This window comes from Vibrio sp. 10N.222.49.A3, assembly GCF_041475145.1.
In the GTDB taxonomy this organism is placed as follows: Bacteria; Pseudomonadota; Gammaproteobacteria; order Enterobacterales; family Vibrionaceae; genus Vibrio; species Vibrio tasmaniensis_A.
This window is the reverse complement of record NZ_JBFRVM010000022.1, coordinates 1-57,671: the sequence shown is the minus strand read 5'-3', so window position 1 is coordinate 57,671 and position 57,671 is coordinate 1. Positions and strand designations below refer to the sequence as shown.

Annotated in this window: 54 protein-coding genes (1 of these 54 running past the window's edge); 38 read left to right on the top strand and 16 right to left on the bottom strand. The window is 44.2% G+C overall.

Annotation, left to right across the window (positions count from 1 at the left end; genetic code table 11):
• Nucleotides 1-411 carry the 3' portion of a phosphate signaling complex protein PhoU gene (phoU, locus tag AB4589_RS03930; RefSeq protein WP_009848270.1) on the top strand. Its footprint begins 288 nt before the window's first position, so 411 of the gene's 699 nt are visible here — the last part of the coding sequence; the start codon falls outside the window, past its left edge; the stop codon is at nucleotides 409-411.
• A gap of 9 nt (nucleotides 412-420) precedes the next feature.
• Here phoU and AB4589_RS03925 read toward each other — a convergent pair whose 3' ends face one another.
• On the bottom strand, nucleotides 421-912 hold the full coding sequence (locus AB4589_RS03925; protein WP_029225503.1) for a hypothetical protein: 492 nt from the start codon (nucleotides 910-912) through the stop codon (nucleotides 421-423).
• 383 nt (nucleotides 913-1,295) lie between these two features.
• Here AB4589_RS03925 and AB4589_RS03920 point away from each other — a divergent pair, with 383 nt between their 5' ends.
• Nucleotides 1,296-1,991, top strand: coding sequence for a hypothetical protein (locus AB4589_RS03920; RefSeq protein ID WP_371710198.1), 696 nt, complete (start codon nucleotides 1,296-1,298; stop codon nucleotides 1,989-1,991).
• A 27-nt stretch (nucleotides 1,992-2,018) separates the two neighbouring features.
• On the opposite strand, the gene AB4589_RS03915 is transcribed toward AB4589_RS03920, so the two are convergent.
• From AB4589_RS03915 to AB4589_RS03905, 3 genes are all read right to left on the bottom strand, one after another.
• Nucleotides 2,019-2,948, bottom strand: coding sequence for a LysR family transcriptional regulator (locus AB4589_RS03915; RefSeq protein ID WP_372099425.1), 930 nt, complete (start codon nucleotides 2,946-2,948; stop codon nucleotides 2,019-2,021).
• Between the two features lie 99 nt (nucleotides 2,949-3,047).
• Nucleotides 3,048-3,791, bottom strand: coding sequence for a copper homeostasis protein CutC (locus AB4589_RS03910; protein ID WP_372099423.1), 744 nt, complete (start codon nucleotides 3,789-3,791; stop codon nucleotides 3,048-3,050).
• A gap of 317 nt (nucleotides 3,792-4,108) precedes the next feature.
• Nucleotides 4,109-4,717, bottom strand: coding sequence for a peroxiredoxin C (locus tag AB4589_RS03905; RefSeq protein WP_009848275.1), 609 nt, complete (start codon nucleotides 4,715-4,717; stop codon nucleotides 4,109-4,111).
• A 209-nt stretch (nucleotides 4,718-4,926) separates the two neighbouring features.
• Between AB4589_RS03905 and AB4589_RS03900 the strand changes: the two genes are divergently transcribed.
• Nucleotides 4,927-5,832, top strand: a complete 906-nt coding sequence (locus AB4589_RS03900) for a hydrogen peroxide-inducible genes activator (protein WP_009848276.1) — start codon at nucleotides 4,927-4,929, stop codon at nucleotides 5,830-5,832.
• Nucleotides 5,833-5,958: 126 nt separating this feature from the next.
• Here AB4589_RS03900 and AB4589_RS03895 read toward each other — a convergent pair whose 3' ends face one another.
• Together AB4589_RS03895 and AB4589_RS03890 are read right to left on the bottom strand one after the other, a co-directional pair.
• Entirely contained in the window at nucleotides 5,959-7,899 is a 1,941-nt protein-coding gene (locus tag AB4589_RS03895; protein ID WP_372099421.1) for a methyl-accepting chemotaxis protein, read from the bottom strand.
• A gap of 269 nt (nucleotides 7,900-8,168) precedes the next feature.
• Complete coding sequence (locus tag AB4589_RS03890) at nucleotides 8,169-8,612, bottom strand: CBS domain-containing protein (RefSeq protein WP_372099419.1); 444 nt, start codon at nucleotides 8,610-8,612, stop codon at nucleotides 8,169-8,171.
• Between the two features lie 334 nt (nucleotides 8,613-8,946).
• Between AB4589_RS03890 and queA the strand changes: the two genes are divergently transcribed.
• The 5 genes from queA to secF all read left to right on the top strand — a co-directional run bounded on the left by queA (nucleotide 8,947) and on the right by secF (nucleotide 14,609).
• Entirely contained in the window at nucleotides 8,947-9,999 is a 1,053-nt protein-coding gene (queA, locus tag AB4589_RS03885) for a tRNA preQ1(34) S-adenosylmethionine ribosyltransferase-isomerase QueA (RefSeq protein WP_371695567.1), read from the top strand.
• 194 nt (nucleotides 10,000-10,193) lie between these two features.
• Nucleotides 10,194-11,330, top strand: coding sequence for a tRNA guanosine(34) transglycosylase Tgt (tgt, locus tag AB4589_RS03880; RefSeq protein WP_009848280.1), 1,137 nt, complete (start codon nucleotides 10,194-10,196; stop codon nucleotides 11,328-11,330).
• Between the two features lie 110 nt (nucleotides 11,331-11,440).
• On the top strand, nucleotides 11,441-11,770 hold the full coding sequence (gene yajC / locus AB4589_RS03875; RefSeq protein ID WP_009848281.1) for a preprotein translocase subunit YajC: 330 nt from the start codon (nucleotides 11,441-11,443) through the stop codon (nucleotides 11,768-11,770).
• Between the two features lie 20 nt (nucleotides 11,771-11,790).
• Entirely contained in the window at nucleotides 11,791-13,647 is a 1,857-nt protein-coding gene (secD, locus tag AB4589_RS03870; protein ID WP_009848282.1) for a protein translocase subunit SecD, read from the top strand.
• Nucleotides 13,648-13,661: 14 nt separating this feature from the next.
• Nucleotides 13,662-14,609: a protein translocase subunit SecF gene (secF, locus tag AB4589_RS03865; protein WP_012603308.1), complete on the top strand. Its 948-nt coding sequence runs from the start codon at nucleotides 13,662-13,664 to the stop codon at nucleotides 14,607-14,609.
• Nucleotides 14,610-14,970: 361 nt separating this feature from the next.
• Here the strand turns inward: secF and suhB are convergent, their stop codons facing one another.
• A complete protein-coding gene (suhB, locus tag AB4589_RS03860) occupies nucleotides 14,971-15,774 on the bottom strand; it encodes an inositol-1-monophosphatase (protein ID WP_009848284.1) in 804 nt (267 codons plus the stop codon).
• Between the two features lie 181 nt (nucleotides 15,775-15,955).
• On the opposite strand from suhB, the gene trmJ reads away from it, so the two are divergent.
• The 21 genes from trmJ (at nucleotide 15,956) to AB4589_RS03755 (ending at nucleotide 36,086) form a co-directional block, all read left to right on the top strand.
• The gene (trmJ, locus tag AB4589_RS03855) at nucleotides 15,956-16,684 is read left to right on the top strand and encodes a tRNA (cytosine(32)/uridine(32)-2'-O)-methyltransferase TrmJ (RefSeq protein ID WP_004735091.1); all 729 of its coding nucleotides are present in this window, start codon (nucleotides 15,956-15,958) and stop codon (nucleotides 16,682-16,684) included.
• A gap of 116 nt (nucleotides 16,685-16,800) precedes the next feature.
• The gene (gene iscR, locus AB4589_RS03850; protein WP_012603310.1) at nucleotides 16,801-17,322 is read left to right on the top strand and encodes a Fe-S cluster assembly transcriptional regulator IscR; all 522 of its coding nucleotides are present in this window, start codon (nucleotides 16,801-16,803) and stop codon (nucleotides 17,320-17,322) included.
• Between the two features lie 27 nt (nucleotides 17,323-17,349).
• Nucleotides 17,350-18,564 (top strand): IscS subfamily cysteine desulfurase, encoded by a 1,215-nt coding sequence (locus AB4589_RS03845; RefSeq protein ID WP_009848287.1) that lies wholly within the window; start codon nucleotides 17,350-17,352, stop codon nucleotides 18,562-18,564.
• A 33-nt stretch (nucleotides 18,565-18,597) separates the two neighbouring features.
• On the top strand, nucleotides 18,598-18,975 hold the full coding sequence (iscU, locus tag AB4589_RS03840; RefSeq protein WP_004735094.1) for a Fe-S cluster assembly scaffold IscU: 378 nt from the start codon (nucleotides 18,598-18,600) through the stop codon (nucleotides 18,973-18,975).
• A gap of 101 nt (nucleotides 18,976-19,076) precedes the next feature.
• Nucleotides 19,077-19,400: an iron-sulfur cluster assembly protein IscA gene (iscA, locus tag AB4589_RS03835; RefSeq protein ID WP_004735095.1), complete on the top strand. Its 324-nt coding sequence runs from the start codon at nucleotides 19,077-19,079 to the stop codon at nucleotides 19,398-19,400.
• An 80-nt stretch (nucleotides 19,401-19,480) separates the two neighbouring features.
• Nucleotides 19,481-19,996, top strand: coding sequence for a co-chaperone HscB (gene hscB / locus AB4589_RS03830; protein ID WP_009848288.1), 516 nt, complete (start codon nucleotides 19,481-19,483; stop codon nucleotides 19,994-19,996).
• A gap of 22 nt (nucleotides 19,997-20,018) precedes the next feature.
• Complete coding sequence (gene hscA / locus AB4589_RS03825; RefSeq protein ID WP_135385417.1) at nucleotides 20,019-21,869, top strand: Fe-S protein assembly chaperone HscA; 1,851 nt, start codon at nucleotides 20,019-20,021, stop codon at nucleotides 21,867-21,869.
• A gap of 20 nt (nucleotides 21,870-21,889) precedes the next feature.
• Complete coding sequence (gene fdx / locus AB4589_RS03820; protein ID WP_017098073.1) at nucleotides 21,890-22,228, top strand: ISC system 2Fe-2S type ferredoxin; 339 nt, start codon at nucleotides 21,890-21,892, stop codon at nucleotides 22,226-22,228.
• Nucleotides 22,229-22,320: 92 nt separating this feature from the next.
• On the top strand, nucleotides 22,321-22,521 hold the full coding sequence (iscX, locus tag AB4589_RS03815; RefSeq protein ID WP_004735099.1) for a Fe-S cluster assembly protein IscX: 201 nt from the start codon (nucleotides 22,321-22,323) through the stop codon (nucleotides 22,519-22,521).
• A 205-nt stretch (nucleotides 22,522-22,726) separates the two neighbouring features.
• Nucleotides 22,727-24,022, top strand: a complete 1,296-nt coding sequence (gene pepB, locus AB4589_RS03810; RefSeq protein ID WP_372099416.1) for an aminopeptidase PepB — start codon at nucleotides 22,727-22,729, stop codon at nucleotides 24,020-24,022.
• A gap of 106 nt (nucleotides 24,023-24,128) precedes the next feature.
• The gene (gene ndk, locus AB4589_RS03805; RefSeq protein WP_004735101.1) at nucleotides 24,129-24,563 is read left to right on the top strand and encodes a nucleoside-diphosphate kinase; all 435 of its coding nucleotides are present in this window, start codon (nucleotides 24,129-24,131) and stop codon (nucleotides 24,561-24,563) included.
• Nucleotides 24,564-24,985: 422 nt separating this feature from the next.
• Complete coding sequence (locus AB4589_RS03800) at nucleotides 24,986-26,128, top strand: bifunctional tRNA (adenosine(37)-C2)-methyltransferase TrmG/ribosomal RNA large subunit methyltransferase RlmN (protein ID WP_009848292.1); 1,143 nt, start codon at nucleotides 24,986-24,988, stop codon at nucleotides 26,126-26,128.
• A 441-nt stretch (nucleotides 26,129-26,569) separates the two neighbouring features.
• A complete protein-coding gene (rodZ, locus tag AB4589_RS03795) occupies nucleotides 26,570-27,526 on the top strand; it encodes a cytoskeleton protein RodZ (RefSeq protein ID WP_017099587.1) in 957 nt (318 codons plus the stop codon).
• Between the two features lie 7 nt (nucleotides 27,527-27,533).
• The gene (gene ispG, locus AB4589_RS03790) at nucleotides 27,534-28,655 is read left to right on the top strand and encodes a flavodoxin-dependent (E)-4-hydroxy-3-methylbut-2-enyl-diphosphate synthase (RefSeq protein WP_371710202.1); all 1,122 of its coding nucleotides are present in this window, start codon (nucleotides 27,534-27,536) and stop codon (nucleotides 28,653-28,655) included.
• Nucleotides 28,656-28,725: 70 nt separating this feature from the next.
• Nucleotides 28,726-29,994 carry a histidine--tRNA ligase gene (gene hisS, locus AB4589_RS03785; RefSeq protein ID WP_371710203.1) on the top strand — a complete coding sequence of 423 codons (1,269 nt, stop codon included), beginning with the start codon at nucleotides 28,726-28,728 and terminating at the stop codon, nucleotides 29,992-29,994.
• 76 nt (nucleotides 29,995-30,070) lie between these two features.
• Nucleotides 30,071-30,685 (top strand): YfgM family protein, encoded by a 615-nt coding sequence (locus AB4589_RS03780; protein WP_372099414.1) that lies wholly within the window; start codon nucleotides 30,071-30,073, stop codon nucleotides 30,683-30,685.
• A 10-nt stretch (nucleotides 30,686-30,695) separates the two neighbouring features.
• Nucleotides 30,696-31,856, top strand: a complete 1,161-nt coding sequence (gene bamB, locus AB4589_RS03775; protein WP_371710205.1) for an outer membrane protein assembly factor BamB — start codon at nucleotides 30,696-30,698, stop codon at nucleotides 31,854-31,856.
• A 158-nt stretch (nucleotides 31,857-32,014) separates the two neighbouring features.
• A complete protein-coding gene (der, locus tag AB4589_RS03770; protein ID WP_010440555.1) occupies nucleotides 32,015-33,496 on the top strand; it encodes a ribosome biogenesis GTPase Der in 1,482 nt (493 codons plus the stop codon).
• 132 nt (nucleotides 33,497-33,628) lie between these two features.
• Nucleotides 33,629-34,531: an alanyl-tRNA editing protein gene (locus tag AB4589_RS03765; protein ID WP_371710206.1), complete on the top strand. Its 903-nt coding sequence runs from the start codon at nucleotides 33,629-33,631 to the stop codon at nucleotides 34,529-34,531.
• Between the two features lie 290 nt (nucleotides 34,532-34,821).
• Nucleotides 34,822-35,823 (top strand): diguanylate cyclase, encoded by a 1,002-nt coding sequence (locus tag AB4589_RS03760; RefSeq protein ID WP_372099411.1) that lies wholly within the window; start codon nucleotides 34,822-34,824, stop codon nucleotides 35,821-35,823.
• 35 nt (nucleotides 35,824-35,858) lie between these two features.
• On the top strand, nucleotides 35,859-36,086 hold the full coding sequence (locus AB4589_RS03755) for a zinc ribbon domain-containing protein (protein ID WP_009848301.1): 228 nt from the start codon (nucleotides 35,859-35,861) through the stop codon (nucleotides 36,084-36,086).
• 89 nt (nucleotides 36,087-36,175) lie between these two features.
• On the opposite strand, the gene xseA is transcribed toward AB4589_RS03755, so the two are convergent.
• A complete protein-coding gene (xseA, locus tag AB4589_RS03750; RefSeq protein ID WP_371695577.1) occupies nucleotides 36,176-37,522 on the bottom strand; it encodes an exodeoxyribonuclease VII large subunit in 1,347 nt (448 codons plus the stop codon).
• A 271-nt stretch (nucleotides 37,523-37,793) separates the two neighbouring features.
• Here xseA and guaB point away from each other — a divergent pair, with 271 nt between their 5' ends.
• From guaB to AB4589_RS03725, 5 genes are all read left to right on the top strand, one after another.
• Nucleotides 37,794-39,257: an IMP dehydrogenase gene (gene guaB / locus AB4589_RS03745; RefSeq protein WP_004735127.1), complete on the top strand. Its 1,464-nt coding sequence runs from the start codon at nucleotides 37,794-37,796 to the stop codon at nucleotides 39,255-39,257.
• A 378-nt stretch (nucleotides 39,258-39,635) separates the two neighbouring features.
• Nucleotides 39,636-41,189 (top strand): glutamine-hydrolyzing GMP synthase, encoded by a 1,554-nt coding sequence (gene guaA, locus AB4589_RS03740; RefSeq protein WP_017098065.1) that lies wholly within the window; start codon nucleotides 39,636-39,638, stop codon nucleotides 41,187-41,189.
• Nucleotides 41,190-41,475: 286 nt separating this feature from the next.
• Entirely contained in the window at nucleotides 41,476-43,188 is a 1,713-nt protein-coding gene (locus AB4589_RS03735) for a chitinase (RefSeq protein WP_372099409.1), read from the top strand.
• Between the two features lie 142 nt (nucleotides 43,189-43,330).
• On the top strand, nucleotides 43,331-44,125 hold the full coding sequence (locus AB4589_RS03730; RefSeq protein ID WP_372099407.1) for a hypothetical protein: 795 nt from the start codon (nucleotides 43,331-43,333) through the stop codon (nucleotides 44,123-44,125).
• 87 nt (nucleotides 44,126-44,212) lie between these two features.
• Complete coding sequence (locus AB4589_RS03725; RefSeq protein ID WP_010440610.1) at nucleotides 44,213-44,806, top strand: acetate uptake transporter; 594 nt, start codon at nucleotides 44,213-44,215, stop codon at nucleotides 44,804-44,806.
• Nucleotides 44,807-44,988: 182 nt separating this feature from the next.
• Here the strand turns inward: AB4589_RS03725 and AB4589_RS03720 are convergent, their stop codons facing one another.
• The 4 genes from AB4589_RS03720 to AB4589_RS03705 all read right to left on the bottom strand — a co-directional run bounded on the left by AB4589_RS03720 (nucleotide 44,989) and on the right by AB4589_RS03705 (nucleotide 50,429).
• Entirely contained in the window at nucleotides 44,989-46,536 is a 1,548-nt protein-coding gene (locus AB4589_RS03720; RefSeq protein ID WP_009848307.1) for a sodium:alanine symporter family protein, read from the bottom strand.
• A gap of 471 nt (nucleotides 46,537-47,007) precedes the next feature.
• Nucleotides 47,008-48,348: an MBL fold metallo-hydrolase gene (locus tag AB4589_RS03715; RefSeq protein WP_372099404.1), complete on the bottom strand. Its 1,341-nt coding sequence runs from the start codon at nucleotides 48,346-48,348 to the stop codon at nucleotides 47,008-47,010.
• A 177-nt stretch (nucleotides 48,349-48,525) separates the two neighbouring features.
• Entirely contained in the window at nucleotides 48,526-49,293 is a 768-nt protein-coding gene (locus tag AB4589_RS03710) for a 1-acylglycerol-3-phosphate O-acyltransferase (protein WP_269337089.1), read from the bottom strand.
• 197 nt (nucleotides 49,294-49,490) lie between these two features.
• Complete coding sequence (locus tag AB4589_RS03705) at nucleotides 49,491-50,429, bottom strand: hypothetical protein (RefSeq protein WP_372099402.1); 939 nt, start codon at nucleotides 50,427-50,429, stop codon at nucleotides 49,491-49,493.
• Nucleotides 50,430-50,699: 270 nt separating this feature from the next.
• Here AB4589_RS03705 and AB4589_RS03700 point away from each other — a divergent pair, with 270 nt between their 5' ends.
• From AB4589_RS03700 to AB4589_RS03685, 4 genes are all read left to right on the top strand, one after another.
• A complete protein-coding gene (locus AB4589_RS03700) occupies nucleotides 50,700-52,412 on the top strand; it encodes a methyltransferase domain-containing protein (protein WP_372099400.1) in 1,713 nt (570 codons plus the stop codon).
• A 57-nt stretch (nucleotides 52,413-52,469) separates the two neighbouring features.
• Nucleotides 52,470-53,198 (top strand): DUF429 domain-containing protein, encoded by a 729-nt coding sequence (locus AB4589_RS03695; RefSeq protein WP_372099398.1) that lies wholly within the window; start codon nucleotides 52,470-52,472, stop codon nucleotides 53,196-53,198.
• Nucleotides 53,199-53,279: 81 nt separating this feature from the next.
• Complete coding sequence (locus tag AB4589_RS03690; RefSeq protein WP_372099396.1) at nucleotides 53,280-54,107, top strand: M15 family metallopeptidase; 828 nt, start codon at nucleotides 53,280-53,282, stop codon at nucleotides 54,105-54,107.
• A gap of 305 nt (nucleotides 54,108-54,412) precedes the next feature.
• Nucleotides 54,413-56,293, top strand: a complete 1,881-nt coding sequence (locus AB4589_RS03685; RefSeq protein ID WP_372099395.1) for an ATP-dependent zinc protease — start codon at nucleotides 54,413-54,415, stop codon at nucleotides 56,291-56,293.
• 154 nt (nucleotides 56,294-56,447) lie between these two features.
• Here the strand turns inward: AB4589_RS03685 and AB4589_RS03680 are convergent, their stop codons facing one another.
• The 4 genes from AB4589_RS03680 to AB4589_RS03665 form a co-directional block, all read right to left on the bottom strand.
• Nucleotides 56,448-56,585, bottom strand: coding sequence for a hypothetical protein (locus AB4589_RS03680; RefSeq protein WP_017091461.1), 138 nt, complete (start codon nucleotides 56,583-56,585; stop codon nucleotides 56,448-56,450).
• A 1-nt stretch (nucleotide 56,586) separates the two neighbouring features.
• Nucleotides 56,587-56,730, bottom strand: a complete 144-nt coding sequence (locus AB4589_RS03675; RefSeq protein ID WP_372093785.1) for a hypothetical protein — start codon at nucleotides 56,728-56,730, stop codon at nucleotides 56,587-56,589.
• A gap of 15 nt (nucleotides 56,731-56,745) precedes the next feature.
• A complete protein-coding gene (locus AB4589_RS03670; RefSeq protein WP_372093788.1) occupies nucleotides 56,746-57,027 on the bottom strand; it encodes a hypothetical protein in 282 nt (93 codons plus the stop codon).
• Nucleotides 57,028-57,086: 59 nt separating this feature from the next.
• Nucleotides 57,087-57,671 (bottom strand): hypothetical protein (locus AB4589_RS03665; protein WP_372099394.1); only part of this gene is annotated, 585 nt, incomplete at its 5' end.

Genomic DNA, 57,671 nt, shown 5'->3' with positions numbered 1-57,671 from the left:
GAACGTATTGGCGATGTGGCTTCTAAAATCGCACAGGGTGCGATTGAGATCCCTTCAACGAAAGAGCAAAAGTTTCACGTCTCGTTAGAGCCATTGTGTCGTCAGGCTATTACTATGCTGCATCAAGTATTAGATGCGTTTGCTCGTATGGATGTAGACGCGGCGGCAGAAGTACATAAACTTGATGATAAGCTGGATGCGGAATATGAAGCTGTGATTCGTCAGTTGATGACGTACATGATGGAGGATCCTAAGAACATCCCCAATATCCTGCAAGTGATGTGGTCAGCTCGTGCGATTGAGCGAGTGGGAGATCGTTGCCAAAATATCTGTGAATACATTATTTACTTTGTGAAGGGTAAAGATGTACGCCACCTTGGTGATCAAAGCCTAGATGACGCACTGAAGTAGGTATTAACTTTAGAATCGAATAATTGCACCAAGGTTAAGGTTGATTGTTGTGTCGTAAGGCACGAAGGTCTTATTGTGATCAAAAATATTCATATCAACACCAGCTCGTAGCCCAAGCACTGGTGTTGCTTGGTAAACATAGGCTCCACCAAGACTTAATCCATGTGCTGTCTTCTCTTCAATTTCGCCGTTACGCGTTTTTGCCCCGTCATAACTCGCTACGCCAATCTCCGCCTGAAAGCCGTGGTTCTGGTTTCTTCCAAACATATTTTGAATACCAACGCGGTACGCATCGACATTTTCATCGTATCGGTCGCTGTCATACCAAAGGTGAGAATAGCTCAGATAAACCGCACCTAGATTCGCCACATCAGTAATACCTGCTTGCATTCCAAAGCCATGATAAGAACCAATCTTTAGTTCAGGAGATAAGTGAAGACCATTTGAAAGTGCAGAGGTTGAGAATAAAGCTGAAGCTAAAAGAAGTGTTTTAAATTTCATGGTACCACCGAAGTAATTTTGCGCCCTCCTTAGCATTAGGTCGATCCATGCGTGAATCCAGTGAAATCACTGGCTAACGGTGATCATTATATGGGCTTTGAAAGAGCAGGCTAATTCGCATTGGTTATCTCTGTGATAATGCCTGCTTATCAGCAGGGGTGATCATTACACGTGATCTTTGGGGCTTACGTAGCCTTACAAAACGAGCTTGATAGAAGTGTCTAAACATAAGCTGATGCTCTGTAATGTATTTGTTTAAGGCACATGAGAAAAATAACGATAGTATCGATATAGCTCATTGATGCTCGCTATATTCTTACTTATCTTTAATTTATTCTTCTACTGAATTTTTCCCTTACATTTATTTTTAGGTAGATATCAGTATGAAGAAGTTTCTTTTCGTTGTGACTCCTCTTTTCGTGTTAACTGCGTGCGGCAGCGTTGCCATCATGGACAAATCAGATGCGGTTAATCAGCAGCCAGAACTCATGGTTAAAACTGATGGTGATTTTTGGGGGTTAGGACAAGAAGGGACGTTTGATATTGCAGGTATGTACCAAGGTAAATATAGCCGAGATTCATCAGGTTCAACATGGTTTGAGACTGTTTCATTCAAAGAGGGTGAGCTGGCTGCTGAAATCACTAGAGTCGATAATGGCCAAGTGTGGAACTTAGTCTGTTCTGGCGGTGGCACTTCAGTTAACTACATGGGTGTTGATTTTGGTGGCAATAAACCTTACCGCTGTTCTGTATCTCAAAGCAATGAGAATATAGGAGAGTTCGTTTTAGAGCCTCAATCTGGGATGATCAGTGTTAGCTTAGAAAAGAAAGAAGCTGGCTACATCCGAGTTGGGGCGAATAAATATGACGTAGAAACTGTCCATTCAAGTAAAGACCTTTTAATGTCGGTAGAAAAACCACTAGGGTATAGCTTTAAACACGCTTTTAAAGAAATAGCGGCTGCACAGACAAATGGAATGATAACGCTACAGATGTTACCTGAACTTAATGACGCTGAAAAAGACACATTAGTTATCGGTACTATTGCTAGCGCACTGAGTTGGCGTCCGGAAGAGTAAAATACAATATATAACTTTTAATCGAACTTACTTTTGTACTTGTTCTGATAAAACTTGCTCTATGAGTTTTGAAAGCCAATTTGTTAAAGGTGAGTTTCGATTTTTAATGTGTATATAACTATAGACCGGAGTTTTCAGCGTTTTTCCGTCGACTGAGACATCTATCCCGCGTAATGTCGGATAGTTTTCTACTGGGAAAAGGTTGGAATGGGGCATGTACATATCAGTATGTTGAATGACATCGATTATAGCCATGACCAATTCGCTGCGAAAACCGATACGATGCTCGATGGAAAGGTCGGTTAGAATCTGAGACGCTAAGTTAAAATTGTCATTCCAACCTGGTGTTACTAAAGATGCGATTTCGTACCCTGCCATGTCATTTGGAGTCACGGTGTCTTGCTTTAAAGGGTGATCTTTCCTAACAAATATACGTCCTGTTAATTCAATGAGCTGCCTTGTATAGACTTCTTTACTTGTCTTTTCCCCTAAATAGCTTACTCCCATCAAAACCTCATCTTTTTGTATATCTGAGACAGACGAGTTTGACCATGGAACAAGCTTTAGTTTAGCGTTTGGTGCTTGCGCTTTTATATCTTTAAAAAGTGAGCCAGACAGACAAGAAAGCACCACTGGAGATAGGGCTATTTTCAACGTGTAATCGATCTCTTTCGGATCAAAAGTGTTTGATGTATTAACCGCGATAGATAGACCGTCCATGAACGGCTTGATTTGATTAGTGAGCTGCTCTGAAAATGCCGTAGGTTGTAAGCCTCCATGAACCTTTACGAAAAGGTCATCGTTGAAGTGGTGTCTTAGCTTTTGTAGGGCTTGGCTAACCGCTGGCTGAGAAACGAATAAACGTTCCGCAGCCTTTCTGGTGTTTTTTTCTTGATAAACAATAAGAAATGTTCGTAACAGGTTTAAATCAAGAGAGCTGAATAAGTCTTTAGCCATATCTGTCCATGAAAATTTTCTGTGCTATTAACTCTAATATACGCCAGTCCGCTAGATTCGTCAGCGTGGTTCTCTGGATTTGTGTTAGTGACGATTACCCTAAGCGGTGAGGGCAGCTCTCACATTGGATATCTTATTCGCATCAGTTACTGGTATCTGATAATCATCAACATCATTACTGCCCATTTGAGCGCTTGAATTGCTTTCCATTAGGCTGGGTCTTGTTGATTTTCCTGAAAGGTGAAGTGCAGGTACTTGGGTGGAGCTTTGAATCATTTTGGCATTCGTTGCGTTGACGCCTGCACCAGCCATTATATCGATTCTGCCATCGGCTTGTTTGACCATATCTGCGAGCACATTGATGCCTTGCTCTGCATTAATAGCAAGCCCTGACGTCAGGATTCTTTCACATCCAAGCTCAATAATCTGCTCTAACGGTACTTTATAATCCTGAAGTTGGTCGATTGCACGGTGGAAGGTGATTGCTAGTTTGAGTTGGTGAGCCTTGCTTGAGAGAATTTGCATTGCAGACATATCAATCTCACCATCAGGTGTTAGTACACCCAGAACGACGCCATTCAACCCTGCTCTCGCACAAGCTTCAATATCTTCCAGCATACAGAGTATATCGTCATAATCGAATATGAAGTCACCTTGTCTCGGTCGTATCATGGCATAAACTGGTACGGACGAAATTTTTGCCGCTTGCTTCATCATTCCGAAGCTTGGAGTTAACCCGCCAAGTGCTAATGAAGAGCAAAGCTCAATTCGATTCGCGCCACCAGATAGTGCGTTATATAGAGATTCTAAGTTATCGATACAGACTTCAATTTCGGTGTTCATCGTATTTATCCGTTCAAAAAGATACGGACGAAATCATAACAACCTAGATACGGATATGAATAGGTGGTAGCAGAGGAAAATAGGGGTAAAGTTTGTTCTTGTAACTGCCTCTATTAAATGTTGCAGAGACGGTTTAGGTAGAGAATTGTCGTCGGAGAGAGATGAAAAAAGCCCGAAGCGTTAACTTCGGGCTTTTAATAGGACTTTACTTCTTAACTGATTGGCGGTGCGCTTTGCGCTATTAGCTTATGCTTTATTTCTCTTTATAGAGAGTCTTCCAACCATTAACCCGCGTTGAGTTCGGGCTTAAGAGGTAATTACTTGCTTAGGTCGTCAGCGTGCTCAGATAGGAATGCAGCAACACCTTGTGGAGATGCGTCCATACCTGATTTACCTTCTTCCCATTGTGCAGGACATACTTCACCGTTCTTCTCGTGGAAGTTTAGTGCGTCTACCATGCGTAGCATTTCGTCGATGTTACGACCTAGTGGAAGATCGTTAACTACTTGGTGACGTACAAGGCCGTCTGCGTCGATTAGGAAAGAACCACGGAAAGCAACGCCTGCTTCTGGGTGCTCAACATCGTATGCTTTGCAGATTTCGTGCTTAACGTCAGCAATTAGAGGGTATTTAACTTGACCGATACCGCCATCAGCGATAGCAGTGTTACGCCATGCGTTGTGAGAGAATTGAGAATCGATAGAAACACCGATTACTTCAACGCCTTTAGCTTGGAAATCTTCTAGACGGTTGTCGAAAGCGATTAGCTCTGAAGGACAAACGAAAGTGAAGTCTAGTGGGTAGAAGAAAACTACCGCTTTCTTACCTTTAGTGAATTCTGCGAAGTTGAAGTTATCAACGATCTCACCGTTACCTAGAACAGCTGCTGCAGTAAAGTCAGGGGCTTGACGACCTACTAGTACCATTTGGAATCTCCTAAAAAATTAGTTGGCCCAACACATCTTTGTTTGGGCTCCGTTTCTACGGGACAAACTATAGTACAATCGGTACTATAGAAAAAAGCGAATTAAATAGATTAAGTTAATCGAAAAAAGCGATAAGCTTATTCTTTGTCCGTTCCTTAGGTCAAATGACCTTCACTTAAGTTATCCTACTCATATTACAAAGTAATTTTATGAATAAATGGCCAAGTCTTAAGCAACTTCACTATCTTGTTACTCTTCACGAAACTCGCCACTTTAGCGACGCTGCGGATCGCTGCTTCGTGAGTCAATCGACACTAAGTAAAGGCATTCAAAACCTGGAAGAACTCATTGGTTGTCCTCTCTATGAGAAGAAAGATAAAAAGAGCCCATTGGTTTTCACTCAAGCGGGTGAGCTGGTGGTTAAGCATGGTCGAGAGTTATTGGCGAAAGGGCAAGACTTGGTTGAGCTCGGAAATCTATGTAATGGAGACGCGATGCAAGGGCAGTTGCGAGTAGGGTGTATTCCAACTATTGCTCCATTCCTATTGTGCGATTTGGTACAAGAAGCGAACCAACGTTTTCCACAGTTGAACTTGTTGTTACGGGAAGACACGACCACTAACCTATTGGCTGCGTTGCGTCATGGTGAGTTGGATGTACTGATTCTGGCTTTGCCTGTCGATATCGACAACATGGAGAGCAAAGTTGTTGGGCAAGACCCTTTTAGAATGGTAATCAGCCGCAATCAAGCCGATGGTATTCGTGTTCCGATTAAATATGATGACCTGCCAGACGAATCTGTATTCTTGTTGGAGAACGAGCACTGCTTAACCGAGCACGCGGTATCAGCTTGTAAGCTAACCGACAAAGAGAAGATAAACCCGTTCACCGCCACAAGCCTACATACGTTGGTACAAATGGTGGCAAATGGTTTAGGAACCACCTTTATTCCACAAATGGCGATCGATCATGGTTTGTTGCAAAATCAGAATTTAGTGGTGATTGACCCTCCCGGTCAACAAGCTTATCGCGATATAGGCCTTGTATGGCGACCAAGCTCGTCACGTCTTGAAACCTTTCATCAGTTAGCTGATGTAGTCTCAGAATTGCTTTAAAAAACTAGAAAGTAAAATTCAAAAGAAAAAGAGCAGCTATTTGGCTGCTCTTTTTGTTTGTTTATTTGAGAAGAAAAACAAACAAATAGTGGCGTTAGAAGCTTATTTATCTATTTTACTATAACGTTAGATTTTGAAAAAACTCAGCAAGTCTTTTTGCTTAACAGCTAATGAAGAGAGTTCTTCACTTGCCTGTTTGCTCTGCTCAATTCCTGAAACATTTTGATGAACAATATCAAAGGTCAGAGAAACATTTTGTGAAATATCTTGTGTTACGCCAGATTGCTCTTCAGACGCTGTGGCTACTTGTGTGTTCATATCAGATATTAGTTGTACTGAGTCAGTGATAGAAGCGAATGCAGCACGAAGCTGTTCGCTATACTGTCTAGATTCTTCTGCTAACGAAAGATTGGATTGCATAAATTGGTTCGCATCTTTCGCTTGAGCCTGAAGGCGAGATATTATTTCTTGAATATCGACCGTTGATTGTTGTGTTTTAGCGGCAAGAGAACGAACTTCATCTGCTACCACCGCAAAGCCTCGGCCTTGCTCTCCCGCTCGAGCGGCTTCAATGGCTGCATTTAACGCAAGTAAGTTAGTTTGCTCAGAAATTGAATTGATCACTTCAATAACACTACCGATCTCTACCGAGTACTCTTGCAATTGATTAACGATGTTTGATGTTTCTTCGATCGAGTCTTCAACTTTTCGAGATATATCATCTGATGCATCGAGGGAAACTCCTCCCTCTTTGACATTGGAAGTTGCACCAGTTGCCGCGTTCTCAGCACTAGCAGCATTATGGCTGACTTCATTCGCCGTACTAGAAAGCTCATTGATGGCTGTCGCGATTTGTTCCATTTGACTCAGTTCTTGTTGAGCATTTCCTTCTGTTTGGCTCATTACCGCGGTTAGCTCAACGGAGGCTGCTGAAACATTGTCTGAAATCTGGTGGAAACCATCGATGATTCGACGTAGTTCTTGGCGCATTTCTAAAATGTTTGCGTATATACCGGTTTCTTTACCCGTAATTGGAATCTGCTTTGAAAGATCACCAGCGGCGACTTCGGCAACAATTGCTTGGATGTCACTTGGCTCTCCTCCAACGACTTTCCATACACTGCGGTAAATCGAAACGGCAATGCTAAGAGAAGCGGCGACAACGAGAATTGAAAGAACGCCAAGCACAAATTGCGCGTTAGAGAATCGCTCGACCATATTAGGCCCGACAGAGTCTTGCTCTGACTTTGTTGATAGCTTTATCTCTTCAATTGTTTTTGCTGCATTAACACCAGCAAGATCAAGAGTCCCTGAAATGATGCCATTTCGCGTGTTTATAGTGTCAACGATCTTTGAAAATGTGTTGCGGTAAATTTTGAAGGCACTAGTGAAATCGTTTAAGTAGTTGATTTGTTCCATCGACATGAGTTGAGATTCGATTGTTTCTGCAAGTAGTGCGGCAGAGGCAAACTCTTTTTCAGCACGCTGAGCATCTTCTGTTTTATTGCTCGTCAGAAATTTAGAAGCGTACAATCTTGATAGCAATACATGCTGCTGAAGCTGTCCTGAACTGACAGCAACTTCTAAATCTTCTTCAGCTGAAGCTTGGGTCATTAGGTTGGTCACTGCCTCACGCATATTGACCCCTGATGGGTCTAAGGCCTCTTGAACTAGGTTGTTTCGAGTATTGACAAGTTGAACAACCTTGTTAAAGCCTTGGCTATATTGATCAAGCTGCTTCTTTATCGTTAGGAATTCATTTTTGTGTAGATCGTCAAGATGAGAGTCTAATATTTCATCTATCAATTGATTTGATGCGGTGATACGTCTATTCAGTTCAGAAGCATGTGACGGAATAGGGTTCTTAATATATTTAAGTGCAGATAAACGAGCTTCCAGAATATTGGCTTGGATTCGACCTGTTGAGGCACTTGTTATTGCAAGAGAGCGGTAGGTGTTAAACCCATCACTCGATTGATAAAAGCGTAATGAAGCAACGACTGAAATAACCAAAATTAGCGCGAGAATCACGCCAAAACCTAAGGTCAGCAATTTCTTTAAACTCATAAATATCATTCCTAGTAAGGCAGCTTGTTTTTATTCTTAACAAATTCTTACATGATTCTAACGATAAATATATCAATAAATAGTATGTATCCACTATATTTTTATGTCTAAGAGTGATGGATAAATAGGTTGTTGATATTATTGGGTTTTGTAACTTGCCTCTCGGCTTTTCATAAAAATAGATGAGATTTTAGACGTGTCAGAATTTAGATATGTTAAGAGCCTCAGGTTCAAAGGCTCTAAGGATTATCGTGAGTAATACAAACGGACTAACTTTCGACCTCTTCCGGTTCCGCTTCTTCTTGTAGCTCTAGCAGGTTAATGGCTATCGTAACGAAATCGCTGTCTGTAATGATGCCCACGAGTTCGTGGTTTTCTACGACAGGTAAACAGCCCACTTTGTGTTTCTGCATATAGATAGCCGATTCTTTTAACCCAGCACGCGGCTCTACTGACATAACACTTTTGTGCATGATGTCGTTGAGGGGAGTAGCGAGAGTAAAAGATTGAGCTTGTGGGATGTTTTGTAGGCTGGATTCTTGAGCGGCAAGAACGTCTCGCTGTGTGACGACGCCAAGTAGTTGTCTGTCGGCATCAACAACCGGAATATGGCGGATATCAAGCGCTTTCATCATGTGCTTTGCATCGGCCAGTGAGTGTGAGCGCAATAGGGTATGAGGGTTGCGAGTCATCATATCTTCAACCTTGATCATACGGACCTCCTTCTTTTTTATTTGTTGCTATTACTATAGTTTTTTATCCAAAAAATAACTGAGATCTAACGCATTTTTGGGTGAGTTTCATGCAACTAATTTTGTTTTTTTATGAGGGGGAATGGTCGTATTATTTTACGACTCTTTACAATAATCCAATGCTGTAAACCTTGCTATTGCGGCTCGTGTGCCTATACTAGCCCACTGCGAAATTTTTAGTCATGTTTACGATGTGTTTCTGGTAACGATTTACTTACCGAAACGATTGTTCGGCAACTTCGACTTATTATTCGTCAACGGCATAAATATCATCAACTAAGACAAGACTCGACACATGCAAGTTTCAGATTTTCACTTTGACCTACCAGATGAACTCATTGCTCGCTACCCTCAAGAGGAGCGCACAGCAAGCCGCCTACTTAAATTAGATGGCAATAATGGCAACCTAGCTGATGGTTCGTTTAAAGACGTTTTAGACTTGGTTGAGCCAGGTGATCTTGTTATTTTTAATAACACTCGCGTGATTCCTGCTCGTGTATTCGGTCGCAAGGCATCAGGCGGTAAGCTTGAAGTGTTGGTTGAACGTATGCTGGATGAGAAAAGCATTCTTGCGCATGTTCGTTGTTCTAAATCACCGAAACCGGGTACCAAATTGTTCCTTGGTGAGAACGATGAGTATGAAGCTGAAATGGTGGCACGTCATGATGCGTTATTTGAAATCCATTTCACATCCGATCAAAGCGTTTTAGAGATTCTTAACAGTGTTGGTCACATGCCACTGCCTCCTTACATCGATCGTCCAGATGAAGACGCCGATAAAGAGCGCTACCAAACTGTCTATAATGAAAAGCCGGGTGCAGTTGCTGCGCCAACAGCAGGCCTTCACTTTGATGACAAGCTAATGGCTGACATGAAAGAAAAAGGTGTTGAGTTTGCTTACGTGACGCTTCACGTTGGTGCTGGTACGTTCCAGCCAGTAAAAGTCGATAATATCAATGACCACCACATGCATGCTGAGTACGTTGAAGTACCGCAAGAAGTGGTGGATGCCGTAGCTGCTGCAAAAGCACGTGGCGGGCGTATTATTGCCGTTGGTACAACCTCTGTGCGTTCACTAGAAAGTGCGGCTCAAGATGCATTGAAAAATGGCACTGAGTTAGTTCCTTTCTTTGGTGACACAGAAATCTTCATCTTCCCTGGTTATGAATATCAGCTGGTGGATTGCTTGATTACCAACTTCCACTTACCAGAATCAACGCTGATTATGTTGGTGAGTGCATTTGCTGGCTACGACAATGTGATGGGCGCATACGATCACGCAGTGAAGAGCGAATACCGTTTCTTCAGCTACGGTGATGCGATGTTCATCAATAAGAAAACGAGCTAATTTTAGCTGGTTATAAACGATATAAGCAGAATTTACGGGTGCTAGCAGTAAGCTAGGAGTCGGGCAGGGTGTCTGTCTAATCTCTCGCAAGGAATACGCGACCGCTCCTCATAGAACCCACTAGACTGAACTTTTGTTTGGCCTAAGGTTCTGAATTAACAGTCAGATTGTTTCTCTGGCATATTGGAGGCTTCGTGAAATTAAAATACGAACTTAAAAAAACTAATAGCGGCGCACGTCGTGGTCAACTTCAGTTTGAACGCGGTACCGTTGAAACCCCAGCATTCATGCCTGTAGGTACTTACGGTACGGTTAAAGGCATGACACCTGAAGAAGTAAAAGACACAGGTGCTGAAATCCTATTAGGTAATACATTCCACCTATGGCTACGTCCTGGTCAAGAAATCATGAAACTGCACGGTGATTTGCACGATTTCATGAACTGGAAAGGTCCTATCTTGACTGATTCAGGTGGCTTCCAAGTATTCAGCCTAGGCGCAACGCGTAAAATCACTGAAGAAGGTGTTCATTTCCGTAACCCTGTAAACGGTGACAAGATCTTCATGGACGCTGAGAAGTCGATGGAAATCCAAAAGGATCTAGGCTCAGACATCGTAATGATCTTTGACGAATGTACGCCTTACCCTGCGACGCATAAAGAAGCTAAAGACTCGATGGAGATGTCTCTTCGTTGGGCTCAGCGTTCACGCGATCACTTTGATAAGCAAGAAAACCCGAACTCATTGTTCGGTATTGTACAAGGTGGCGTATACGAAGACCTTCGTGATGTATCCGTTAAAGGCCTAACAGAAATTGGCTTTGACGGTTACGCAGTAGGTGGTCTAGCAGTAGGTGAACCAAAAGAAGATATGCACCGCATTCTTGAGCACACATGTCCTCAACTGCCTGAAGATAAGCCTCGTTACCTAATGGGTGTAGGCAAACCTGAAGACTTGGTTGAAGGTGTTCGTCGCGGTATCGATATGTTTGACTGTGTTATGCCAACGCGAAATGCACGTAATGGCCACCTGTTTGTAACGGAAGGTGTGATCAAGATCCGTAATGCGAAGCATAAAACCGATACAACACCACTAGATTCAGATTGTGACTGTTACACTTGTAAGAACTACAGCAAGTCGTACTTACACCATTTGGATCGTTGTAACGAAATCCTAGGTGCTCGACTGAACACGATTCACAACCTGCGTTTCTACCAACGAGTAATGTCAGACATTCGTCAGTCTATCGATGAAGACCGCTTTGAAGAGTTCGTTGCAGAGTTCTACGCAAGAATGGGGCGTGAAGTGCCACCACTAGGTAAAGAATCTTAGTATTTCTTTTTTGCGAGCCCTATCTCTCTTCCGAGTGATGGGGCTTGAAAATAAAGGGATACGACCCAATTAGACAAACAATTACGAAAATATAATAGAGGATGTTTTAAATGTTTATTTCTCAAGCTCACGCAGCAGCAGAAGGTGCACCAGCAGGCGGCGGTTTCGAAATGCTTATCATGCTAGGTATGTTCGCTGTGATCTTCTACTTCATGATCTACCGTCCACAAGCTAAGCGTGTTAAAGAGCACAAGAGCCTTATGTCTTCTATGGGCAAAGGTGATGAAGTTCTTACAAGCGGCGGCCTAATCGGCAAGATCACTAAGATTGCTGAAGACAGCGACTACGTTGCTATCGAACTGAACGCAAACAACGAAGTCGTTATCAAGAAAGACTTCGTTACAGCAGTGCTACCAAAAGGTACTCTGAAATCACTATAAACAGCTAGAGGATCCTCGCTGTGCTAAACCGTTATCCGTTATGGAAGTATTTGATGGTGATGTTTGCCATCGCTATCGCTGCGTTGTACGCACTTCCAAATATATACGGTGAAGATCCGGCAGTTCAAGTTACAGGGGCGCGTGGCGCCTCTGTAGATCTGTCTACGCTGGATGCTGTCACCAATGCTCTTGAAGCAGAAAACCTTTCTACTAAATCCGTTGCTCTCGAAAACGGTTCCATTCTTGTTCGATTTAACGATACAGATACGCAAATCAGTGCCCGTGATATCATCACAGAAGCACTCGGTGATGACGTTATCGTAGCTTTAAACCTAGCGGCTTCAACTCCTGATTGGCTTGAATCTATTGGTGCTGCACCAATGAAACTGGGTCTTGATCTACGTGGTGGTGTTCACTTCTTAATGGAAGTGGATATGGACGCTGCGATGCAAAAACTGGTTGGCCAACAAGAAGAAGCGTTCCGCAGTGAACTTCGTGAAGAGAAAATCCGCTACCGTGCTATTCGCCCATCGGGTAAAGATGCGGTTGAAGTGATTCTGCGTAACGAAGAGCAGCTTGCTGAAGCGAAATCGCTTCTGCAATCTAAGCACCAAGATATGACGTTCGTAGATTCAGAATCTAACGGTCGTTTCTCTTTGATTGCTAACTTCACTGAAACTCGTCTTCAAGAAATCCGCAATTATGCGGTAGAGCAAAACATTACTATTCTACGTAACCGTGTTAACGAACTTGGTGTTGCTGAGCCTTTGGTTCAACGTCAAGGTGCTAGCCGTATCGTAGTGGAATTGCCAGGTGTTCAAGACACGGCTCGTGCTAAAGAAATTTTAGGCGCAACCGCGACTCTTGAATTCCGTGAAGTGGACAGCAGTGCCGATTTGGCCGCTGCAGCTTCTGGCCGTGCTCCTGCTGGTAGTGAAATTAAGCAAGACCGTGATGGTCGTCCTGTAGTACTTAAGAAACGCGTTATCTTAGGCGGTTCTAGCATTACAGATGCAAGCTCAAGTGTTGATGAATATGGTCGCCCACAAGTTAACATCTCGCTAGACAGCGAAGGTGGTAGCAAGATGTCTACATTCTCTCGTCAAAATATCGGTAAGCTAATGGCAACCGTATTTGCAGAGTATAAAGACAGCGGTCGTAAAACACCTGAAGGCCGAGTGATCCTAAGCAAGCACGAAGAAGTGATTAACCAAGCGACGATTCAATCTGCGCTTGGCCGTAACTTCCGTATTACAGGTATCGACTCAACGGCTGAAGCTCATAACTTGGCACTTCTACTACGTGCAGGTGCATTGATTGCGCCTATCTCGATTGTAGAAGAACGTACGATTGGTCCATCTATGGGTCAACAAAACATCGATATGGGTATCATGGCGATGGTTTGGGGTATGGCTGCAGTAATGCTGTTTACACTGCTTTACTACCGTACTTTCGGTTTGATTGCGAACGTCGCTCTGATGGCTAACTTAGTGTTGATTATTGGTGTGATGTCGATGATTCCTGGCGCGACAATGACGCTACCAGGCATTGCCGGTATCGTATTGACGGTCGGTATGGCAGTCGATGCCAACGTTCTTATCTTTGAGCGTATACGTGAAGAACTTCGAGATGGACGTAGTCCACAACAAGCGATTCACCAAGGTTATGCAAACGCATTTAGTACAATCGCCGATGCCAACATCACCACACTACTAACAGCAATCATTCTATTTGCTGTCGGTACAGGTGCGATTAAAGGCTTCGCGGTAACGTTATCAATTGGTATCTTGACTTCAATGTTTACAGCTATTATCGGAACACGTTGTATCGTGAACCTGATGTATGGCGGCAAACGCGTTAAGAAACTGTCGATCTAAGGCTAGGAATTAATATGTTTCAGATTCTAAAAGCAGACAAAATGATCGACTTCATGCGTTGGTCAAAGGTTGCCTTTTTATTCTCAATCTTGATGATTGGTACTGCTATCTTCACCCTAACAACGAAATCGTTGAACTGGGGTCTAGATTTTACTGGTGGTACCCTGATTGAAGTGGGTTTTGAGGAGCCAGCAAATCTGCCTGACATTCGAAGCGCACTAGAAGCTGAAGGCTTTGGTGATGCTACGGTACAGAACTTTGGTTCTGCGCGTGAGGTAATGGTTCGTCTACGTCCACGTGATGGTGTTGCGGGCGAAACGCTTGGTAACCAAATCCTGTCTGCAATTAAAGATGGTACTGGTGAGCAAGTTGAGATGCGTCGTATCGAGTTCGTTGGTCCTAACGTAGGTGACGAATTAACAGAAGCTGGTGGCCTTGCTATCCTTGTTTCTCTGATCTGTATCTTGATCTACGTATCCGTACGATTTGAATGGCGATTAGCTGCAGGTGCTGTATTAGCCCTAGCGCACGACGTTATCATCACACTAGGTGTGTTCTCTCTAATGCAAATTGAGGTCGACCTTACCATCGTAGCAGCCTTGCTAACGGTAGTCGGTTACTCCCTCAACGATACCATAGTGGTATTTGACCGTATTCGTGAGAACTTCCGTAAGATGCGTAAAGGCGAGGCACCTGAAGTGCTGAACAGCTCAATCACACAAACATTGAGCCGTACATTGATCACTTCTGGTACCACGTTATTCGTAGTTATCGCACTGTTCGTTCAGGGCGGCGCTATGATTCACGGCTTTGCGACTGCACTTCTACTGGGTATTACCGTTGGTACTTACTCTTCTATCTACGTTGCATCTGCACTAGCTATGAAGTTGGGTATTACGCGTGAACACCTAATGCCACCACAAGTGGACAAAGAAGGTGAAGAGTTTGACGAAATGCCTTAGGCCGCGGCTTAACAACTTTCGCTAAACCAAAAAAACCGCTGGGCAACTAGCGGTTTTTTTATGTCTGTATATTGTGGGTTAGCTTTTGTATCCGATTGCACATTGCCGTATTTGCCAATACCAATACCAATACCAATACCAATACCAATACCAAGTGCCAAAGTAGCTAAGTCACTATCTAGTGGCGATCTAAATACAGCTTACAGAGCAGTGATTTGTGTTCACTGTAACTAACCGACATTTTGGTCGTATCTCGTATCTCGTATCTCGTATCTCGTATCGCGGATACAAAAAAGCCCCGCATAGCGAGGCTTTGAAAATCTTCTGCTCTTAGCTAAAGAGCATTAACGCAAGGTCTGAATTACTTCAGCATACCTTCGTTAGAGTTCTCACGAACGTGCTTAAGAATAGACTTAACACCACGCGCGCTTGAAGCAACAACATTACCAGACGTCATGTAATCAGTGCCGCCAGCAAAGTCAGTCATGATAGCACCAGCTTCACGAGCGATTAGATCGCCAGCTGCTAGATCCCATGGCTTAAGGCCTAGTTCTAGGTAACCGTCAACACGGCCAGCTGCTAGGTAACATAGGTCAAGAGCTGGAGAACCAGTACGACGGAAATCAGCACAATCAACGAATAGACCAGAGATGATCTTCATGAAAGATTCAGAGTGTTGTTTTTGCTTGAATGGGAAACCAGTCGCTAGAACAGTACCTTGAAGGTCTTTTAGTTGAGTAACACGCATACGAGCGTTGTTAAGTTGAGCGCCAGCGCCACGTTGAGCTGTGAATAGCTCGTTTAGCATTGGGTCATAAACACAAGCAACTTCTGTACGACCGTTCATGCGAACAGCGATAGATACAGAGAAGTGAGGGAAACCTTTTACAAAGTTGTTGGTGCCATCTAGTGGGTCAACGATCCATTGTACGTCAGAATCTTTACCTTCAGTTAGGCCTGACTCTTCAGAAATAATGCTGTGCTCTGGGTAAGATGATTTGATTGTCTCAATGATCATGTACTCAGCTTCTTGAGCAATGTTAGTAACGTAATCGTTGTTACCTTTTAGAGACGATTCGATCTTATCAGTTGTTTCTAGAGATTTAGCAATATGGTTGCCAGCTTTACGCGCAGCGCGTATCGCAATGTTTAGCATTGGATGCATATGGTTTTTCCCACAAGATGTTAAAGAACAGTTTAAAGCGGCGGCGAGTATACCAAAGTTTCCCCAAAAGGGAAGTGGTTATTTTTTGAACTCTTGATTTCACATTCCGAGAAGGGTCTGACCATTTTACTTAGCTATGTGTTAATATCTCGCGATTATTTTTAAAGTGGTGTCATATAGCATGTTAGACAATGTAAAAGTCGTTCTGGTTGGTACGTCTCATTCGGGAAATATCGGATCAGCAGCTCGCGCAATGAAAGTGATGGGTTTGAGTCAGTTAGTTCTTGTAGACCCTCAATGTGAAGTTGACGAGCAGACCTTAGCACTGGCTGCGGGTGCAGGTGACATCGCGGAAAACGCGACCATCGTTTCTACACTGGATGAAGCAGTAAAAGACTGTGGTTTGGTGGTTGGTTCGAGTGCACGCTCTCGTACGCTTGAATGGCCAATGCTTGAGCCGCGTGAATGTGGACAAAAATTTGCAGTTGAAGGTCAAAAGCACCCTGTAGCGTTAGTGTTTGGCCGTGAGCGCACTGGCTTAACCAATGATGAGCTTCAGAAGTGTCATTTCCATGTATGTATTCCTGCAAACCCAGAATACAGCTCACTAAACCTAGCAATGGCAGTACAGACTCTTAGCTATGAAGTGCGTGTAGCACACCTTGATATGGTGGCGAGCCAGTACCAGCCGCAGCAACAAGATGAGTACCCTCGTCACGAAGAACTAGAAATGTTCTATGAGCACCTTGAAAAAGTGATCATTGATACCCAATTTATCTCTAAGGATAAGCCGGGTCAGGTGATGAATAAGCTACGTCGTTTGTTCAGTCGAGCTCGTCCAGAGCTGCAAGAGATCAACACTCTACGCGGCATTTTGACTTCAATTGAGAAGAGTAAAAACGACAAATAAAGCCCATGCAAACTCTAAGGGTGAATACCTGACTAAAATAGTCAACTAAATACTTGACCAATTTAGTCGGGTATGGGAAAATTCCAACCACATAAACAATGTGGATACGGTGTGATATGAAACTTACATCTAAAGGAAGATATGCGGTAACAGCTATGCTAGATGTAGCACTGCATTCGCAAAAAAGCCCAGTTCCTCTGGCTGATATTTCAGAGCGACAAGGCATCTCGTTATCTTACTTAGAACAACTTTTTTCTAAGTTACGTAAAGCTGGCTTGGTTGCTAGTGTTCGTGGTCCTGGCGGTGGTTACCGTTTAGGTGCTGAAGCGAGCGACATCGCTGTCGGAACTGTAATTGCTGCAGTTGACGAATCAGTCGATGCAACTAAGTGTCACGGTCGAGCAGATTGCCAAGGTGGTACTCGTTGTTTAACTCACACTTTATGGCGTGATTTAAGCTCCCGAATCAGCAGCTTCTTAAACGACATTACGCTCGGTGAGCTAATGAAAGATAACGAAGTTTTAGAAATTTCTGATCGTCAAGATATCGATCTTGCGGTTAATAATGGTTTTGCACATAAAAATACGAGCACTACAACGATTAGTGCAGCACCTCACGGTGTTAATGCCCGCTCTTAGCGGTCAGTTTTTACATTGGAGTAGAAAATGAAACTGCCTATTTACTTTGACTATTCAGCTACATGCCCAGTCGATCCACGTGTTGCTGAAAAAATGGTTCAGTGCATGACGATGGACGGTAACTTCGGTAACCCTGCATCTCGTTCACACCGTTACGGCTGGCAGGCAGAAGAATCAGTAGATAATGCTCGTGAGCAAATTGCCGATCTACTAAATGCAGACCCACGTGAGATTGTTTTCACGTCAGGTGCTACAGAGTCAGATAACCTTGCTATCAAAGGTGCTGCGCACTTTTACGAGAAGAAAGGTAAGCACGTAATCACGTGCAAAACAGAACACAAAGCGGTTCTTGATCCATGTCGCCAATTAGAGCGTGAAGGCTTTGAGGTTACATACCTTGAGCCAGAAGCAAACGGCATCATTGATCTAGACAAGCTACAAGCTGCAATGCGTGAAGATACTGTTCTAGTTTCTATCATGCACGTAAACAACGAGATTGGTGTAATCCAAGATATCGGTGCAATCGGCGAATTATGTCGTGCACGCAAGATCATCTTCCACGTTGATGCGGCGCAGTCTGCGGGTAAAATCCCACTAGACGTAAAAGAGATGAAAGTTGATCTTATCTCTATGTCTGCACACAAAGCATACGGCCCTAAAGGCATCGGTGCTTTGTACGTTCGTCGTAAGCCACGTATTCGCCTTGAAGCGCAAATGCACGGTGGCGGTCATGAACGTGGTTTCCGTTCTGGTACGCTTGCTACTCACCAAATCGTGGGTATGGGCGAAGCGTTTGCTATCGCTAAGCAAGACATGCAGAAAGATTACGATCACGCACTAGCACTTCGTGAGCGCCTATTGAAAGGTGTTCAAGATCTAGAAGCAGTAACCGTAAACGGCGACTTAGACCAACGTGTACCACACAACCTAAACGTGAGCTTTGCTTTCGTTGAAGGTGAATCTCTGCTTATGTCTTTAAAAGACCTAGCGGTATCATCAGGTTCTGCATGTACATCAGCAAGCCTAGAGCCTTCATACGTTCTACGTGCTCTTGGTCTGAACGATGAACTGGCACACAGCTCAGTACGTTTCTCATTCGGCCGTTTCACAACGGAAGAAGAAATCGACTACGCGATTGCACAAATCCGTGTAGCGGTAAACAAATTACGCGACATGTCTCCTCTATGGGATATGTATAAAGAAGGGATTGATTTGAACACTGTTGAGTGGGCTCATCACTAATCTCACGGAAATAGAGGATTCGAGGTAACTATCATGGCATATAGCGAAAAAGTAATTGATCACTACGAAAACCCACGTAATGTAGGTTCGTTTGATAAAGAAGACCCAAGTGTAGGTAGCGGCATGGTTGGCGCACCGGCTTGTGGTGATGTAATGAAACTGCAAATCAAAGTATCTGCAGAAGGTATTATTGAAGACGCAAAATTCAAGACTTACGGTTGCGGTAGCGCAATCGCTTCTAGCTCACTAGTAACTGAGTGGGTTAAAGGTAAAAGTATTGATGAAGCAGCTGCTATTAAAAACTCTGAAATCGCAGAAGAGCTTGAGTTGCCACCAGTGAAAGTTCACTGTTCAATTCTTGCTGAAGATGCAATCAAAGCAGCTGTTGCGGATTACAAAAAGAAGCACTAATCGCTTCAATAACGTAATTACGTCGACAAAAAAGTAATATTTGGGAGCATCCTTTGTGCTCCCCCTGAGTTCTCAATTTATATAAAACACAAGGTTGTAGTATGGCCATCACCATGACAGATACGGCAGCAAGCCGAGTTCAAGCTTTCCTAGATAACCGTGGTAAAGGTCTCGGGTTACGCTTAGCAGTAAAAACTACTGGCTGTTCGGGTATGGCGTATGTACTGGAATTCGTTGACGAGCTTAACGAAGAAGACGAAGTGTTTGAGCATTCAGGTGTTAAGGTCATCATTGATCCAAAGAGCCTAGTATACCTTGATGGTACTGAGCTTGATTATGTAAAAGAAGGCCTAAACGAAGGTTTTGAATTCAACAACCCGAACGCGAAAGGCGAATGTGGTTGTGGTGAGAGCTTCAATGTTTAAACGCTTGAATCGTTAAGCGTTGTAAGCGAAGAATAAAATTAGGCTCTGAACAAAGAGCCTAAACTTAGGACCACCTTTACATGAATCATTTCGAATTATTTGGGCTACCACTTCAGTTTCAACTGGATGGTAGCCTTCTTTCTTCTCAGTTTAGAGATCTGCAACGCCAATTCCATCCTGATAAATTTGCGATAGCTTCTGAGCGTGACCGCTTATTAGCCGTGCAAAAAGCGGCACAAATCAACGATGCGTACCAGGTATTGAAGAATCCAATCAGCCGAGCAGAATACCTGCTAGTTCAACACGGTGAAGACATTCGTGGCGAACAACAAACCATGCAAGATCCGATGTTCCTGATGGAGCAAATGGAACTGCGTGAAGAGCTGGAAGATATCGCAGACAGTTCTGATCCCGAAGATGCGCTATTTGCATTTGAAGGCAAGGTTAGCAAAATGTATAAACAACAATTAAGCGCTATCCAACAAGAACTCGAAAGCGAAGCTTGGCTAGAAGCTGCAGACCGAGTAAGAAAGCTTAAGTTTATTGCAAAATTAAAGAATGAAATCGAATTAGTTGAAGATCGTTTGATCGGCTAGTTTGTATAACAAGGACACATCCATGGCACTACTTCAGATTGCAGAACCAGGGCAAAGCGCCGCTCCTCACCAGCACAAGCTTGCTGTGGGTATTGATTTAGGTACAACAAACTCGTTGGTTGCTGCAGTACGCAGTGGCGAGGCAAGTACACTCGTTGATCAACAAGGTCGAAGCATTTTACCTTCAGTTGTTCACTATACGTCAGAGTCGTACACCACTGGCGATGAAGCTCGTGCTAACGCGCAGACTGACCCTAAAAATACCATTATCTCAGTTAAGCGATTAATCGGTCGTTCACTGTCAGATATTCAACAGCGATACCCGTCTCTGCCATATCAGTTTGAAGAAAGTGATAATGGTTTACCTGTGATCCGTACAGAACAAGGCAACAAAAACCCAATCCAGGTTTCTGCTGATATTCTACGAGCGCTTGGCCAACGTGCTGAGTCTACGCTAGGCGGTGAGTTATCTGGCGCCGTAATTACGGTTCCTGCGTATTTTGATGATGCACAGCGTGCTGGTACTAAAGACGCGGCTCAACTTGCTGGTCTTCACGTGTTGCGTCTTCTTAATGAACCTACTGCGGCAGCGATTGCTTACGGTCTGGATTCAGGTAAAGAAGGGGTGATTGCGGTTTATGACCTTGGCGGTGGCACGTTTGATATCTCTATCTTACGCCTGTCTAAAGGTGTTTTTGAAGTATTAGCAACGGGTGGCGACTCTGCATTAGGCGGAGACGACTTTGACCACTTGATCGCAGAGCACTTCCAAGAGCAAATGGGCTTATCAGAGCTAACCGCAGAACAGAATCGTATTCTTCTAGATGCAGCAACAGAAGCGAAGATTGGCTTATCTGAAGCTGAAAGCGTTAATGTTGAAGTGTTGGGTTGGGCTGGTTCATTAACTCGTGAAGAGTTTGAAGACATCATTAAGCCGCTTGTTAAGAAAACACTGCTTTCATGTCGTCGTGCATTGAAAGATGCTGAAGTTGACGCGGATGATGTTCTAGAAGTCGTGATGGTCGGCGGTTCAACTCGTACGTTACTTGTACGTGAAATGGTCGGTGACTTTTTTGGTCGTACGCCATTAACCAGCATTAACCCAGATGAAGTGGTTGCGATTGGTGCTTCTATCCAAGCGGATATCTTAGTCGGTAACAAGCCTGACTCTGAAATGCTGCTGCTTGATGTTATTCCTCTTTCCCTAGGTATCGAAACGATGGGTGGCTTGGTCGAAAAGATCATTCCACGCAATACCACTATCCCTGTTGCTCGCGCACAAGAATTTACCACGTTCAAAGACGGTCAAACTGCAATGACAGTGCACACCGTGCAAGGCGAACGTGAGATGGTTGATGACTGTCGTTCATTGGCTCGTTTTGCTCTAAAAGGTATTCCACCAATGGCGGCTGGTGCGGCGCATATTCGTGTGACTTACCAAGTAGACGCTGATGGCCTGCTATCGGTTACTGCTATGGAGAAGAGCACAGGTGTTCAAGCTGAAATTCAGGTTAAACCGTCTTACGGCTTAAGCGATAATGAAGTGGCGAGCATGCTGAAAGATTCGATGACGTTTGCTAAAGAAGACATGCAAGCGCGTGCTCTAGCTGAGCAACGTGTAGAAGCAGATCGTGTTATCGAAGGCCTTATTGCAGCAATGCAAGCTGATGGCGATGAGCTGCTTGATGAGCAAGAAAAGCAGCACCTTCTACAAGCTATTGAAGCACTGATTGAAGTGCGCAATGGCGAAAGCGCTGATGCCATCGAACTAGAAATTAAGAATACCGACAAAGCGAGCCAAGACTTTGCTTCTCGTCGTATGGATAAATCAATTCGAGCTGCACTGTCAGGTCAGTCAGTCGATAATATTTAATAGTTAGAGAATAGATAAACATGCCAAAGATTATTGTTTTACCTCACGAAGATCTATGTCCAGAAGGCGCTGTTTTAGAAGCAAAAACTGGTGAGACGGTTCTTGATGTTGCATTGAAGGCCGGTATTGGTATTGAACACGCATGTGAGAAGTCGTGTGCATGTACTACATGTCACGTCGTGATTCGTGAAGGTTTCGACTCTTTAGAAGAGAGTGATGACCTAGAAGACGACATGCTAGATAAAGCATGGGGTTTAGAGATGGAATCTCGCCTTGGTTGCCAAGCTAAAGTAGCTGATTCGGATCTTGTTGTAGAGATTCCAAAGTACACGTTGAACTTAGCTTCTGAAGAGCATTAAGAAATAAGCTCGACTAAAACTGTTAGTAAAGCTGGCATAGAATATAAGTCACTAAGATGACAAATCGTCGCTGATAAAGATAAGGAAATGTTATGAGTTTGAAATGGATTGATTCGCGAGATATTGCGATTGAACTATGTGATTTATACCCAGATACCGATCCTAAAACAGTACGCTTCACGGACTTGCATCAATGGGTGCTAGATCTTGAAGATTTTGATGATGAGCCGAATCACTCGAATGAGAAAATTCTAGAGGCCATTATATTGTGCTGGATGGATGAGATGGATTAATCCTCTTGTCTAATCACTTGGTCGCGGGTTGGTTCAGTCCAATGTAAAACGCAGCCAAGTTAACAATTCTTACTAAAAAAAGCGGACCTTATGGTCCGTTTTTTTATCAAAATGACATTTTCCTCCTACATAATGCTAACATCAGTGCGCTAATAAAAAACAATCAGAATCACATACTCAAAGTGGTTCATGACAAGGAGAAATCATGTCTACACAGATGTCAGTATTTTTAAGTCAAGAAGCTGCCCAGCCTCAGTGGGGAGCAAGAGCTATTTTATCGTTCTCAGAAGCGGGAGCGACAATTCACATTGGTGAAGGCCACGATCTAGGCGCGGTTCAACGTGCGGGTCGTACGCTTGACGGACAAGGTATCGCATTGGTTGCACTTAGCGGTAAAGGCTGGGATCTAGAAAGCGTTTGGGCTTTTTACCAAGGCTACCGTGGACCAAAGAAAAAAAATGCATTGGAGTGGGATGCTCTAGCTGAAGCTGATCAAGTTGAATTGGAAGCACGTATCCGCGCGACAGATTGGACTCGTGACATCATCAACAAAACGGCTGAAGAAGTTGCCCCTCGTCAATTAGCGACAATGGCAGCTGAATACATCAAGTCAGTGGCACCAGCAGGCACTGTTAAAGCAAAAATCGTTAAAGACAAAGATCTCCTAACTGAAGGTTGGGAAGGCATCTACGCGGTAGGTCGCGGCTCTGAACGTACTTCTGCAATGCTTCAACTGGACTTCAACCCTACCGGCGATGAAAACGCACCCGTGTTTGCTTGTCTTGTGGGTAAAGGTATCACTTTCGACTCAGGCGGTTACAGCATCAAGCCAGGTCAATTCATGACAGCAATGAAGGCTGACATGGGTGGCGCAGCGACTATTACGGGTGGTTTAGGTCTAGCGATTGAACGTGGCCTGAACAAGCGCATCAAGCTTATCTTATGTTGTGCAGAGAATATGATCTCTGGTCGTGCATTGAAGCTTGGCGACATCGTTACTTACAAAAATGGTAAGACTGTCGAGATCATGAATACCGATGCGGAAGGTCGTTTAGTTTTAGCTGATGGCCTGATGTTCGCAAGCGCTCAGAATCCAGAGTTGATCATCGACTGTGCAACGCTAACAGGCGCGGCTAAAAATGCATTAGGTAACGACTACCACGCATTATTGAGCTTTGATGATGAGTTGTCTCATCAAGCACTAACGGCTGCGAACCAAGAGAAAGAAGGTCTATGGCCATTGCCTCTTGCTGATTTCCACCGTGGTATGTTGCCTTCAAACTTTGCTGATCTTTCAAACATCAGCTCTGGTGATTACACACCGGGTGCAAGTACAGCTGCTGCGTTCCTTTCTTACTTTGTAGATGACTACAAAAAAGGTTGGATTCACATGGATTGCGCGGGTACTTACCGTAAGTCATCAAGTGATAAGTGGGCTGCAGGCGCGACCGGTATGGGTGTTCGTACACTGGCTCGTCTTCTTATCGACCAAGCAAAATAATAATAAGAGTGAGCGGTATTTCGATACCGCTTATTCATAAACTCAGATCGAATGATCTTAGTAATTTCAGTATTTAATAACAAAAAAATGAAGTGAAGGAATCCCTATGGCTCTAGAAAGAACGTTCTCAATTGTTAAGCCGGATGCAGTTAAGCGTAACCTTGTCGGTGAAATCTACCACCGCATTGAAAAAGCTGGCCTACAGATTATTGCCGCTAAAATGGTTTCTCTTACAGAAGCGCAAGCAAGTGGCTTCTATGCAGAACATGAAGGTAAAGAGTTCTTTGGACCACTAAAAGAGTTCATGACTTCTGGTCCTATCATGGTTCAAGTACTTGAAGGCGAAAATGCGATCGCTCGTTACCGTGAACTAATGGGTAAAACTAACCCAGAAGAAGCTGCATGCGGCACTATCCGTGCTGACTACGCAATCAGCATGCGTTACAACTCAGTACACGGCAGTGATAGCCCTGAATCTGCGGCTCGCGAAATCGAATTCTTCTTCCCAGAATCTGAAATTTGCCCGCGTCCAGCTGAATAAGCAGACAACAGCAAGTCTCAATAAAGGCTTCACTTCGGTGAAGCCTTTTTCATTTCTGGTGAGTTCTCGTGTCATTCCTGAGAGTGAAGAAGGAGCATATCAGGAGTCTGAGTTTACTATTGGAGATTCCAGATACCTCGTTCCTCGGTTCTGGAATGACGAACAAGTCGCGTTAGTAGGAGGTCGGAGAGGGTGCGAGTATTAGGTGGTTAAAGCCCGTCATTCCCGAAAGCGACGGAGGAGCGTAATCGGGAATCTCTCTTTGAATTGGCCGAACTTAAGCAGGTAAATTTGACTGTGTAAATTTTAATCACTTAAGTTTGAATGTCTTAGTAAACACAAGGTTTTACAGTGCTTGTTGAAGTTGCGTAAAGGCTGTACAATTCGCGCCCTTAATTATTGTTCCGTCATTGAGAGGCATCATGACCACAGCTAAAGTCAATCTACTCGATTTTGATCGTAAAGGTCTTCGTAAATTTTTCACAGAAGAACTGAATGAGAAAGCGTTTCGAGCAGAGCAAGTGATGAAGTGGATTTATCACTTCGGTGTCGATGACTTCGAACAAATGAACAACATCAACAAAAAGTTACGTGAGAAACTGCTGCATCGCTGTGAGATTGTTGCACCTATCGTTTCTGAAGCTCAGCACTCTGCGGATGGCACCATTAAATGGGCGATGAGCGTTGGTGACCAAGACGTTGAGACTGTATACATCCCAGATGGTGACCGTGCGACGCTATGTGTTTCTTCGCAAGTAGGCTGCGCGCTTGAATGTAAATTCTGCTCTACAGCTCAACAAGGCTTCAACCGTAACCTGAAAGTTTCAGAGATCGTTGGTCAAATCTGGCGTGCAGCACGTGAAATCGGTTTAGAGAAAGAAACGGGTCGTCGTCCAATTACTAACGTCGTAATGATGGGTATGGGTGAACCTCTATTGAACATGAAGAACCTAATTCCATCATTGGAGCTGATGCTTGATGATCTGGGTTTCTCACTGTCTAAGCGTCGTGTAACAGTATCAACATCTGGTGTTGTTTCTGGTCTTGATCAGATGACAGACAACATCGATGTCGCTCTGGCGATTTCTCTACACGCACCAAACGATGCACTACGTAGCCAAATCATGCCAATCAACGACCGTTGGGATATCCAAGATTTCCTAGCATCGGTTCGTCGCTACATTGCATCTTCAAATGCTAACCGCGGCAAAGTAACGGTTGAGTACGTTCTGTTGGATCATGTAAATGATGATATGGACCACGCTCGTGAACTTGCTGAGTTAATGAAAGATACGCCTTGTAAGATCAACTTGATTCCATTTAACCCTTATCCGGGTTCGCCTTATAAGAAGCCAAGCAACTCTCGTATTGATCGCTTCCAAAAAACGCTGATGGAATACAACTACACAGTTACGGTTCGTAAAACTCGTGGTGATGATATTGATGCCGCATGTGGTCAGCTGGTTGGTGATGTTATTGATAGAACCAAGCGTACTAAAATGCTGAAAGCCGCCTCTGAAGCTAACTTGATCGCAGGTGATGTGATTCAAGTAAAAGCGGTTTAAATACCATTTAGATCTAAACAAGCCAGAAGGATTCCTTCTGGCTTGTTGCTTTTCTGGAAGGTGAATTTCCAATAATTGGATTTTTTCCCCACGCTTTCTTACATTTTTCGTCAAATTTTGGACAAAACCATGAGCTGACGGTAAATTTTGTTTAAAGTGTTTTTGCCTTGCAATGGCATTAGCTTATGATTAACTCATCTTAAATTAATTTAAGTGCTCGCTTGTTACCCGATAATCATCAATGTGTCTATTTAGGTTGGCTACTTGATAAACTAGCTTCCTGAGAAGGTCATCCATAGTCAATGGGTGATGTTCGTCTTTAAGGGTTGATGATTTAGATAACAGGAAAAATTCCACATAAAGTGGGTTGTTAGATTGAGCTTAAACGACAATAAAAATGCTCTCATCAACCTGCGATAATACTTTAGAAGTTCACTCTCTATGAACACAGAACACGAAACACAAACAAAAGAAACTGTCGCTCCAGAAATCGAAGCGGGAACGCTGCTTAAAAATAAACGAGAATCTCTTGGTTTAACACAAAAGCAGATTTCTGATCGTTTAAAGCTGCGCGTTACGCTGATCCAACAAATTGAAGAAAACCAATTCGAGTCAGATCAAGTTGCAACCTTTATGCGTGGCTACATTCGTTCATACGCGAAATACGTCAATCTTGACGAAAAGGTCGTATTGAGTGCACTCCATCATGCTGGTGACGCTCAACATCAAGAACAAGAAATGTTGAGCTTTTCTCGTAAGACCAAAACCGAGAAGCACAACAGCCGTATTATGATCCTTACTTGGAGCATTTTTGCGGTAATTGCGGGTATCTCCTCACTGTGGTGGTGGCAGAACCAACAACAAGACACCCTATCTCAATCTTTAGCTAATACTGAAAGCTCAGAAGAGCTAGCTGTAGAAGAATCACTTGCCCCTGAATTCACCTCTTTAGAAGTGATTGAAGCTGAACAAAATGAAGAGGGTACTTCTGTTGTTGAAGGTACTGATGACCTTGCTGCGATAAGCGATGCGGAAGATTCTGTTACATCAACTGACGAAACTACTGCACAGCAAGCAACAGAGACAGAACCAACTGCTGAAGTTGCTGCTAATGCTGTTAATGCAGAAGCTGTTGAAGCAAGCACTGCGCCTGAAGCTGTGATTAACGAGTTAGTGATGCAGTTCTCTGCTGATTGCTGGATCCAAGTGAAAGATGCTTCGGGCAAAACCTTGTCGACTGGCATCAAAAAAGCAGGCCAGTCGTTAAATCTATCAGGAACTGCGCCATATAAAGTGATTCTAGGTGCGCCAGAGGGCGTATCGATGACATTTGCAAGTGAACCTGTCGACCTTTCTGGGTATACTTCAGGCAAAGTAGCTAGAATAACCTTACCTTAGAGTTAATATGCAACACGAATCTCCTATTATTCGTCGCAAATCAACCCGTATTTATGTGGGTGATGTGCCGATCGGTGATGGTGCACTAATTGCTGTGCAATCCATGACTAACACAAGAACAACAGATGTAGCCGCGACCGTTGCTCAAATTAGAGCTCTGGAAAAAGTTGGCGCTGATATCGTTCGCGTATCTGTACCGACTATGGATGCCGCTGAAGCCTTTAAGCTAATCAAGCAGCAGGTCTCTGTTCCTTTGGTTGCTGATATTCACTTCGACTACCGTATCGCACTTAAAGTGGCTGAATACGGCGTTGACTGTCTGCGTATCAACCCAGGTAACATCGGTAACGAAAGCCGCATTCGCTCTGTTGTGGATTGTGCTCGTGATATGAATATCCCGATTCGTATTGGTGTTAACGGCGGTTCTCTTGAAAAAGAGATCCAAGAGAAATACACAGAGCCTACAGCAGAAGCGCTTGTTGAATCTGCAATGCGTCACGTAGACATCCTAGACCGTTTGAACTTTGATCAATTTAAAGTCAGCGTTAAGGCGTCTGATGTATTCCTAGCCGTCGGTTCTTACCGTTTGCTTGCTAAGCAGATTGATCAACCTCTTCACCTTGGCATTACCGAAGCGGGTGGTGCGCGTGCAGGTTCTGTGAAGTCAGCGGTAGGTTTAGGCATGCTTCTCTCTGAAGGTATCGGCGATACGCTGCGTATTTCGCTCGCGGCTGATCCTGTTGAAGAGATCAAAGTTGGCTTTGATATTCTTAAATCTTTGCGCATTCGCTCGCGTGGCATCAACTTCATTGCGTGCCCGAGCTGTTCTCGTCAAGAGTTCGATGTTATTAACACCGTTAATGCCCTTGAAGAGCGCCTAGAAGACGTGATTACTCCAATGGATGTATCTATCATCGGTTGTGTGGTTAACGGCCCTGGTGAAGCTGAAGTGTCTCACTTAGGTCTAGCTGGTAGTGCACGTAAGAGTGCTTTCTACGAAGACGGTAAGCGTCAGAAAGAGCGCTTCGATAACGATGACCTTGTCGACAAACTTGAAGCTAAGATTCGTGCAAAAGCATCAGTGCTTGATAAAGCAAATCGCATTGATGTAGAAAACTTAGAAGATTAATACAACGCGATGGGGTGTGATTGTCTATTCGCACTGATACCTGGTCGTGAGAAATTACGGAATAAATACTGTGGCTAAAAATATCCAAGCAATTCGAGGCATGAACGACTGCCTTCCAACTCAATCACCACTGTGGCAGAAAGTAGAAAGCGCAGTTAAAAGTGTGGTGAGCGCATACGGTTACAACGAAGTACGTATGCCTATCGTTGAAGAAACAAACCTATTTAGCCGTGCGGTTGGTGAAGAGACAGACGTTGTTTCTAAAGAGATGTACACCTTTGATGACCGCAATGGTGACAGCCTAACGCTGCGTCCAGAAGGCACAGCAGGTTGTGTACGTTCATGTATTCAAAACAGCCTTATTAACCGTGATGAACAGCGCCTATGGTACATGGGCCCAATGTTCCGTCACGAGCGTCCTCAAAAAGGTCGTTACCGTCAATTCCACCAATGTGGTGTTGAAGTGTTTGGCCTAGACGGTCCAGACGTTGACGCAGAACTTATTATGATGACAGCACGTCTATGGCGTGAACTAGGTATCGATAAGCACGTTCGTCTTGAATTGAACTCAATCGGTTCTCAAGAAGATCGCGTAAGCTACCGTACTGCGTTAGTGGCTTTCCTTGAGCAACACATTGATGTGCTAGATGAAGACTGCAAACGTCGCATGCACACTAACCCTCTACGTGTTCTGGATACTAAGAACCCGGATGTTCAAGCTATCTTAGGTGACGCACCTCGACTATCTGAATATCTAGGTGAAGAATCGAAGCTACATTTTGCTGGTTTGTGTGAACTTCTTGACGCTGTTGGTATCGAATACCAAGTTAATGAGCGTCTAGTGCGTGGTCTAGATTACTACAACCGCACCGTATTTGAGTGGATCACAGACAGCCTTGGTGCCCAAGGTACAGTGTGTGGTGGTGGCCGTTACGATGGTCTTGTTGAACAACTAGGCGGCAAAGCAACCAATGCGGTTGGCTTCGCTATGGGGCTAGAGCGTCTAGTCCTTATGATGGAAACGCTAGAGCTTACAGAAGTTCGTCGTAGTGTTGACGTATACATGGTTGCTGCTGGCGAAGGTACAATGATCGCGGGCATGCAGTTAGCGAATCAATTACGCGACACCGTTGAAGGCGTACGTGTGATGAACCACTTCGGTGGTGGTAACTTCAAGAAGCAATTCAAACGTGCTGACAAAGTAGGAGCTGTTGTGGCGTTGGTACTTGGTGAGAACGAAGTTGCTGACAATACAGTTGTGCTAAAAGATTTGGTTGGCGGCGAGCAACAAACCGTGTCTCAAACGGAAGTTGCAGAAAAAGTTGCTGCGTTAATCTAAGCCATTGAGCAAACGCTCATCATGAATATCAACGTTAGCACTATGCTGGCGTTTAAAGAATTAAAGAGGACAGGAAGTGGAACTTTACGATAGCGAAGAGCAACAAGTTGAAGCCATTAAAGATTGGTGGAAAGAGAATGGCAAAGCCGTAATCTTTGGTGCGGTTATTGGTTTAGGTGGCCTATTTGGTTGGCGCTATTACCAAGATTCAGTCGTTGAAGCGCGTGAAGCCGCTTCAGAAAGCTACACCTCTGCAATCTCAGCTCTAGATGCTAAAGGCGTTGATGCTCAATCTGATATTCAAGCTTTCATCGACGCAAACAAAGACGCTGAATATTCAGTACTTGCTGCTATGCAATTAGCAAAAGCGCAAGTTCAAGCGGGTGACCTTACAACTGCACTAGAACAACTTGAGTGGGCAAAATCGGCAACTAAGGACGCGGCATTAGCGCCACTACTGACTTACCGTGTTGCTCGTATCAAAGCTGAGCAAGGTGAATTTGACGCAGCATTGACTGATCTTGAAGCGATGACTGACGAATCTTGGAAAGGCCGTGTTGCTGAACTGCGTGGTGATATCTCACTTCGTAAAGGCGACACAGATGCAGCTTACAGTGCATACTCTGAAGCTCAACAAGCTGCTGATGCGAGCCAAACGCTTCAAATCAAACTTGACGACCTAGCTAAATAAGGCGCTTTGAATGAAGAAGATGTTTCCAAAAGCGGCGTTGTGTGCGATTGCTCTTGGCCTGCTAGCGGGCTGTGCAAGTGAAGAAGACACCGTAATCATGGCACCAGTACCAACGGTAAACAGCGAGTTTACTCCTAGCCAGGAATGGTCTACGTCGGTTGGTGATGGTGTTGGTCACTACTTTTCAAAACTAACGCCAGAATTGGCTTACGACAAAGTATTTGTTGCAAGCCGTGAAGGTATGGTTAAAGCGCTTGACCCTGAAACAGGTAAAGAGCTTTGGAAAGTCGATCTTGAGAAAGAAGTACTGGCTCGTTTATCGGGTGGCTTAACGGCAGCTTACGGCAAGGTATTTGTTGGTTCTGAAAATGGCGAAGTGATCGCGCTGGATGAATCAACCGGTGAAGAGCTGTGGCGTGTATCAGTGAATGGTGAGGTGCTTGCATCCCCAGCAACTGAAAGCAACATGGTTATTGTTCATACCAGTCGTGGCATGTTGACCGCGTTAGATCAAGAAAGCGGTGAGCAAAAATGGACCATCAGTACAGAAGTACCAAGCCTAACACTTCGTGGCGATAGCTCACCTGTTACGGTTTCAGGTGGTGTATTCTGGGGTACGGCAAATGGTCGTTTAGCCGCAGCTATCGTTGATCGTGGTCAGCTTATTTGGCAACAGCCAGTAGGTACACCAAAAGGCGCAACGGAAATTGATCGTTTGGTTGATGTTGATGCATCACCAATTGTTCTTGGCGGCACCCTGTATACCGTAGGTATCAATGGTCAGCTGATTGCTATCGATCTTCGTTCTGGTAAGCCAGTTTGGAAACGTAACTACTCGTCAGCGATTGATTTAGCAAGTGATGGCAGCCGTTTGTTCGTAGTGACTGACAAAGACCATGTGGTTGCGGTTGATGCGCGTAGTGGTACTGAACTGTGGAGCACTCCATTGTTAGAAAACCGCTTACTGACAGCACCTGCTATTATTAATGGTTATGTAGTTGTTGGTGATACTGAAGGTTATCTGCACTGGTTAGATCGTTCATCGGGTGAGTTTGTTGCTCAACAGTTGGTCGATGATAGCGGCTTTGCGGTTGCGCCAATTGAAATGCCTGAAGGCTACTTAGTGACGACTCGCAATGGCGATGTAAAGAAACTAACGATTAGCCAATAAAAGCGTGATATAATTCACAGTCGGCTCCTGGTTGGTAACAGCTAGGAGCCGTTTTGTTGTTATAAATTAATAAACCGTGTGGTTATAGGTAAGAGTTTAAACTTGCGATCAAGTGCTTACCTATAACTACATTTAGAGAAGAAATTGTAGAGGTTGTTATGGTACCTGTTGTTGCTCTAGTAGGGCGTCCGAACGTAGGTAAATCTACGTTATTTAACCGATTGACTCGAACTCGTGATGCATTGGTTGCGGATTTCCCTGGCTTAACGCGTGACCGTAAATACGGTCATGCTCATTTTAGCGAGCATGACTTTATTGTTATCGACACTGGTGGTATCGACGGTACCGAAGAAGGTGTTGAAACTAAAATGGCTGAACAGTCGCTAGCGGCGATTGATGAAGCTGATGTCGTTCTATTTATGGTAGATGGCCGTGCGGGTCTAACACCTTCAGACGTAGCTATTGCTAAGCACCTTCGTCAACTAGAAAAGCCTTCAATGCTAGTAGTAAACAAGGTTGATGGTATCGACCCTGATGCTGCAAGTGCTGATTTCTGGCAACTAGGCGTAGAAGACATGTACCAAATCGCTGCAGCGCACGGTCGTGGTGTAACTGCGTTGATTGATCTTGCTCTAAACCCATTCGCTGAAGCGTTAAAAGCTGAGAATGGCGAAGTAAGCGATTTAACTGAATTTGAAGACGAAGAAGAAGAGCAAGTTGATTTCACTGAAGAAGAAGCGGAAGAAGAATTCAAGCGCCTTCAAGATCAACCGATTAAGCTAGCGATCATTGGTCGTCCAAACGTAGGTAAATCAACACTAACTAACCGTATTCTTGGTGAAGAACGTGTTGTTGTTTACGATATGCCAGGTACAACTCGTGACTCTATCTACATTCCGATGCAGCGTGATGAGCGTGAATACGTTCTGATTGATACTGCGGGTGTTCGTCGCCGTAAAAATATCAACGAAACAGTTGAGAAGTTCTCAGTGGTTAAAACACTGAAAGCGATTGAAGATGCTAACGTTGTATTACTGCTTATCGATGCTCGCGAGAACATCTCAGATCAAGATCTAAGCTTGTTAGGCTTTGCGTTGAATGCTGGTCGTTCAATTGTTATTGCCGTAAACAAGTGGGATGGCCTAGATAACGACGTTAAAGATCGTGTTAAGAAAGAACTAGACCGTCGTTTAGGTTTCGTTGATTTCGCACGTATTCACTTTATTTCTGCACTTCACGGTACTGGTGTTGGTCACTTGTTTGAGTCTGTTCAAGAAGCTTATAAGTCAGCAACGACTCGTGTTGGTACTTCTGTACTTACTCGTATCATGAAGATGGCGACTGATGATCACCAACCACCTATGGTTCGTGGCCGTCGTGTTAAATTGAAATACGCGCACGCTGGTGGCTACAACCCACCGATTATCGTTATCCACGGTAACCAAGTACGTAACTTGCCAGATTCATACAAACGATTCTTGATGAACTACTACCGTCGTTCACTAGAAATTATGGGTACACCTATTCGCATTCAATTCCAGAACAGCGAGAACCCATTTGAAGCTAAGACTAACAAGCTGACAATTTCTCAAGAACGTAAACGTAAACGTATGATGAGCATGGTTAAAGGTCGTAAGTAAACCTTTCCAATAGATTTGATACCCGAGCCTGTCTCGGGTATTTTTTTAAGTAAAATTCACGTTATCTGATAATCGCGTCTTTGATTCCGTTATCAGCTAGCGACTTAGACTAGATTCCAAAAGAAGAATGATATGACAATTAGCAATTCGACTACACCAGCGTTAGCAATCACCCCAACCATCACTCAATTTTGTCATCAAATTTGGCTGCTCAATGCAAAAGCGGTGTACGTTGAATGCGACGACAGCAAAACTTACTTGATCACCGACGTGACGCCTTTCCACCCAGTGAGTCATATTTGGCCCGATCACCCAGCAGACCGAGGTTTTGTCAGCGTAGGTGGTGAACAGTATATTGTTGAAGATTGCCTTGTTGGTGCAATAGAGCAATCTACTGGAAATCTTTATATTTCAGCAGATATCCCTGTTAAGCGTGATACGGAAGGGTGGGCGTTTGTGGTTGTCCACCAGCTACCTGTATCAGCTTCTATGATTAAGGTTAACGACGAAGTCGTGTTGTCGGTTGATAAAGAGCACCAAGCCAGTTTGAGCCGCGGTCATAGTGCCGGACATATTGCTTTCTTAGCGTTGAATAAAGTATTGGCTGAGAGTTACTGGCGTAAAGATGCGGACAGAAAAGATCCACTCGGCAGCTATGACTTCAATAGCTACGCACAGGTGACTAGCTTTGTGACTCCAGAGTTGTGTACCGATAAGTATCGTTTAGGTAAAACCTTGAAGAAACGCGGTCTGAACGTTGCTGACATGCTAATGAACCTTGATGGCATTGAGGCCAATATCAACCAGATGATTGCAGGCTGGCTTGCTGAATCGACTCTTGTAACGATGAGACTAGAAGGTGAGGCGTTAACAGACTCTCGCTACTGGGAATGGCAGCTAGATGACGAGACTTTAGTGTCTATTCCGTGTGGTGGTACTCACATCGACAATACTTCAGAACTTAAGGCATTGTCGGTTAAGTTAACCCAATTAGATGACCAACATATCGAAATGCAGACGTGTGTATCTCGATGATCTCAATTAAAGATCGAAAATAGATTGTTCTGCATTGTTGGTTTTATTTATTTGCCTTTAGTTATATATTCTATTGTAAATTGAAATGCAGTATATGTAACTTATGCTTTCGGTGTGTGGTGATATAAATATTCTTTTTGGGGTAGATCGCTGATCAAAGTAGATAAAGCAAAAGATCAACCTATGATCTTCGGTGGTGTGTTGTGGTAATTTAGTGTGTTAATATTGACCAGTATACAGGCTTGCATAAGAACAAGCTGTTCCCAGTAAATAATTGAAAGCTTTAGTGAATGAAACAACAATTTTTATTAGAAGGTCACCGAGCAGTAAACAGTTTGCTTCGAAAGCTTGCCCTTGGGTTGGATCGCAAAGAATTGAATCGCAAGATCATTCAACTCACCGAGCAGATTTTTGGTCAAAGGATGGCCTCTATCCTATTGCTAAACCCCGAATCGAATACATTACATTTAGAATATGCTCCAAACTTGCCTGATTTTTATAACCAGCAGATAGAAGGGGTGGGGGTTGGTGCCGGAATTGGTTCCTGTGGCGAAGCGGCGGCACTTAAGAAAGCTGTCATGGTCTCCAATATTAATGCACACCCGAATTGGACTCCTTTCTTAGCCTTAACCAATCAGGCTAACCTTCATGCATGTTGGTCAGTGCCAATCATCTCTTCACATGGTCACGTATTGGGTACCTTCGCAATTTACAGTCAGTACATCTCTGAACCTCATGAGTTTGAACTTGAGATCTTAGAGTTATTGGCTTCTCTGTATTCAGTCGCGCTTGAGAAGTATGAGTTAGAGAATCAACTCAACTTTTTTGCCAATCGAGATTCTCTAACACACAGTTTGAATCGCCGAGCATTGCTGAGAGAAGCCGAGCAGGTGTTAACTAACCGCTGTTTTACTGAAAAAGTGATGGCATGCCTGTTTGTTGATGTTGATAAATTTAAGTCAATAAACGATACGTTTGGCCACAGCTTTGGTGATGATGTGTTGTTAGCCGTTGCAAAAGTGCTTGATGAGGCAACGACTGCCTGTGCCAAGATAGGGCGCTATGGGGGCGATGAGTTTGTCGTGTTCTCTTGCTTTGATGATCAAGAAAGCGTGCTGAACTTTTATCGAAGCTTAGAAAGAGCCTTGGAACAAGCTCTCTATATCGATGGCACTCAGTTTTCTGTCAGCGTTGGACTTTCTTATGAGAAAGATCCTGATTCATTGGAAGACTTGATCGCACAAGCTGATAAGAACATGTACCAAATCAAGCAAGCTAAGTCTCAGCGGTAGTAGATTGTAAAAAAGTAGTGAATTAGGAAATGCTAATGAGTGAAAATATCTGCCCTAAGTGCCAATCAGAGCTAGGTTGGGATGGAAAGTATCACTGTGAAAGTTGTCAGGCACACTTTACTAAGGTTGGGTTTTGCCCTGAGTGCAGCAGCCAACTTGAGAAGCTTCAAGCCTGTGGTGCAGCGAGCTATTTTTGTAATGGTGAGTGTAATGAGCTTAAATCTAAATCGAGAGTAAAGTTTGTATTTCAACCTGCGGAATAGACTTAAGCCGAATCGCTTAAACGACTATCTGTAATGTTATATCAGAGACTCAATACCGAAGAGTTGGGTCTTTTTTGTATCTAATGAACCTAGAGCTCGCTCTTAGCGACTCTTGTTGTCACTTGCGATTCAATCACACCGTCTTCAACTTGGGTGGTGATCACTTCACCGATTTCGACATCGTTAATCGATGACACAGTTTTACTCGATGCTGAATGGGTGATGCTGTAGCCACGTTTTAGGGTGGCTAATGGACTTACTGTTTCTAACTTCTCGGCAGCCATGGCTAGTTGGTGGCGAGTAGTTAGTAGTGTTTTATCCATTGCATCCAATAGCTTTTGCTCTGAACGTTGTAGATGCAGTTTCTGTTCACCAAGGCGTTTCACTGGCGAGTTCAGCTGAAGTTGGTGCTGCTTACGTTCAACACGCTGCGCATGCTGCTTTAGGTATTGAGTCATACCACGACGTAAACGCATGTCTAAGTCATCAAGCTGCTGACTCTGCTTTTGCAGTTGGTAGCTCGGGTGTTGTTTCTCTAAGCGGTATTTCAACGTTTGAGTTGATTGCGCTTGTTTGATTAACACATGACGAATCGCACTCACTAAACGAGCACGTTTAGACGCATAAGCTTGCTCTTTATGACTGTTGTCACGGCTAACCAATTCAGCGGCTGCTGATGGCGTTGGAGCTCGCATATCTGCGACGAAATCGGCGATAGTGACATCAACTTCGTGTCCAACGGCGCTGATAATCGGGATCTGACTTGCTGCAATGGTGCGAGCAACGATCTCGTTATTGAAACACCATAAGTCCTCTAATGAGCCGCCACCACGGCCAACGATCAATACATCACACTCGTTACGCTCATTGGCACGTCCAATCGCTTGAGCGATCTGAATCGCCGCTTCTTCGCCTTGAACCATGGTTGGGTAAACCACAATAGGCAATGAAGGATCGCGTCTCTTGAGAACATCGAGAATATCGAAGAGGGCTGCGCCTGTTTTAGAGGTGATAACACCGACGCATTTAGGATGTTCTGGAAGAATTTGTTTACTGGACTGAGCAAATAAACCTTCCGCCGCCAAGTTCATCTTAAGTTTTTCAAACTCTTGCTGAAGCTTGCCGTCACCTTCTGGCTGCATGCTTTCGATGATCAGTTGATAGTCACCGCGTGGCTCATAAAGAGACAGACGCGCTTTAACTAGCACTTGATTACCGTTCTGAGGCTTAAAAGTCACACGACGGTTATTGCCACGAAACATAGCGCACTTAACTTGAGCGCGGGAGTCTTTAAGCGTGAGGTACCAGTGACCAGAGACAGGTGCAGAGAAATTTGAGATTTCACCAACGAGCCAGACTATTCCCATTTCGTTTTCTAATAGGAGACGAACCTCTGAATTGAGGCGAGAAACAGTAAAGATGTTTGGATTGGTCATAGAAGCGCTATCTATCCTTGAAGGAAGGTCTTTCTCTTGGAATCTCACTGGGCGTGAGTATGGAAGATAGCGGCAATATAATACATAGCAAGGGGGTAAATGCAAATTAAAAGTATAAAAATGTGTAGCCAAGCGATTTCGTTGGCCGTATAATCCGTCCGCAATATCTAATCCAAATGCAGTTTGATTTTCCTTAATTGGCTGCCCTCATTAGGCGAAACGATGAGATTGGATTGTTTCTTTTTACTCCTATTATTGTGAGATATTGCAAATGCTAAGAATTGCCAAAGAAGCGCTGACATTCGACGACGTACTGCTAGTGCCAGCACACTCCACCGTTCTCCCTAATACAGCTGATCTTCGCACTCAGCTGACGAAGAATATTTCCCTAAACATCCCAATGATCTCTGCATCGATGGATACTGTGACAGAAGCTCGCCTAGCGATTGCACTGGCACAAGAAGGCGGAATAGGCTTCATTCATAAGAACATGTCTATTGAACAGCAAGCTGAAATGGTTCGCCAGGTTAAAATTTACGAAGCAGGTGTGGTTTCTCACCCTGTTACTGTAAACCCTGACGCGACAATTGCTGATGTTGTAGCTCTTACTCAAAAACACGGCTTCGCCGGTTTCCCTGTTGTTACTGAAACAAACGAACTTGTTGGTATTATTACTGGCCGTGACGTTCGCTTTGTGACTGACCTTTCTAAGAAAGTTGACGTAGTAATGACGCCTAAAGCTCGCCTTGCTTCTGTTAAAGAAGGTGCAACTCGTGAAGAAGTTCAAGAGAAAATGCACGAAGCGCGTGTTGAAAAAGTTCTTGTTGTAAATGATGACTTCCAACTAACAGGAATGATCACTGCAAAAGATTTCCACAAAGCAGAACGTAAACCAAACGCTTGTAAAGATGAGCGCGGCAGCCTACGTGTAGGTGCAGCTGTTGGTGCTGGTGCTGGTAACGAAGAGCGCGTTGCTGCTCTTGTTGAAGCTGGCGTAGACGTTCTACTTATCGACTCTTCACACGGTCACTCTGAAGGCGTACTTAACCGCATCCGTGATACGCGTGCTGCATACCCTGATCTACAAATCATCGGTGGTAACGTAGCAACTGGCGCTGGCGCTCGTGCTCTTATCGAGGCGGGTGTTAGTGCGGTTAAAGTAGGTATCGGCCCGGGTTCAATCTGTACGACTCGCATCGTTACTGGTGTTGGTGTTCCTCAAGTAACAGCAATCGCAGACGCAGCTGAAGTAGCAAATGAATACGGTATCCCAGTAATCGCAGATGGCGGCATTCGCTTCTCTGGCGATATCTGTAAAGCTATCGTTGCTGGCGCATCTTGTGTGATGGTTGGTTCAATGTTCGCTGGTACTGAAGAAGCACCGGGTGAGGTTATTCTTTACAACGGTCGTTCTTACAAGTCTTACCGTGGTATGGGTTCTCTTGGCGCTATGTCTCAAGGTTCTTCTGACCGTTACTTCCAATCTGACAACGCTGCAGACAAGCTTGTTCCAGAAGGTATTGAAGGTCGTATCGCATACAAAGGTCGTCTAAAAGAGATCGTTCACCAACAGATGGGCGGTCTACGCTCAAGCATGGGCCTGACGGGTTCTGCAACTGTTGAAGACATGCGTACTAAAGCTGAGTTTGTTCGTATCTCTGGTGCGGGCATGAAAGAATCTCACGTACACGATGTTCAAATCACGAAAGAAGCACCTAACTACCGTTTAGGTTAATAATACGTCCAAACGTTTGAATAATGTGCTGATTTAGTCGGCACATTAATATACCAATCGTAGTAAGTAACTGATCATCCTAGCTTGTTAAAAACCTCGATAACTTCGTTAGAATTTTTGATTGTAGAATAACTACTTATCAGAACTCTTTGTTGAATAGAGCAGCCTTGTTCTCAAGCTTTTTTCCAGCGCTACTACTGAACACTTACTTATTGTGATTGGTATTATATCTACCACCTGTTTTGTTTAGAGAGTGATTCTCACAAAACATGGGGTTAAAGATATCTAACGAAAACGTTTGCTTTATTTCTTGAAGAGTTAATCAGAGGTGAGTAAACTCGCCTCCGTTTTATCACATAGCCAATAAGACTGCTTACAATGACTAAAAATATTCATGACCAACGTATTCTAATTCTGGACTTCGGTTCTCAATACACACAGCTAGTAGCTCGTCGTATTCGTGAGATCGGTGTTTACTGTGAACTTTGGAGCTGGGACGTAGAAGAAGCGGATATTCGTGAATTCAATCCAGACGGTATCATCCTATCTGGTGGCCCTGAAAGTGTAACGGAAGATAATTCTCCACGTGCACCTCAGTACGTATTTGATTCAGGTGTTCCTGTCTTCGGTATCTGCTACGGCATGCAAACGATGGCTGAGCAACTTGGCGGTAAAGTAGCAACATCTACTGAGCGCGAGTTTGGCTACGCAGCGGTACAAGTAACGGGTGAATCTGCACTTTTCGCCGACCTTGAGACAACTCAAGATGTTTGGATGAGCCACGGTGACAAAGTGGTTGAAATCCCAGCTGATTTCACAAAAATCGCAGAGACAGATACTTGCCCATACGCTGCAATGGCAAACGAAGAGAAGAAATACTACGGTGTTCAATTCCACCCAGAAGTAACGCACACTAAAAACGGCCTAAAAATGCTTGAGAACTTCGTTCTTAACGCGTGTGGTTGTGAAGGTCTGTGGACTTCAGCGTCTATCATTGAAGATGCAGTTGCACGTATTAAAGAGCAAGTAGGTGACGATGAAGTTATCCTTGGTCTTTCTGGTGGTGTTGATTCATCAGTCGTAGCAATGCTTGCTCACCGCGCTATCGGCGACAAACTGACATGTGTATTTGTAGATAACGGCCTTCTTCGTTTAAACGAAGGTGAGCAGGTTATGGAGATGTTTGGTGACCAATTCGGCCTAAACATCATTAAAGTTGATGCGGAAGATCGTTTCCTTGACGCTCTGGAAGGCGAAGCTGAGCCAGAAGCGAAACGTAAGATCATCGGTCACGTATTCGTAGATATCTTCGACGAAGAGTCTAAGAAACTGAAGAATGCTAAATGGCTTGCTCAGGGTACTATCTACCCAGACGTAATCGAGTCTGCAGCATCTAAGACAGGTAAAGCACACGTAATCAAATCTCACCACAACGTTGGTGGCCTTCCTGATGATATGGAAATGGGCCTTGTTGAGCCTCTACGTGAGCTGTTTAAAGATGAAGTACGTAAGATCGGTCTAGAGCTTGGTCTTCCATACAACATGCTTTACCGCCACCCATTCCCGGGTCCTGGTCTAGGTGTTCGTGTACTTGGCGAAGTGAAGAAAGAGTACTGTGATTTACTGCGTCGTGCTGATGCTATCTTCATTGAAGAGCTTCACGCTGCTGACCTTTACCACAAAGTATCTCAAGCATTCACGGTATTCCTACCTGTACGTTCAGTTGGCGTAATGGGCGATGGCCGTAAGTACGATTGGGTTGTATCTCTACGTGCAGTAGAAACTATCGACTTCATGACTGCTCACTGGGCACACCTACCATACGACTTCCTAGGTAAGGTATCTAACCGTATTATCAACGAAGTTAACGGCATTTCACGTGTTGTTTACGATATTTCTGGTAAGCCACCAGCAACTATCGAGTGGGAATAATCTCTTAGAGATTTAACCAGTTTTGATTAAGCTCTTAAGCCTCGAACTTTGTTCGAGGCTTTTTTCTTTTTATTTGGGAGATTAAGGATTTACATCTACAACGAGCAACCAAATCCGTTGGAAGTTAGATATCACCTCAAGAAACAATGAGACGTTTTGTTGTGTTGAAGGATACATAAAAGTGTCACTCGCACTTTTTATAAATTCACATGGTAACGACTAGCTCATTTCCCATGCGCCGCATACTCTTTGATGGACTTATTAAGGACAGATAAGAGAATCCATCATGTTAAAAATCAAATATTTGGCGACAGTAGTTGGCTGCACTTTAGCAGCACACAGTTACGCGTCTTTGAACATTCAACCTGATCCGCAAAACCCGAATGGCTACCTTGTTGAAAAGTCTGCACTGCAAGCGGCTGAACAAGCGAAAACATCCGATCCTATGTATGCGATCTGGTCACAAGCATTACAAACTCGTCCCAATAGTATCGTTGAAGCGATTGAGCCGGGTTTAGCCTCGAATCCTGAAAACGTGAAACGAGTCGAGCGTGTATTCCCTCAATCTGAGTGGGACTTCCTCACTCAGATGGCAGCACCAGAGTACACTTATACTCGCTTCTTACGCGCGATTGGAAAATTCCCAGCCTTCTGTGGAGAGTACACTGATGGCCGAGACTCAGACGCCATCTGTAAAAAATCCATCATCACGGCCTTTGCTCATTTCGCTCAAGAAACAGGCGGGCACATCGCAATAGATAACACCTCTGATAACCCATTAGCTCTAGAAGAGTGGCAGCAAGCGCTGGTGCATGTTCGTGAAATGGGTTGGTCAGAAGGTCAAGAGGGTTACACCACCGGTTGTGGTCAGAACGATTGGCAGAATGCACGTTGGCCTTGTGCGGCAGGGCAGGGTTACTTTGGACGTGGTGCTAAACAGCTTTCTTACCATTTTAACTACGGTGCGTTCTCGGAAGTTATGTTCGATGGTGATGCGACGGTTCTATTGAATAACCCAGGTTTGGTTGCTGATTCATGGTTGAACTTGGCTTCTGCTATCTGGTTCTTCCTTACACCTCAAGCTCCTAAACCTGCCATGCTGCACGTTATTGACCGCACTTGGACACCCTCTCAGCGTGAGTTGGATGCGGGAATTGGCTATGGGTTTGGTACCACAATCAACGTAATTAATGGTGGTATCGAGTGTGGTGAGCAGAACAAAGACAAAGGCCAACCGGTTAACCGAATTCGTTATTGGGAAGGGTTAGCTGCGCATTATCTGATCCCTGTAGAAGCGGATGAAGTCAATACATGTTGGCAGCAAACGCCTTATGGAAGCTTGAACTTGAATGGTGCGACTGATGTGTTGTACACCAACTGGGATGGTAACTGGAAATACTACGCAGACCGCCCAGAAGGCTATTCATTTGAGTGTGAGCTTGTTGGTTTCCAAACCGCTTATTCAGCCTTGGTGGCCGGAGATTATGAGAAGTGTGTGACCAATTTTTATGGATCACATGCGAGTTGGCCTGAAGTGAAAGTGGTCGATAAGCTTGATCCGGTTGACCCTGGTACTAACCCCGGAGGTAACGGTTGGAGTGCGAGTAAAGTTTACAATGCTGGCGACCAAGTCACTCACAACGGTGCGACTTACCAAGCTAAATGGTGGACTCAAGGGGATGATCCTGCCAATGGCGGCCCTTGGAAATTTGTAGCGGGTGAACCAACACCACCCGTAGTGACAGATCCATCGCCAGTTGTCCCTGCACCTGTCGATCCTGCTCCGGTAGACCCAACACCGGTTGAACCACCTGTGACTGAGCCGCCTGTCGTTGTTGATCCATCGGTGTTTATCACATGGCAAGCGGGTGTTAGCCAAGTGAGCAATGGCGACAAGGTGACACATAATGGCAAGTGCTTCGTAGCTAAAAACGGTCCAGGTGTCTGGGAAAGCCCTGTTCAATCGAACTGGTTCTGGGGTGAAATTAGCTGTAAATAATTAAACTAAGCAAGCCTCTGTTATAAGAGGCTTGCTTGTTCAGTGACAGTTATACGACACTTCCCTTACTTTCTATTACAGTAGTGCTTTCCATTTATCGATAAACTGTGTTCGTGAATAATTTGATTACAGGGCAATTAAAATGAAGTTAAAGCTATCTATTCTTGCGTTATTGGTAACTGGAGTTACTGGGTGTAACAGTACGCCGCAGTCAGGTCTCGAGCAAAGTTTGGGCTGGGGTAATTATGGCAGTTTGAGTTTTGAAACGAGCTCTGAAGGTATTGTTGCTCAGCGTTATCAAGTATTAAAAAGTCCTGTAGGCCAAATCACGTCTATAGAGGAACAAGGTAACCAAATTCATGTTATTCAAACACTTGAAGGCGCTTTAATTAAAGGTGTCGATAGTACAGGCATTATGAATTACGAAGGCTGTCTGGAGTCCGTTGGGGAAGTTGATGCTGCTGTTAATGCATACCCGTCAATCGTTCAATTCTTATTAAAGCAAGCTGCGCCTCAAGGTCCTAATTCTGTATCAACATCATTACCTTTCACTGTCTCAGAGTCAGCCAATAACGCTCAAATTTACATTGGTGAAGCAACTTCTGTAGAAATTGAAGGTGAAAGCTATCCTATCGGTCCTATGATCGAACTTTCTGCGCCGTGGGGGGCATCTGGCCAAATCACATCTGTCGATGCGACAACCTTTGAATTTTCATATTTTACGACCAACGATGGCCACAAAGATACGGTTGATATCCGTGGTGCATGGAGCCAAAGTATGGGCCCAATGGATAAGTTTAACCAAGAACCTTCGGGAGAGTGGTTAGCGTGTGTAAAGCCCGAGGTTCAAGCGGTCTTGATGGAACAAAGCCCTAAACGAGTTGGCGAGATACTTGAAATCATCACGAAAGCCGAACTGGCGAACGATGCAATCTAAGATTGCGATTTAGCGATCTATCTTTTTATGCCGTTCGGATTAAAATTTGCGTACAAATTTTATTAACTTTTTTTAAAGGCGCGCAAAATGTCAACAAAACTGGCGAACCCGGCACCACTTGGCCTAATGGGTTTCGGTATGACTACTATACTTCTTAATATCCATAACGCAGGTTTCTTTCCAATCGATTCAATGATTCTTGCTATGGGTATTTTTTACGGTGGTCTAAGCCAAGTTATCGTGGGCACAATGTGTTTCAAACGTGGTGACACGTTCGGTACAACTGCGTTTACTTCTTACGGTCTATTCTGGTTATCTTTGGTTGGTTTAATCGTAATGCCTTACATGGGCCTACCAGCAAGTCCAGCAGCGTTTATGGGTTGGTACCTACTACTATGGGGCATCTTCACTGGCTTCATGTTCATTGGTTCTCTATGCTACCCAGTAGCGAAACAAGTAGTATTTGGTTCACTTACTATTTTGTTCTTCCTACTTGCCGCTCGTGATTTCACTGGCAGCGAACTGATCGGTACTATCGCTGGTTTTGAAGGTATCTTCTGTGGTGCGTCAGCTATCTACTTTGCAATGGCACAAGTAATCAACAACGAATATGGCCGCACAGTACTGCCAATCGGTGAGAAAAAAGCGCCTCAAATGGCAACACAAGAAATCGCAGCTTAACGCTCTAGCTTGGGAACAGTTAGTTTGTTATAAGCAGTCAGTTCGTTATAAGTAATGAGCTCGTTATAAACTGCGATTTTTATGAACAAAACAAAAGGGGTTAGCCGAAATGGCTAACCCCTTTTTTATGCGTTATTAATAGCGCGAGTTAAAGCGATCTATTTGCTAAGGTAAGCTTAAGCTTAAGCTGAAGGTTGCTCTACAGGTTTACTGTCTGCAACTTCAGATTCAGGAGACTTACCTGTTTTACGCTTGTACTTCTCTTCCCAGTAAGTTGCACCTTTAATGCCTAGTTTTACAGGGTTGAATGTGTACTCAGTCACACCTTGTTTCTGTTGTTCTTCGTAGTCTGCTAAAGCCTTAAGCGCAGGCTTAGACATGAAGAAGATGATCAGAATACCAACGATGTTTAACCATGCCATCAAACCAACACCCACATCACCCATTGCCCATGCAAGGTTTGCTGTTTTAACGGTGCCATAGAAAACGGCACTAATAAGAACAAGCTTAAGTACGAACATCATGCCAGGGATCTTGATGGTACGACGTAGGTAAGCAATATTCGTTTCTGCGATGTAGTAGTAAGCAAGAATCGTTGTAAATGCGAAGAAGAACAGAGCAAATGCGATGAATGGCTTGCCAATGCCTGGCAGTGCACTTTCAATAGCAAGCTGTGTAAATACGGGACCATTCGCACCGATGTTTGCTGCTAGGTTCTGAACAAGGAATACACCTTCAGCGCCGCCGTGAACGTTGTAGGCACCAGTGATGATGATCATGAACGCTGTAGCAGAACATACTAGAAGAGTATCAATGTAGATAGAGAACGCTTGAACCAAACCTTGCTGAGCTGGGTGATCAACACTTGCCGCGGCTGCCGCGTGAGGACCCGTACCTTGACCTGCTTCGTTTGAGTAAACACCACGTTTAACACCCCAACCGATTGCAGCACCAAAGCCTGCCATAGGAGTGAATGCATCCCCCAGAATCATTCCGAAAACAACAGGAACTTGGCTGATGTTTAGTAGGATGATAACGAATGCGATGATGATGTAAGCCAACGCCATGAATGGAACGACAATTTGTGTGAAGTTCGCGATACGTTTAACACCACCAAAGATGATGAAAGCAAGGATGATAGCAACAACAGTACCAGTGAAAATTTTAGCGAAACTGAATGTACCGATAGCTGTTTCAATCATATCACCTGAGCCAAACGCAGCTTCTACAGCATTACCTATACTGTTTGACTGAACACCTGGAAGCAAAATACCACATGCAAAAATAGTCGCGATAGCGAAGATCCATGCGTACCACTTCTGACCCATTGCTTTTTCAATGTAGTAAGCCGGACCACCACGGAACTGGCCTTCATCTTCTTCTTTATAGATTTGCGCCAGCGTAGATTCTGCGTAAGCAGTCGCCGCGCCAAAGAAAGCTACCACCCACATCCAGAATACTGCACCTGGGCCACCGAAACCGATAGCGGCAGCAACACCTGCAATGTTACCTGTACCTACACGGCCAGATAGCGAAACGGCAAGAGCTTGGAAAGACGAGATGCCTTTTGATGAGCTTTTACCCGAAAGTAGCAAGCGCCACATTTCAAAGAAGTGACGGATTTGAACAAATCGAGTCATGATGGAGTAGAACAAACCTGCACCTAAACATAGGTAGATAAGTACTGGGCTCCAGATTATTCCATTCAAAAAATCAACGAACGACTGCATGAGTATTTTCCCTGTTAGTTTTGCTTATGATTGTTTTTCGAACAACACAATACTTCACTTGTAACCCGAGTGTTAAATTATTTAACTGCGCATTAGGATTACTGTGACATAAAGCAAGTTATAGAGGGTGTTTGTTAATGCTTAGTGCTAATTCGATAATCGTTCCATTTAACTTGTTATGCAATAGGTTGTTTTGCCTGGTGTTTTGCAAAGTGAATAAATAGTGATTAATACAAAAGGGTGGGGAGGTGCGCAGAAGAAGGGGAGGTGTGCACAAGAGACTAAATTGCGTAAAACAGCGGTGAAAATTGCTTAGCATGAACGGCTGATATAGGAGTGGTGAGATGAATTTGATTGGAATATATCACCTGCATCGAGTGATCTCGCAGGCCTAAGAAACTGTGCCTTTGAAGGCTCGATAATTCTGGCCTTCATGTTTACTGAGTGAAAGTAGCTAGTTTGATGCCTGTTTCAAACAACCACGAACCCTCGCGCCTGTAATTCTTTAGCGAACTCAGACTGAGTATTTGGCTCACCGTGAATCAAATGCACCTCTTTTGGTGGAGTCGCTATGCCCTCTATAAATCGATTGAGATCCTCTTTATCGGCATGAGCAGAATAGCCAGACATGCCATGAATTTGAGCATTAACCTCAACGTCTTTGTTATCAATAGAAACCTGCATTTCGCCTTGTTGCAGCTCTCGTCCGAGCGTTCCGTGTGCTTGATAGCCCGCTAAAATCACATCCGTCCGTTTATCGGGAAGCAAAGCGGATAAGTAGTTCATTATCCTGCCGCCCTGACACATTCCAGAAGCTGCGACCACAATCGCGGGTTCACCTGTCGACTTGAGGCGGTTAACGATTTTCTTGTGCATTCTATGCCCATCAACAGTAATGCATTGCTCAAAAGCGAGTGGGTGACGTTTCACTTCAAGGCGCTGCTTTGCTTCTTGCCCCCAGAACTCTTTAAAGCGTCGGTATGAACGCGTTACTTTCTCTGCCATAGGCGAATCGAGGATGATAGGAATATCGGCGCTGAGTTGATGCTCAAAGATCAAGTTTTCAATATCAAACAACAGTTCTTGTGTTCTGCCGATACTAAATGCCGGGATCAGGATAACGCCGCCATCGAGTAACGAACGATCAATGATTGATTTGAGGCGTTCAGAGCGTGAAGCAATATCGTCGTGCGTGCTAGTGCCGTAAGTCGACTCAATAAACAGATAGTCGGCTTGTTGTGGTGGTTTAGGATCCGGCAGCAGTGGCGTGTTACTAGGGCCCAAGTCACCTGAAAAGACCACTACCTCTTGGTTGGGTAACTTAATCTCTATATAGGCCGAACCTAAGATATGCCCTGCAGGTTGAAAACGGGCATACAGAGTATTTGGCCTATGATGATCCTTTCCGTTGTTTTGCTGTTTAGACGTGATTGGAAACCATTCCACGTAAGGCTTGGGAGCAATTAACGAATGAATCTTTTTGAGTATCAGCTTCGACTGTTTATTGCTGAGCCCTTGCAGTTTTAAGCCATCTTCAATCATTAAAGGAGCGAGCTCTGCGGTGGCTTGCGTGCAATAAATTGGCTGGTTAAATCCACTGGCGAGTAACCAAGGTAATCGGCCAATATGATCAATGTGAGTATGAGTCAGCAGCAGAGCGTTAAGGTGGGACGTTTCAAATTCAATATCAAGAGGGCGGGTGTCTTCTCCTTGAAAAAGGCCACAATCGATGAGAACCGCTTGGCCTGAATCTCTTAATTCGTGACAAGCTCCTGTAACGGTATGTTTGCCGCCATGGTGAATCACTTCCATCGTTTACTCCCATTACTCTATAAAGCCATTAACGCCTGTTTTTATTGTGCGGATAAGCGCCAGCAAGTAAAACAAGAACAATGAGAGTTGCGATCGTTGAGTGTCTTTTTAAGTAACTGAGCAATGACTCTGTGGGTTCGTTGCGAGTTAGTTCTTGTTCCTTCTGTAACTACCTTGTTAGCGCGCGGAAGAACCGTCTGAATCCAGTTCTGGGTTTTTCTGTGCCTCTATACGAGCCACTTCGGCATCAAGCTCTGCTATTTTTTCAGCCATAATTGCGTGACAGCGATTGGCCAGCTCTCTAGCGTCGCTGATCTTGTATCCAGACACATCGATAGGTTTGAGCATCTCGGTGATCACAATGCCATTATTAACTCGGTTGAGGTCAATCTTATTGTGTGTGGTGCTGGTACACATCGGGGTGATAGGTACGCCAGCCTCAATCGCCATTCGAAAAGCGCCCGTTTTGAATGGCAGTAGTCCACGCCCTTTACTGCGCGTTCCTTCAGGGTAAACCCAAACAGACAGATCTCGCTGGTGAATCGCTTCCGCCACTTGCTTGATGGTATCGCGTGCTTTGGACTTGTCTTCGCGGTTAATTAAAATATTACCGGTGATCCAATACAGCAGGCCAAAGAAGGGCACGTACAACAAATCGCGTTTGCCTAAAGAAACCGTGCGAGGCCTTAACATCCCTGGGGCGGTCACAAAGTCCAACACGCTTTGGTGGTTAGATATGTAGACACTCTTTTCTGGTGTCGGCGCATTATCTAGGCCTCTCTGTAGGATCTTTACCCCAACGAGTTTTTGTAATTGGTTGAACCAACGGCAAAAAACGTACACATGCTTTGGGTTTTTTGGGCTAAACAAGCAGTAAACAAAAGCACATAGAGTGGTGAAAATAATAAACACCGTCGCCAAAATAATACGAAGAACAGCAAGCACAATTCACTCCTTACTCACCGCAAGATGGCAGTGATTAAATAGTTTTAGATGCTTGAAGTTTTCACTCTATTTAACCGAATTGCAACAATTAACTGTTTTAGGGGGCTGTTTTTAGATCTTTATATAAAACAAGGACTAACGATGGGTGTTTGACGCAGTTATCGAGCTTACACGTGTTCACCAGTAGGTAGGCATGTTCACCAATACTGTTTATTTGGATCCGACTTTTCTACCCATTCAGGATCTTGGCGTGATTCTAAATAGAGCTGTAGGCCGTTATAAGACATGAAAGCAGCAGGGCCACCAAGATGTTCGAAATAGTCAAAATAATCATCTTCGAGTGCGCAAAGGTGAGCTAAATCTATAACGTTATTCATCATTGCCCATTGAATAGCGAAAACCGGAGCCGTCGAACCTGAAATGCTGACCTCTTCGACATTTGGGTTGAACAGTGAATTGGCTTGCTCAAGCTGTATCTCTTCTTGTTCAGACTCTTGCTGTAACACCTCTTCGATGATCTCTGAACGTTTGGTATTAGAGACATTCTTGTTCAGCTTGGCGATTCGAAGTGCGTAGCTAAAACGGTCTGTTGAAACAATGTCGACAAGCTGCGACAACAGCTCTTTGTCTACGCCCGCAGCCTTGGTGAAATAGTCGATACATGAATTGATTGATGCGTAACGAGTACCGTCAAACTCAAAGCCACTGGTTTCGTCGTATACCTCAAGTGGGATGTCATCAACCGACAAAGGCCAGCCTCTATAATCGACTCGTTGTTTGGCTATTTGATACATTTTCCAAGCACTACGGCCAAACCCGCCAAGCGTCGAGCCTGAAAAATCAGAATCAATAAGCTCTTGTTCCGTCCAGTTTTCACCGATGCCTAGGTGCTTTGCGTACTTATCGATGAGTGCGTGTTTTATCTGATCGCGCACCGCCCAAATTGAAGTCAGATTCTTTGAATAGTTAATTCTCGCACACTCATTACAAGCCGGCAGTGCTATCGGTGAATGGCCAATCTTGGCAACTGCCTGCGCTGTCTTAGGAAATTCAACAAGGTTACTGGAAGGTTCACCACAAAACCAACAGGTGTGGCGCAGGTTGAATGGGGTATCTATGTGCGAGTATGTGTTCATTAGTCTTTATCAGCTAGGTGCTTGAGGCGAGTTAATCATCTTCAAACAATTATCTCTGTTCGCACGTCAGCTTGCACCTTGTTTGTTTTTATTTTGCTGACGAAACTGATTCTTGATGTGACTCGCCTGATGAAATCATTAGGTGGATATTGATATAAAACAGTCACTAACGATAAATATTGCTCGGTGTGGCTGAACTTGCGTGAGCTGCTAGCAATCGCCTAAGCTCCCCATTACTATTGAGATAGACTCCTTACCCCAATAGCGCATATGTCCTCATCGATTCCTTTTTACGATAAAAATGCTCACACACTTTGCCAGCAGTACAACTCAGTGACGTTCGAGACGGTGCATAAAAGCTGGCAAGCTTATTGGCCTTTAGTGGGCGATAAAGTACTAGATGTTGGTGCTGGATGCGGTCGTGATGCGCTATGGATGCACAAAGCCGGAGCTGATGTTATTGCGATAGAACCAAGTGCTTCATTACGCGAACAAGGCTCGAAATATACAGGTCCAAGTGTTACCTGGATTGATGATTCACTTCCCTCACTTAGCCGCACTGAAAACCTCGGAATGCGTTTTGACTTGATATTGGTGAGTGCTGTTTGGATGCACTTAGCCCCGTCTCATCGAGAACGAGCATTTAGAAAATTGTCTAACTTGCTGGCTCCAAATGGCAAGTTGGTGATCACTCTGCGTCATGGGGAGTTTCAAGACAGTCGACAAGGGTACGAAGTCTCGGTTGAAGAGCTCGAGCGTTTATCAAAAAACAGCGCCTTGTTGGTTCGTCATGTTGATGATAGCCAAGATACATTGAACCGCAGTGAAGTGTGGTGGCAAACCGTGGTGATGACACTGCCAGACGATGGCTCCGGTGATTTGAACAAGGTGCGCCACATTATTGTGAATGACAATAAGTCGGCCACATACAAGTTGGCTTTGTTGAGAGCATTACTGCGAATTGCGGATGCGCATTCAGGCGCCGTGATTGATCGAACTGACGGGAAAATTTCTCTACCAGTGGGCTTGGTTGCTCTGTATTGGGTTAGGCAGTTTAAGCGACTGATTGATATCGACATAGAAGGCGCTGGGATTCAGCAAAATAGCAACACAGCGAAGGGGCTTGGGTTTGTAAAAGAGGATGGGTGGAATAAACTCAAACACCTAAGTGCTGATGATCTAGCGATAGGCGCTATGTTTCTCGGCGATGAAGCCAAGGCTCTACAAAAGCTATTTTCACAAACGATCAGTACCATTAAATCAGGGCCTGTGACTTTTATTTATCAAGGCTCGAAAGACAACCGACTATTCGATATATACCCACCACAAAAACGACGGAAGAGCCGAGAATCACTGGTCATTGATAGTGAGTTCTTAGAAAGTTTTGGTTATTTTACTCTCGATGAAAGCCTGTGGGAGTGCTTTAGAATCTACCACTCTTGGATTGAACCGCTGGTGGTGAATCAGTGGGTCATGGAGATGCAGCGTTTCGAGTTGAACCGACAGCGAAGTATCTCACTACAGACATATCACGACTGCTTGGTATGGATCGATCAAAACCACGATACTCGCGATGTGCGTAAACGTGTCGAACAACTTAGATCTGAACGTACCGATATTTTCAGTGTCTGGAGTGGAAAATCATTAAAAAATGAGTATCACGTTGATCACTGCTTGCCTTTTGCTTATTGGCCGAATAACGACAAGTGGAACCTCTTTCCGACCACAAGCAAAGAGAACCGAAGCAAAAGTGACAAAGTTCCTACTGCTGAAAAACTTCGAGCGTCTAAGTTTCGTATTCTCGAATGGTGGCAATTGGCGTGGAGCGATTCGGCTCATTTTGAACAACAATTCTTTTCTGAAGCAGCACTTTCTTTACCCAATATTCCACCACAGTGTCGAGACTTCGAAGAGGTGTTCGATGCAATGGGTTTACAGGTACGTGGCGTGAAAAGCCGACTGTTAATTAATGAGTGGCACTGATCATTAAGTGGCTAGTTATCCCAAATAACCCTCAACAAACTAATCATCGAGAACACAATGAAATACATCGGAATTGATGGCTGCAAGGCGGGTTGGATCGCTTGGATTGTCTCTGGCAAAGATCTCCCTGAGTTCAAGGTGGTAAACACAGTTGATGAATTGATTACAGATCTTACGGGAGCAACAACGTTAATCGATATGCCGATTGGTTTTAGCGATTCGCTTACTCCAGATAGATTATGCGATAAAGCAGCAAGGCGCTTTCTCACCAGTAAGCGTGGCTCTTCCGTTTTTCCTGTTCCGTGCCGAGAGGCGGTTTACCAAACCGATTACATTGCGGGATGTAGTGCCAATGTGGAGCAGCTTGATAAGAAGTTTTCTAAACAGACTTGGGGAATTGTGCCCAAGATCCGCGAGCTTGATGAGCTCATTGAAACTCATCCCAATCTTTCTATCAGGGAATCACACCCTGAGGTGGTGTTTGCAGCTTTGAAAGGCGAACCGCTGATGTTTTCCAAACGAACACAAGAAGGCAAAGAGGAACGGCTTTCTATTATTCAGCAACTTGCCCCTCAATGGTGTGACGGCTTGTCGTTGGCCATTTCAACCACCAAGCGTAAAGACGTCGCGATAGATGATATTTACGATGCTTTTGTACTTATGTTGGTTGCCTATTACGCTCCGCAATTATCGACCTTACCTGAACTTTCTGATGTTGGTGGAGAAGCTGACAAGGATCAGAACGGACGAGTTAGAGAGATTGTCTATTGGAATAAAGCGCGCTAACAAATCGTGCGCTCAACTTGGCTTAATATGCTATTTTCCAACTTCTGCTACTTTCCACTCTTATTATTTTGAGTCTTTGATATGAAACGTTTTATTGTCGGCTGTCTGGCCACTGTGCTCAGTGCTGCGAGTTATGCTCAAGTTGCGCCTATATCTCAATGGCAATGCGATATGATGAAAAAGAACAATGTATTGAGCAGCGGTGCGCCTGTTGGTTGTGAACGGTTATCTAAAGTGGATTTCGATTTCATTAATTTCAAAGGGGAGACGCAACAGGGCAATATGATCGTGCTTGATGTTATTGCGCCAGCTGTTGAACAAATCTTTTCAGAGCTTAAACAGCGCAATTTTCCTCTTCATTCCGCTCGCCTAATGCGTGAGTTTAAAGGTGACGATAGCGCCTCAATGGACGCGAACAACAGTAGCGCGTTTAACGCTCGTCCTATTACCGGCGGAGGAGGTTGGTCGAAACATGCCTATGGTGTGGCAATCGACATCAACCCAGTTCAAAATCCTTTCTTAGAGTTCGATAGCAACGGACGAATCACGGTAAAGCCTTCACAATCTGCGGCTCGCTATGTGAACCGTACTCGTTTTCGCGCGCGTGATGAAATTGAACGCCGAGGCATGGCAGAAGATGTGGTTGAGCTGTTTGCTCATCACGGATTTATGATCTGGGGAGGGGATTGGGATAGCCCAATCGATACTCAGCATTTTGAGGTCGGCTCAAGAAAATTTGTTAACCAACTGCTCTCTAAAACACAACCTGAAGCCAAAGTGCTATTTGAGCGCTACGTCGAATCTTATCGACAATGCTTTAATACGAACCACAGTGATTCAAAAAATAAAGGTGAGGACGCAGAAAAAGCTCGAGCTATCTGTGCAAAGAAAACAGTCGGGACTTTTTAGTGCTATGTTTATCTAGAACCGTTTGTGTTTTAGCAAGTTAAACTCGCTTCAGGTGTGTTTTTAATCGCTAAGGTCAGCGCTCGTCGTTGGCCTTTTTTGTATTCATTTCTTCAATAGAACACTGAGCATTGAAAAGGTTATTGGGTATCCAATGGTCAATAATCGATAAGCGAATGCTGCGCAAAGTCATCGGTTTGTCATCGAAAAACTCATAGCGTTAACGTTATGTGAGAACCATTGCTGGTGGGGGAACTATTTGCCGAATCGCCAGTATTATTAGTGAACTGATCACAACGGACCAACTAATGAAAAAGATACCTTTGGCTCTAACTCTTTTAAGCACTCTACTTTTTTCACAATATTCTTTGGCTACAGACACTTCACACACCACTCAAAATCCGACCTACGAACTCGATGGTAAGGCGGTATTAGGGCGTACAGAGAATGTATACCTATCTAGCGTTCAAGGGCTAAAAGACGTTCCTTTCATTGGTAAAATCGATACCGGTGCAGAAACCACTTCTATGCATGCGGAAGACATTCATGTGAAGAGCTCTAATGCCGACTACCAAAACCTTAAAGACAAAGAGTTGATGGCGGCGTTAACCGAAGACCTGTTGAACAATTCCGATGTTGATTACGATGATTGGGATGGCAGCGCCTTTGCGAAATATGAAGCTGTGGTCTCTTTCAAGGTTCAAAACCCACGCACGGGTGACATGGTATTAATCGAAGCACCTTTAGAGCGTGTCAGCATAATACGCAGCCGCACCAGCAGCACGCCTTTGCTTCGCCCTACCGTCAAAATGTCGCTCACCATTGCGGATCAAGAGTTAAAAACAGACGTTAACCTGACGGACAGAAGTCACTTCTCTGCGCCAGTGCTGATCGGCAAAACCTTTCTTGCTGACAACGCCTTAGTGTTTGCTGGTTACGACTATTTGCAAGAGCAGGAAAACGCGACGGTTGTTGGCCGTAAAGAGGTGATGTCTATCTCGGGAATGGCGATGAATGCGACCTTCTCATTAAAAAATCGCTACAGCATTCTTCATGCGAAAGACATCGATGTAGATAAGAAGAACAGTGAAGTGACGTTTGATATGTTCGACAACGATGGTAAGCAGAAAGAGATGACACTGCCATTAGTTCGTATGTTAAGTGTAGGTGGTAAAAAAAGACCTTTGGTGTATGTGCCGGTTCAACTCGATGAAAACACAACCAAAGACGTTCTGGTGTACCTGCGCGACCGTTCGAATAGCAGCTCACAGCTCAGATTGGGCACTGATACAGCAAGCGAGCTTTTTATGATTGACACCAGTGCTGAGAATATCCTTTCAGAAGGATCTGAGAATTTCAGCGAGGTCGCGAAAAAGACTGAGCCACTGATTATCTCACCGGAAGAAGATATCACATTAGATGGTTTCCCTATGAAGGCTGTTGCTTCATTTACTGTCAACACGCCTTTGTTGAAGGTCGACAGTTTTGAAATGACAGGTAAAGGCAAAGAGGCTTCTGTTGAATTTTATCTTACAGATGTAAATGGTGAGAAGCAGAAGATAACAAAGCCAATTATTAAGAAGCTTAAGGTCGGTGATGATACTCGCCCGGTTGTAAGTGGTGAGTTTTTGGGCGCTGGTAAAGTTCGCCAACAAGAGTTTGCTATCGATGTGCTTAACAGCAATGAGAAAGAGGCCTACTTCATTTTAGGTAAGAAGATGGCGAAAGATGGGGTATATGTGAATACTCGATCTGATTATCTTTTGAAATCGGAGCCTTTGTTTAAAGTAGGGCACATTGAAGTTGTTGAAGTCAACGGCATGAAGTTCCCGGCGAAGCTCGACACTGGTGCGGATGTAAGCTCAATGAACGCAGTCAATATCAAACGATTTAAGAAAGACGGCCAAGACATGGTGAGCTTTACCTATCAAAACAACCAAGGCGATAAGCAAGACTTCACTAAGCCAGTGATTGATGTGATGCGTATTAAAGCCAAAAAAGGCGAGAAGGTGAACATTCGCCCTGTGGTAGAAATGAAGGTTAAGTTGGGTGACTTAGAGAAAGAGGTGAGGGTAAACCTTCAAGATCGCTCTCGCTTTGAATACAGCATGATCCTAGGTAAGAACTTCCTGAAACACGGCGCAGTAGTGAGTAGCGATGAAGATTATGTGCTAGGTGATATGGAGTAGAACTTAAACTTACTAAGTTCGTTCTAGAACAGTTTTAAACAGCCACACATTTCAGCAATGGGATGTGTGGCTTTTTATTGAGAACTTAAACTACTAACCATCAGTGCCTTGTGAACAAGTAAAAAAAGCGGCTCCTTGGAGAGCCGCTTATTTCTTAGTCATCACCTAAATAATCATCATTATTTGGGTTATGTGCATCAGACCAATCGTCCATATCAGCATCGTTATTTGGGTTGTTAATGTCTGACCAAACGTCTAGCTCATCTTGAGACATATCACTTGAGTCCGGCATATTATTTCTTCCCTTGTTGGTTAGGGTTTAGTTGCTTACCGCGGTTGCCTTGGTTCTGAGCATGCTGGCGGTTAGTGCCGTTAGTTCCCTTGTTAGCGTTAGGGATGTTTGCTGCATTGTTTGCTGGTGTGATCTTCTTAGCCATTATCAATTTCCTTGTTTAATAACTAGCTTTGCGGATTTGTTTAACGATTCGTTCAAATCCTTGCCTAGTTGTGATTGCTTTAGGGTAAAGCCCATCAGGAGCAACACGCCAAACAAACCGGAACCCTCTACCCAACTTAAACCTAATATAGGTCGGACAAGAGCGGATCTTCTTACCTCCTAAGTTTGGGTATAAAGCTCCAGCTCTGAGTTGGGCTTCAATACTGAAAGCTCGCTCTGCATAGCATGAAGGAAGTTGAGATTGGAATGTATCAATAAGCTGTTTAGTTGAAGTCATTCTTGCTCTCCCTGATGAACTGATAGCAAGAATGATTGAGTGCACTGCACTCGCAACAACTAATTTAATAAATTATTTAATAGGTCATCGAACTCGACGGCTTCGAGGTATTTCTGCTTGATAAGGGTTTGGTATTGAGTCAGTGCAGGAGTTGTATTTCCTAGAGAGCATGCTGCAAGGTAGGCTTTTTCTATATCCTGATTGAAAAAGTGCATGATCATTGATTCACCTTGTGTCAGCAAGGCGCTTTGAGCCAATAGAGCCTGCATTACACTGGTTACGCCATTGAGAGAAAGTTGCGGTAACTCTTGAAAAGGGTTTGGTAACTTTTCCTTACTCAGGTCGATGTGTTCTGATTTTAATTTTACGATCAGCTCTGACAGCGCAGTCGTTTGAATGCCAACTGCGAGAATAGATTGTCTACCCATGACGACTGTTTCTAAAAAGTCCGCTGCTTCTATGCGTTTTTTAGAATGAGAAAAGATATCTTTGACTCGTTTACTATCAGCAAAGAATCCTTGTAGCAAAACGGCATTATGGAGTTTGGTTAGGTTATTACTTGCAATGAGCAAGTTGTTCTTTGTTGAGCCCAGCGCCATAGGCTCTTTTTTAACCTCAAAGAAACCTGATCCGCACCAGCAGTT

What these genes read in the sequence shown, in the direction of transcription:
- iscX (WP_004735099.1), top strand. Translation starts at nt 22,321, where the DNA reads ATGAGTTTGAAATGGATTGATTCGCGAGATATTGCGATTGAACTATGT.
- iscR (WP_012603310.1), top strand. Translation starts at nt 16,801, where the DNA reads ATGAAACTTACATCTAAAGGAAGATATGCGGTAACAGCTATGCTAGAT.
- AB4589_RS03735 (WP_372099409.1), top strand. Translation starts at nt 41,476, where the DNA reads ATGTTAAAAATCAAATATTTGGCGACAGTAGTTGGCTGCACTTTAGCA.
- AB4589_RS03690 (WP_372099396.1), top strand. Translation starts at nt 53,280, where the DNA reads ATGAAACGTTTTATTGTCGGCTGTCTGGCCACTGTGCTCAGTGCTGCG.
- ndk (WP_004735101.1), top strand. Translation starts at nt 24,129, where the DNA reads ATGGCTCTAGAAAGAACGTTCTCAATTGTTAAGCCGGATGCAGTTAAG.
- AB4589_RS03695 (WP_372099398.1), top strand. Translation starts at nt 52,470, where the DNA reads ATGAAATACATCGGAATTGATGGCTGCAAGGCGGGTTGGATCGCTTGG.
- queA (WP_371695567.1), top strand. Translation starts at nt 8,947, where the DNA reads ATGCAAGTTTCAGATTTTCACTTTGACCTACCAGATGAACTCATTGCT.
- AB4589_RS03920 (WP_371710198.1), top strand. Translation starts at nt 1,296, where the DNA reads ATGAAGAAGTTTCTTTTCGTTGTGACTCCTCTTTTCGTGTTAACTGCG.
- AB4589_RS03905 (WP_009848275.1), bottom strand. Translation starts at nt 4,717, where the DNA reads ATGGTACTAGTAGGTCGTCAAGCCCCTGACTTTACTGCAGCAGCTGTT.
- AB4589_RS03675 (WP_372093785.1), bottom strand. Translation starts at nt 56,730, where the DNA reads ATGGCTAAGAAGATCACACCAGCAAACAATGCAGCAAACATCCCTAAC.
- secF (WP_012603308.1), top strand. Translation starts at nt 13,662, where the DNA reads ATGTTTCAGATTCTAAAAGCAGACAAAATGATCGACTTCATGCGTTGG.
- hscA (WP_135385417.1), top strand. Translation starts at nt 20,019, where the DNA reads ATGGCACTACTTCAGATTGCAGAACCAGGGCAAAGCGCCGCTCCTCAC.
- AB4589_RS03890 (WP_372099419.1), bottom strand. Translation starts at nt 8,612, where the DNA reads ATGATCAAGGTTGAAGATATGATGACTCGCAACCCTCATACCCTATTG.
- guaA (WP_017098065.1), top strand. Translation starts at nt 39,636, where the DNA reads ATGACTAAAAATATTCATGACCAACGTATTCTAATTCTGGACTTCGGT.
- AB4589_RS03895 (WP_372099421.1), bottom strand. Translation starts at nt 7,899, where the DNA reads ATGAGTTTAAAGAAATTGCTGACCTTAGGTTTTGGCGTGATTCTCGCG.
- hscB (WP_009848288.1), top strand. Translation starts at nt 19,481, where the DNA reads ATGAATCATTTCGAATTATTTGGGCTACCACTTCAGTTTCAACTGGAT.
- pepB (WP_372099416.1), top strand. Translation starts at nt 22,727, where the DNA reads ATGTCTACACAGATGTCAGTATTTTTAAGTCAAGAAGCTGCCCAGCCT.
- AB4589_RS03765 (WP_371710206.1), top strand. Translation starts at nt 33,629, where the DNA reads ATGACAATTAGCAATTCGACTACACCAGCGTTAGCAATCACCCCAACC.
- bamB (WP_371710205.1), top strand. Translation starts at nt 30,696, where the DNA reads ATGAAGAAGATGTTTCCAAAAGCGGCGTTGTGTGCGATTGCTCTTGGC.
- AB4589_RS03760 (WP_372099411.1), top strand. Translation starts at nt 34,822, where the DNA reads ATGAAACAACAATTTTTATTAGAAGGTCACCGAGCAGTAAACAGTTTG.
- trmJ (WP_004735091.1), top strand. Translation starts at nt 15,956, where the DNA reads ATGTTAGACAATGTAAAAGTCGTTCTGGTTGGTACGTCTCATTCGGGA.
- iscA (WP_004735095.1), top strand. Translation starts at nt 19,077, where the DNA reads ATGGCCATCACCATGACAGATACGGCAGCAAGCCGAGTTCAAGCTTTC.
- AB4589_RS03925 (WP_029225503.1), bottom strand. Translation starts at nt 912, where the DNA reads ATGAAATTTAAAACACTTCTTTTAGCTTCAGCTTTATTCTCAACCTCT.
- AB4589_RS03720 (WP_009848307.1), bottom strand. Translation starts at nt 46,536, where the DNA reads ATGCAGTCGTTCGTTGATTTTTTGAATGGAATAATCTGGAGCCCAGTA.
- AB4589_RS03670 (WP_372093788.1), bottom strand. Translation starts at nt 57,027, where the DNA reads ATGACTTCAACTAAACAGCTTATTGATACATTCCAATCTCAACTTCCT.
- AB4589_RS03680 (WP_017091461.1), bottom strand. Translation starts at nt 56,585, where the DNA reads ATGCCGGACTCAAGTGATATGTCTCAAGATGAGCTAGACGTTTGGTCA.
- ispG (WP_371710202.1), top strand. Translation starts at nt 27,534, where the DNA reads ATGCAACACGAATCTCCTATTATTCGTCGCAAATCAACCCGTATTTAT.
- fdx (WP_017098073.1), top strand. Translation starts at nt 21,890, where the DNA reads ATGCCAAAGATTATTGTTTTACCTCACGAAGATCTATGTCCAGAAGGC.
- der (WP_010440555.1), top strand. Translation starts at nt 32,015, where the DNA reads ATGGTACCTGTTGTTGCTCTAGTAGGGCGTCCGAACGTAGGTAAATCT.
- xseA (WP_371695577.1), bottom strand. Translation starts at nt 37,522, where the DNA reads ATGACCAATCCAAACATCTTTACTGTTTCTCGCCTCAATTCAGAGGTT.
- AB4589_RS03700 (WP_372099400.1), top strand. Translation starts at nt 50,700, where the DNA reads ATGTCCTCATCGATTCCTTTTTACGATAAAAATGCTCACACACTTTGC.
- AB4589_RS03800 (WP_009848292.1), top strand. Translation starts at nt 24,986, where the DNA reads ATGACCACAGCTAAAGTCAATCTACTCGATTTTGATCGTAAAGGTCTT.
- AB4589_RS03910 (WP_372099423.1), bottom strand. Translation starts at nt 3,791, where the DNA reads ATGAACACCGAAATTGAAGTCTGTATCGATAACTTAGAATCTCTATAT.
- iscU (WP_004735094.1), top strand. Translation starts at nt 18,598, where the DNA reads ATGGCATATAGCGAAAAAGTAATTGATCACTACGAAAACCCACGTAAT.
- AB4589_RS03715 (WP_372099404.1), bottom strand. Translation starts at nt 48,348, where the DNA reads ATGGAAGTGATTCACCATGGCGGCAAACATACCGTTACAGGAGCTTGT.
- suhB (WP_009848284.1), bottom strand. Translation starts at nt 15,774, where the DNA reads ATGCATCCAATGCTAAACATTGCGATACGCGCTGCGCGTAAAGCTGGC.
- AB4589_RS03725 (WP_010440610.1), top strand. Translation starts at nt 44,213, where the DNA reads ATGTCAACAAAACTGGCGAACCCGGCACCACTTGGCCTAATGGGTTTC.
- AB4589_RS03755 (WP_009848301.1), top strand. Translation starts at nt 35,859, where the DNA reads ATGAGTGAAAATATCTGCCCTAAGTGCCAATCAGAGCTAGGTTGGGAT.
- guaB (WP_004735127.1), top strand. Translation starts at nt 37,794, where the DNA reads ATGCTAAGAATTGCCAAAGAAGCGCTGACATTCGACGACGTACTGCTA.
- yajC (WP_009848281.1), top strand. Translation starts at nt 11,441, where the DNA reads ATGTTTATTTCTCAAGCTCACGCAGCAGCAGAAGGTGCACCAGCAGGC.
- AB4589_RS03705 (WP_372099402.1), bottom strand. Translation starts at nt 50,429, where the DNA reads ATGAACACATACTCGCACATAGATACCCCATTCAACCTGCGCCACACC.
- AB4589_RS03915 (WP_372099425.1), bottom strand. Translation starts at nt 2,948, where the DNA reads ATGGCTAAAGACTTATTCAGCTCTCTTGATTTAAACCTGTTACGAACA.
- AB4589_RS03845 (WP_009848287.1), top strand. Translation starts at nt 17,350, where the DNA reads ATGAAACTGCCTATTTACTTTGACTATTCAGCTACATGCCCAGTCGAT.
- AB4589_RS03730 (WP_372099407.1), top strand. Translation starts at nt 43,331, where the DNA reads ATGAAGTTAAAGCTATCTATTCTTGCGTTATTGGTAACTGGAGTTACT.
- AB4589_RS03900 (WP_009848276.1), top strand. Translation starts at nt 4,927, where the DNA reads ATGAATAAATGGCCAAGTCTTAAGCAACTTCACTATCTTGTTACTCTT.
- AB4589_RS03685 (WP_372099395.1), top strand. Translation starts at nt 54,413, where the DNA reads ATGAAAAAGATACCTTTGGCTCTAACTCTTTTAAGCACTCTACTTTTT.
- rodZ (WP_017099587.1), top strand. Translation starts at nt 26,570, where the DNA reads ATGAACACAGAACACGAAACACAAACAAAAGAAACTGTCGCTCCAGAA.